General features: G+C 63.4%; 49 protein-coding genes and 1 pseudogene. 8 read left to right on the top strand and 42 right to left on the bottom strand.

All coding sequences use genetic code 11. The features are described from left to right. Window positions 1-128 precede the first annotated feature (128 nt). Together C0606_17925 and C0606_17930 are read left to right on the top strand one after the other, a co-directional pair. Window positions 129-1,637: pseudogene (locus tag C0606_17925) on the top strand (bifunctional metallophosphatase/5'-nucleotidase). Between the two features lie 258 nt (window positions 1,638-1,895). Further along, window positions 1,896-2,492: a hypothetical protein gene (locus C0606_17930; protein ID PLX35962.1), complete on the top strand. Its 597-nt coding sequence runs from the start codon at window positions 1,896-1,898 to the stop codon at window positions 2,490-2,492. Here the strand turns inward: C0606_17930 and C0606_17935 are convergent. From C0606_17935 to C0606_17980, 10 genes are all read right to left on the bottom strand, one after another. After that, window positions 2,480-2,953 carry a hypothetical protein gene (locus C0606_17935; GenBank protein PLX35963.1) on the bottom strand — a complete coding sequence of 158 codons (474 nt, stop codon included), beginning with the start codon at window positions 2,951-2,953 and terminating at the stop codon, window positions 2,480-2,482. The genes C0606_17930 and C0606_17935 overlap by 13 nt on opposite strands. A 166-nt stretch (window positions 2,954-3,119) precedes the next feature. Further along, window positions 3,120-4,352, bottom strand: a complete 1,233-nt coding sequence (locus tag C0606_17940) for an AMP-dependent synthetase (GenBank protein PLX35964.1) — start codon at window positions 4,350-4,352, stop codon at window positions 3,120-3,122. A 112-nt stretch (window positions 4,353-4,464) separates the two neighbouring features. Beyond that, a complete protein-coding gene (locus tag C0606_17945) occupies window positions 4,465-5,307 on the bottom strand; it encodes an ABC transporter ATP-binding protein (protein ID PLX36024.1) in 843 nt (280 codons plus the stop codon). A gap of 73 nt (window positions 5,308-5,380) precedes the next feature. Continuing rightward, window positions 5,381-6,673: an ABC transporter permease gene (locus C0606_17950; protein ID PLX35965.1), complete on the bottom strand. Its 1,293-nt coding sequence runs from the start codon at window positions 6,671-6,673 to the stop codon at window positions 5,381-5,383. Between the two features lie 177 nt (window positions 6,674-6,850). Continuing rightward, window positions 6,851-7,927, bottom strand: coding sequence for a branched-chain amino acid ABC transporter permease (locus tag C0606_17955; GenBank protein ID PLX35966.1), 1,077 nt, complete (start codon window positions 7,925-7,927; stop codon window positions 6,851-6,853). Continuing rightward, complete coding sequence (locus C0606_17960; GenBank protein PLX35967.1) at window positions 7,927-8,307, bottom strand: glyoxalase; 381 nt, start codon at window positions 8,305-8,307, stop codon at window positions 7,927-7,929. The genes C0606_17955 and C0606_17960 overlap by 1 nt, the downstream gene beginning before the upstream one ends. Window positions 8,308-8,313: 6 nt before the next feature. Further along, window positions 8,314-9,282, bottom strand: a complete 969-nt coding sequence (locus tag C0606_17965) for a branched-chain amino acid ABC transporter permease (protein PLX35968.1) — start codon at window positions 9,280-9,282, stop codon at window positions 8,314-8,316. 10 nt (window positions 9,283-9,292) lie between these two features. Beyond that, a complete protein-coding gene (locus tag C0606_17970; protein PLX35969.1) occupies window positions 9,293-10,108 on the bottom strand; it encodes an ABC transporter ATP-binding protein in 816 nt (271 codons plus the stop codon). Further along, window positions 10,105-12,093 (bottom strand): long-chain fatty acid--CoA ligase, encoded by a 1,989-nt coding sequence (locus C0606_17975; GenBank protein ID PLX35970.1) that lies wholly within the window; start codon window positions 12,091-12,093, stop codon window positions 10,105-10,107. Before C0606_17975 ends, C0606_17970 begins: the two co-directional genes overlap by 4 nt. A 385-nt stretch (window positions 12,094-12,478) precedes the next feature. Beyond that, window positions 12,479-16,009: an indolepyruvate ferredoxin oxidoreductase gene (locus tag C0606_17980; protein ID PLX35971.1), complete on the bottom strand. Its 3,531-nt coding sequence runs from the start codon at window positions 16,007-16,009 to the stop codon at window positions 12,479-12,481. A 76-nt stretch (window positions 16,010-16,085) separates the two neighbouring features. Between C0606_17980 and C0606_17985 the strand changes: the two genes are divergently transcribed. Beyond that, on the top strand, window positions 16,086-16,343 hold the full coding sequence (locus tag C0606_17985; protein ID PLX35972.1) for a DUF2164 domain-containing protein: 258 nt from the start codon (window positions 16,086-16,088) through the stop codon (window positions 16,341-16,343). 61 nt (window positions 16,344-16,404) lie between these two features. Here C0606_17985 and C0606_17990 read toward each other — a convergent pair whose 3' ends face one another. The 3 genes from C0606_17990 to C0606_18000 all read right to left on the bottom strand — a co-directional run bounded on the left by C0606_17990 (window position 16,405) and on the right by C0606_18000 (window position 19,813). Further along, window positions 16,405-17,994, bottom strand: a complete 1,590-nt coding sequence (locus C0606_17990) for a tripartite transporter (protein ID PLX35973.1) — start codon at window positions 17,992-17,994, stop codon at window positions 16,405-16,407. 10 nt (window positions 17,995-18,004) lie between these two features. After that, window positions 18,005-18,544, bottom strand: coding sequence for a C4-dicarboxylate ABC transporter permease (locus tag C0606_17995; protein PLX35974.1), 540 nt, complete (start codon window positions 18,542-18,544; stop codon window positions 18,005-18,007). A gap of 180 nt (window positions 18,545-18,724) precedes the next feature. Continuing rightward, the gene (locus C0606_18000) at window positions 18,725-19,813 is read right to left on the bottom strand and encodes an ABC transporter substrate-binding protein (protein ID PLX35975.1); all 1,089 of its coding nucleotides are present in this window, start codon (window positions 19,811-19,813) and stop codon (window positions 18,725-18,727) included. Between the two features lie 343 nt (window positions 19,814-20,156). Between C0606_18000 and C0606_18005 the strand changes: the two genes are divergently transcribed. Beyond that, window positions 20,157-20,903: a gamma-glutamyl-gamma-aminobutyrate hydrolase gene (locus tag C0606_18005; GenBank protein ID PLX35976.1), complete on the top strand. Its 747-nt coding sequence runs from the start codon at window positions 20,157-20,159 to the stop codon at window positions 20,901-20,903. An 83-nt stretch (window positions 20,904-20,986) separates the two neighbouring features. Continuing rightward, window positions 20,987-22,093: a hypothetical protein gene (locus C0606_18010; protein ID PLX36025.1), complete on the top strand. Its 1,107-nt coding sequence runs from the start codon at window positions 20,987-20,989 to the stop codon at window positions 22,091-22,093. A gap of 81 nt (window positions 22,094-22,174) precedes the next feature. On the opposite strand, the gene C0606_18015 is transcribed toward C0606_18010, so the two are convergent. The 10 genes from C0606_18015 to C0606_18060 form a co-directional block, all read right to left on the bottom strand. Then, a complete protein-coding gene (locus C0606_18015; GenBank protein ID PLX35977.1) occupies window positions 22,175-23,578 on the bottom strand; it encodes a C4-dicarboxylate ABC transporter permease in 1,404 nt (467 codons plus the stop codon). Between the two features lie 3 nt (window positions 23,579-23,581). Continuing rightward, a complete protein-coding gene (locus tag C0606_18020) occupies window positions 23,582-24,190 on the bottom strand; it encodes a TRAP transporter permease DctQ (protein ID PLX35978.1) in 609 nt (202 codons plus the stop codon). A 268-nt stretch (window positions 24,191-24,458) separates the two neighbouring features. Beyond that, entirely contained in the window at window positions 24,459-25,448 is a 990-nt protein-coding gene (locus C0606_18025; GenBank protein ID PLX35979.1) for a C4-dicarboxylate ABC transporter, read from the bottom strand. Between the two features lie 306 nt (window positions 25,449-25,754). Continuing rightward, on the bottom strand, window positions 25,755-27,119 hold the full coding sequence (locus C0606_18030; GenBank protein ID PLX35980.1) for a Fis family transcriptional regulator: 1,365 nt from the start codon (window positions 27,117-27,119) through the stop codon (window positions 25,755-25,757). Window positions 27,120-27,136: 17 nt separating this feature from the next. Then, window positions 27,137-28,993 (bottom strand): sensor histidine kinase, encoded by a 1,857-nt coding sequence (locus C0606_18035; protein PLX35981.1) that lies wholly within the window; start codon window positions 28,991-28,993, stop codon window positions 27,137-27,139. Window positions 28,994-29,033: 40 nt separating this feature from the next. Then, the gene (gene modC / locus C0606_18040; protein PLX35982.1) at window positions 29,034-30,119 is read right to left on the bottom strand and encodes a molybdenum ABC transporter ATP-binding protein; all 1,086 of its coding nucleotides are present in this window, start codon (window positions 30,117-30,119) and stop codon (window positions 29,034-29,036) included. After that, complete coding sequence (locus C0606_18045; GenBank protein ID PLX35983.1) at window positions 30,116-30,814, bottom strand: molybdate ABC transporter permease subunit; 699 nt, start codon at window positions 30,812-30,814, stop codon at window positions 30,116-30,118. The genes modC and C0606_18045 overlap by 4 nt, the downstream gene beginning before the upstream one ends. A 3-nt stretch (window positions 30,815-30,817) precedes the next feature. Beyond that, on the bottom strand, window positions 30,818-31,600 hold the full coding sequence (modA, locus tag C0606_18050; GenBank protein PLX35984.1) for a molybdate ABC transporter substrate-binding protein: 783 nt from the start codon (window positions 31,598-31,600) through the stop codon (window positions 30,818-30,820). A gap of 195 nt (window positions 31,601-31,795) precedes the next feature. Beyond that, window positions 31,796-32,515 (bottom strand): DUF533 domain-containing protein, encoded by a 720-nt coding sequence (locus tag C0606_18055; protein ID PLX35985.1) that lies wholly within the window; start codon window positions 32,513-32,515, stop codon window positions 31,796-31,798. A gap of 111 nt (window positions 32,516-32,626) precedes the next feature. Next, a complete protein-coding gene (locus C0606_18060) occupies window positions 32,627-33,127 on the bottom strand; it encodes an AsnC family transcriptional regulator (GenBank protein PLX36026.1) in 501 nt (166 codons plus the stop codon). Between the two features lie 210 nt (window positions 33,128-33,337). Here C0606_18060 and hppD point away from each other — a divergent pair, with 210 nt between their 5' ends. Further along, window positions 33,338-34,453 (top strand): 4-hydroxyphenylpyruvate dioxygenase, encoded by a 1,116-nt coding sequence (gene hppD / locus C0606_18065; GenBank protein ID PLX35986.1) that lies wholly within the window; start codon window positions 33,338-33,340, stop codon window positions 34,451-34,453. Window positions 34,454-34,874: 421 nt separating this feature from the next. Here hppD and C0606_18070 read toward each other — a convergent pair whose 3' ends face one another. From C0606_18070 to C0606_18125, 12 genes are all read right to left on the bottom strand, one after another. Continuing rightward, window positions 34,875-35,873 carry a hypothetical protein gene (locus C0606_18070; GenBank protein PLX35987.1) on the bottom strand — a complete coding sequence of 333 codons (999 nt, stop codon included), beginning with the start codon at window positions 35,871-35,873 and terminating at the stop codon, window positions 34,875-34,877. Further along, window positions 35,870-36,550, bottom strand: a complete 681-nt coding sequence (locus C0606_18075; protein ID PLX35988.1) for an ABC transporter ATP-binding protein — start codon at window positions 36,548-36,550, stop codon at window positions 35,870-35,872. The genes C0606_18070 and C0606_18075 overlap by 4 nt, the downstream gene beginning before the upstream one ends. 7 nt (window positions 36,551-36,557) lie before the next feature. Continuing rightward, entirely contained in the window at window positions 36,558-37,703 is a 1,146-nt protein-coding gene (locus C0606_18080) for an ABC transporter permease (GenBank protein PLX35989.1), read from the bottom strand. Continuing rightward, on the bottom strand, window positions 37,700-37,981 hold the full coding sequence (locus tag C0606_18085; protein ID PLX36027.1) for a hypothetical protein: 282 nt from the start codon (window positions 37,979-37,981) through the stop codon (window positions 37,700-37,702). Before C0606_18085 ends, C0606_18080 begins: the two co-directional genes overlap by 4 nt. A 62-nt stretch (window positions 37,982-38,043) precedes the next feature. Further along, entirely contained in the window at window positions 38,044-38,619 is a 576-nt protein-coding gene (locus C0606_18090) for a nitrous oxide reductase accessory protein NosL (GenBank protein PLX35990.1), read from the bottom strand. 79 nt (window positions 38,620-38,698) lie between these two features. Next, a complete protein-coding gene (locus tag C0606_18095) occupies window positions 38,699-39,313 on the bottom strand; it encodes a twin-arginine translocation pathway signal protein (GenBank protein PLX36028.1) in 615 nt (204 codons plus the stop codon). 136 nt (window positions 39,314-39,449) lie between these two features. Then, window positions 39,450-39,821, bottom strand: a complete 372-nt coding sequence (locus C0606_18100) for a hypothetical protein (protein PLX35991.1) — start codon at window positions 39,819-39,821, stop codon at window positions 39,450-39,452. 282 nt (window positions 39,822-40,103) lie between these two features. Continuing rightward, on the bottom strand, window positions 40,104-41,189 hold the full coding sequence (gene cpsB, locus C0606_18105) for a mannose-1-phosphate guanylyltransferase/mannose-6-phosphate isomerase (protein ID PLX35992.1): 1,086 nt from the start codon (window positions 41,187-41,189) through the stop codon (window positions 40,104-40,106). A gap of 344 nt (window positions 41,190-41,533) precedes the next feature. Further along, window positions 41,534-42,943, bottom strand: coding sequence for a uracil permease (locus C0606_18110; protein PLX35993.1), 1,410 nt, complete (start codon window positions 42,941-42,943; stop codon window positions 41,534-41,536). A 195-nt stretch (window positions 42,944-43,138) separates the two neighbouring features. Beyond that, the gene (locus tag C0606_18115) at window positions 43,139-43,627 is read right to left on the bottom strand and encodes an ureidoglycolate lyase (GenBank protein PLX35994.1); all 489 of its coding nucleotides are present in this window, start codon (window positions 43,625-43,627) and stop codon (window positions 43,139-43,141) included. Next, window positions 43,624-44,634: an allantoicase gene (gene alc / locus C0606_18120; GenBank protein ID PLX35995.1), complete on the bottom strand. Its 1,011-nt coding sequence runs from the start codon at window positions 44,632-44,634 to the stop codon at window positions 43,624-43,626. The genes C0606_18115 and alc overlap by 4 nt, the downstream gene beginning before the upstream one ends. 15 nt (window positions 44,635-44,649) lie before the next feature. Beyond that, window positions 44,650-46,071, bottom strand: coding sequence for a polysaccharide deacetylase (locus tag C0606_18125; protein PLX35996.1), 1,422 nt, complete (start codon window positions 46,069-46,071; stop codon window positions 44,650-44,652). 146 nt (window positions 46,072-46,217) lie between these two features. On the opposite strand from C0606_18125, the gene uraH reads away from it, so the two are divergent. Further along, window positions 46,218-46,583 carry a hydroxyisourate hydrolase gene (uraH, locus tag C0606_18130; GenBank protein PLX36029.1) on the top strand — a complete coding sequence of 122 codons (366 nt, stop codon included), beginning with the start codon at window positions 46,218-46,220 and terminating at the stop codon, window positions 46,581-46,583. Between the two features lie 110 nt (window positions 46,584-46,693). On the opposite strand, the gene C0606_18135 is transcribed toward uraH, so the two are convergent. Next, window positions 46,694-47,623 (bottom strand): LysR family transcriptional regulator, encoded by a 930-nt coding sequence (locus tag C0606_18135; GenBank protein ID PLX35997.1) that lies wholly within the window; start codon window positions 47,621-47,623, stop codon window positions 46,694-46,696. Between the two features lie 110 nt (window positions 47,624-47,733). Between C0606_18135 and C0606_18140 the strand changes: the two genes are divergently transcribed. Next, window positions 47,734-48,975, top strand: a complete 1,242-nt coding sequence (locus C0606_18140) for a cysteine desulfurase (GenBank protein PLX35998.1) — start codon at window positions 47,734-47,736, stop codon at window positions 48,973-48,975. Between the two features lie 75 nt (window positions 48,976-49,050). On the opposite strand, the gene C0606_18145 is transcribed toward C0606_18140, so the two are convergent. The 6 genes from C0606_18145 to C0606_18170 form a co-directional block, all read right to left on the bottom strand. Then, window positions 49,051-50,448 (bottom strand): calcium-binding protein, encoded by a 1,398-nt coding sequence (locus tag C0606_18145; GenBank protein PLX35999.1) that lies wholly within the window; start codon window positions 50,446-50,448, stop codon window positions 49,051-49,053. A gap of 173 nt (window positions 50,449-50,621) precedes the next feature. Further along, complete coding sequence (locus C0606_18150; GenBank protein PLX36000.1) at window positions 50,622-51,008, bottom strand: hypothetical protein; 387 nt, start codon at window positions 51,006-51,008, stop codon at window positions 50,622-50,624. After that, window positions 51,005-51,754, bottom strand: coding sequence for a hypothetical protein (locus tag C0606_18155; protein ID PLX36001.1), 750 nt, complete (start codon window positions 51,752-51,754; stop codon window positions 51,005-51,007). Before C0606_18155 ends, C0606_18150 begins: the two co-directional genes overlap by 4 nt. Further along, on the bottom strand, window positions 51,754-52,806 hold the full coding sequence (locus tag C0606_18160; protein PLX36002.1) for an iron-siderophore ABC transporter permease: 1,053 nt from the start codon (window positions 52,804-52,806) through the stop codon (window positions 51,754-51,756). Before C0606_18160 ends, C0606_18155 begins: the two co-directional genes overlap by 1 nt. A 63-nt stretch (window positions 52,807-52,869) precedes the next feature. Then, on the bottom strand, window positions 52,870-54,048 hold the full coding sequence (locus C0606_18165) for an iron ABC transporter substrate-binding protein (GenBank protein ID PLX36003.1): 1,179 nt from the start codon (window positions 54,046-54,048) through the stop codon (window positions 52,870-52,872). A 102-nt stretch (window positions 54,049-54,150) separates the two neighbouring features. After that, window positions 54,151-54,246 (bottom strand): twin-arginine translocation pathway signal protein (locus C0606_18170; GenBank protein PLX36004.1); only part of this gene is annotated, 96 nt, incomplete at its 5' end.

The following is a 54,246-nucleotide window of genomic DNA, read 5'->3' on the forward strand; positions in this document are numbered from 1 at the left end:
TTAAGAACTACTCGCAAAAACTTTTCGGCTAGGCACCGTGAGGAGCCAGGCTCCCCGGAAATCTGCAAGTTGCATCACCCCGATTCCGCGTCTCTAATGCGTGCCAGAAGCATCAGGGAGGCTCCGCCATGCGGACTTGGATTGCCACACTCGGTTCTGCCGTTCTCGCCCTCTGTCTTTCGCTGGTATCGCTCACCGGCGCGGTCGCGGCAGACGTCACATTCCTTCTGGTCAACGACATCTACCGATTCGACGGCGACAACGGACGCGGCGGATTTGCCCGGCTCGCCGCCGTCGTCGATGCCGAGCGCGCAAAGGGCGGCACGGTGATCTATGCCCATGCCGGCGACACGCTATCGCCATCGCTGCTGTCGGGCTTCGACCAGGGCGCGCACACCATCGAACTGCTGAACTTCGCCCCGCCGGACATTTTCGTGCCCGGAAATCACGAGTTCGATTTCGGCAAGGAGGTCTTTCTGCAGCGCATGGCGGAGGCGAAGTTTCCGAAGCTCGCCGCCAATCTGCGCGCCGCCGACGGGTCCCTGCTCGACGGTTTCGCCGACCACGCCACCTATGAGGCCGGCGGCGTCAAGATCGGCGTCATCGGTCTTGCCGCCGACGACTCGCCGGTGAAGTCGAGCCCCGGCGACCTGAAGTTCGCGCGCTCCATCGACACCGCCTTCACAGAGGCCCGCAAGCTGCGCGATGACGGCGCCGAATTCATCGTCCTCGTCACCCACACCGATCGCGCCAAGGACCGCGTGCTGGCCGACTCCGGCGCCTTCGACCTCATCCTCACGGGCGATGATCACGACCTTTACCTCGGTTATGACGGCCGCACCGCGATCGTGGAATCGAAGGAAGACGCCTAATTCGTCACCGCCGTCGACATCACCTTTGCGGTCAGCGAACGTGACGGCCGCCGCCGGGTCAAATGGTGGCCGAATTTCCGCATCATCGACACCGCCGACGTCGAGCGTCAGCCTGCTGCCGGCGCCCGTGTCGCCGAACTCGCCGACATTCTCGCAAAGGAACTCGACGTCGAGATCGGTACCACGACGACCGAGCTGGACAGCCGCCGCGCGAGTGTGCGTGCGCAGGAAACCGCGATCGGCAATCTCATCGCCGACGCCATGAAGGAGGCGACCGGCGCCGACATCGCCATCACCAATGGCGGCGGCATTCGCGCCAACCGGGTCTACGGTGCGGGCACGGTGCTCACCCGCCGCGACGTGCTGACCGAACTGCCCTTCGGCAACACGACGATGCTGCTCGAGGTCGACGGCAAGACGGTGCTGGCCGCACTCGAAAACGGCTTCTCGAAGCTTGAGGAAGGCACCGCCGGCCGCTTCCCGCAGATCGCCGGCATGACGGTCATTGCCGACGCAACACGGCCCGCCGGGTCAAGGGTCGTTTCGGCGACACTCGGCGATGTCCCGCTCGATCCCGCCGGCAAGTATAAACTCGCCACCAACGACTTCATGGCGCGCGGCGGCGACGGCTACACCATGTTCAAGAAGAAGAAGGAATTGCTCGGTCCCCGCGACGCCAAGCTGATGGCCAACGATGTCATGGCTTTCATTCGAAAGCAGGGAACCCTCTCCTATGCCGTCGAAGGCCGCATCACGATCAAGTGAGAACGCGACCGACGGTCGCAGATGAAACCATCGCGCCGGCCGGGAGCCCATCCCGGCCGACGCAATGTTTCTGAGTTTTTCGCAGTTTTCTGCGGCCTTTCCCGGACTTGCGGGAATCGGCCTTCCCGCCGCGCGCTTTATCGACGGGAAGGGCACAAACCAGACGTTTTCGAAATCATCCGATACTCGCTTTTTCCGTTAAGTAACTTTTGACAAGTGTCTGGCACGAATGGATTAGTTTTTCAGGATTATCCTCCCATGAGCATCGCTTCAGAAAAAAATTTGTTTCATCGCCTGCACGTCCTCGTCGTCGACGACAACCAGTTCGTCCGCAAGCTCATGCGCAGCATGCTGCGCCAGCTCGGCGTGCACGAAGTCATGGAAGCGACCGACGGACTCGACGCCATCGAGGTTCTGAGCGCGCGTGATTGCGACATCATCCTGCTCGACTGGCGCATGCCCGGCTTCAACGGGGAAGAGTTTCTTGAAATGGCGCGGCGTTCGAACGAACCGAAAATGCGCGCCATGCCGATTGTCGTCGTTTCGGCCTTCACCGACTATGAAACGGTGTTGCGCATCGCCGAGGCCGGCGCCGACGCGGTGGTCACCAAGCCGCTCTCGGTCTCCGTGCTCGGACAGCGCGTTCTGAAGGTGCTGAAGGATCGCCATATTCCGACGCGGTCGGCAGGCGAAAACGTCTCACGCGGAGCCGTTCTGGCACGGCGCAACCGTGCGGCCGACCCGACCTCCACAGCAACACCGAGGCCAGCCCACCCACCGGCGGCGAAGCCCGCCAAGGCACCGGCCATCGATCTCAGTGCGCTTGAAGACGAAGACGATTTCTACGCGATATAGGCGCGCTTCGCGAGCCGGAACCAGAAGCTCACGATCGTGTTCAAGGCTTCGCTGAGCCCGTCGAGCGTATCGACCCGTTCAACGATCGCATTGGCGCCGGCTTCGTAGAGCGCCCGCCTTTCCTGGTCGGCCAGCGACGTCGCCAATGCACAGACCGGGATCTGCCCGAGCAACGCTTCATCCTGCATGGCTGTAAAGAAACGCTGCTTGGTCTGTCCGGGATACTCCACCGACAGGAGGACGAGGTCGGGCATGCGCCGACCGCCCGTGCGCTGACACTGCCGCATCATCGCCATGGCATCGGCTTCGCAGGCGACGCCAATCACTGAAATCACGTATTCGGCCCGGTTCAGCATGCTGCTGACCGTCGCAACCAATGACGGGTCACTCGACACGAGAAGAACGACGATATCGGCATCGTCGCGGTGCATATCGACGCCCGCATACGTCGAGAGTTCCATGACGGATTTCCTTGTTGTCTGTTGTTCCGTCGCAATTGTCCGAAAAGTGTAGTTGCTGTCACGACAAAAAAATATCCCCGGCTTTTCAGGGAGAAAAGCCGGGGAAAACGCCAGTCACGCCTGCTCTATTTCGCGCAGACAACCCAAATATCAGTGAAATAAACTATTAGTAGTCACGCTCATCGGAGACAACCTTGCCGTCATTCGGTAGGTTGCCGGGTTCTACCATCGTTACCAGACCTTTAAGCTTGGTGACGTCACGCAGCGTGGCCGCAATCGCCTCGCCAAGCGCCGCGTCGTCGGAAACGCATTCGACCTGCAGCGTCATCTGGTCCTGTTCGTCCTTGCGCGTAACCACCAACCGGGCGCGCACGATCTCGTCATGTCGCTTGACGATCTGGTCGATATGAACCGGATCGACGAACATGCCCTTCACCTTGGTCCGCTGATCCGCCCGGCCCATCCAACCCTTGATGCGCATGTTGGTCCGCCCGCACGGGCTGGCGCCTGGAAGCACCGCCGACAGATCGCCGGTGCCGAAGCGGATCAGCGGATAGACCGGGTTGAACACGGTCACCACCACCTCGCCGACCTCGCCCTCGGCGACCGGTTCGCTGGTGCCCGGCCGGACGATCTCGACAATGATATCCTCGTTGACGATAAGCCCCTCGCGCGCTGCCGACTCATAGGCAATGACGCCGATATCAGCTGTCGCATAGCATTGCTGGACGGCGACACCGCGATCCTCATATTCCGCCCGAAGCGAGGGGAACAGCGCGCCACCCGACACCAGGCCGCGCACGATCGACGACGCATCCGTGCCGGCTTCGTCGGCCTTGTCGAGCAGGACCTTGAGATAGTCGGGCGTGCCGGTATAGCCGGAGGGCTTGAGAACGGAAATCGCCTCGAGCTGCGCTTCCGTATTGCCGACACCGGCCGGAAAAACGGCGCAACCGAGCGACTGGGCGCCGACATCGAGGATGAAGCCGCCCGGCGTCAGGTGATAGGCGAACGCGTTGTGAACGACGTCGCCAGCGCGGAAGCCGGCGGCGTAGAGCGCACGCGCGCCGTTCCACGGATCCGGTCCCGCGCCCTGCGGCTCCCAGATCGGACCCGGCGACATGAACACCCGGCCATAAGCACCCGGAGCGGCGGCAACGAACCCGCCAAACGGCGGCGAGGCCTTCTGCGCTTCCATCAATTGCGGCTTGCGCAGAACCGGCAGTTTCGCGAGTGCGGCACGGTCGGTCACCGCGGCCGGATCGTTGCCATCGAGAAAGGCTTTCCAGCCCGGCGCCTTGGCCACCGCATCGGCAAGGAAGTTCGGCAGCTTGGAGAAAAGATCGGCTTCGCGTTCCGCCGTGTCACGGGTTTCGTTCTTATCGAAAAACTCGGACATATCCCTTTTCCCTTACCCGGCAACAGATTGTGTGCGCACCGACAAAACTACGCGAATCGAAATGAAATGCATCCCGAAAAGGGCGAAAAGTCGGGAGCAATAGCGAAAAAGATCAGGCCAGCCAGCGCTTGCGGCGCTTGTAGTGCTTGACGTTGCGGAATGACTTGCGGCCTTCGCCGCCGACGCCGAGATAGAACTCCTTGACGTCCTCGTTCTCGCGCAGTGCCTTGGCCTCGCCATCGAGCACGACACGCCCGGACTCCAGAATGTAGCCGTAGGTCGCGTAGCGCAGAGCGATGTTCGTGTTCTGCTCGGCCAGCAGGAACGACACGCCTTCCTTGCTGTTGAGCTGCTTGACGATCTCGAAGATTTCCTCGACCAGCTGCGGCGCCAGACCCATCGACGGTTCGTCGAGCAGGATCATCTTCGGCCGCGACATCAGCGCCCGGCCGATCGCCGTCATCTGCTGTTCGCCGCCCGACGTATAGCCCGCCTGGCTCTTGCGACGTTCGCGCAGACGCGGGAAGTAGTCATAGACCATTTCGAGGTCGCGCTTGACCGCAGCGCCCCCGTCGCGCCGCGTATAGGCGCCGGTCAAAAGGTTTTCCTCGACCGAGAGGTGGCCGAAGCAGTGGCGGCCTTCCATCACCTGGATGCAGCCGCGGCGCACCAGGTCGTTCGGCGACAACGCCTCGACCTGCTCGCCATCAAAAATGATGTTGCCCTTGGTGACCTCGCCGCGCTCGGCATGCAGCAGGTTGGAGATCGCCTTCAGTGTCGTTGTCTTGCCGGCGCCATTGGCCCCGAGCAGCGCCACGATACCGCCGACGGGAACCGTCAGCGACACGCCTTTCAGCACCAGAATGACGTGGTTATAGATCACCTCGATATTGTTGACCGTGAGGATTCCCCCGGCCGTCGCGGTGTCCGTCTGCTGCGCTAGCGCTTCACTCATCGATATCACCTTGCAATCGCGGGCAAAGAGCGCGCCCGGCACGATGCCGGACGCGCGTTTTTCAATACGCCGATTATTCGCAGCTGCGCGGCGTGATGTTGTTTTCCTTGGCGAACGCCGCGGAGTCTTCGGCGATCAGCGGATCGACGATCTCACGATCGGCTTCGATGTAGTCGGTGATGATCGACCACTTCTTCGCTTTGGCATCCCACTGCTGGATCGCACCGAGGCCCGGGCCACCGTGGTTGGCGCAGGAAACCTTGACCGGAACCGTGAAGCCCGGCAGTCCGAGTTCGGCGAGGCGGGCCTCGTCGACATTCAGCGCTTCCATGCCGTCACGCATCATCTGCGAGGTGATTTCCTTGGTGTTGTGGATCTTCATCGCCGTGCGCGCGGCTTCGACCGCCCACATCGCCGCGACCATGCCACGGTTGTAGAGCACCGTGCCGCCGTTCGAGCCGTCGCCCGCCGCCTTGCCGGCGTCGAAGACGTACTTCTTCAGGTCGGCGTAGATCGGGAAGTCGGAACCGACACCGTGGAAGGTGATCGCCTTGTAGCCATCGGCACCGTCGCCGGCCGGGATGACGTCGTTTTCAGAGGCCGACCACCACACGCCGATGAAATGATCCATCGGGAAGCGGATCGAAGCGGCTTCCTTGATCGCCACCTGGTTCATCACGCCCCAGCCCCACATCACGACATAGTCGGGACGGTCGCGGCGGATCTGCAGCCAGGTCGCCTTCTGCTCCTGACCCGGATGGTCGACCGGCAGCAGCGTCAGCTCGTAGCCGTGCTTTTCAGCCAGCTTCTCGAGGGTGCGGATCGGCTCCTTGCCGTAGGCCGAGTTGTGGTAGACGAGCGCGATCTTCTTGCCCTTGAGATCGCCGCCTTCTTCACTGCTGATGTACTTGACGATGATCGAGGCCGCATCCCAGTAGGTGCCGGGATAGTTGAAGATGTTGTTGAACACCTTGCCGTTGGCAGCCGACGTGCGGCCGTAACCCATCGAGTGGATCGGAATGCCGTCGGCGGTCGCTTTCGGGATCAGCTGGTAGGTGATGCCGGTCGACAGCGGTTGGTAGACGAGGCTGCCCATGCCCTTGGTCGACTCGTAGCATTCCACGCCCTTGGTCGTATTGTAGCCGGTTTCGCATTCCGGGTTGGAAATGCGCACGCCTTCGACGCCGCCGTCACGCTCGTTGATGAGCGTGAAGTAGTCGGCGTAGCCATCGGCGAACGGGATACCGTTCGGTGCGTAAGGACCGGTCCGGTAGCTCAGCGACGGGAACACCAGTTCCGCAGACATCGCCGGCGTCGCGACGCCGAGCGCAAGCGCTGCGGCCAGTGCGATCCGAGTGATTTTCATAGATGAATCCTCCCTAAGGGTTGCTCGTTTCCTGAAGGACGCGGGCTTTTCGCCTCGCGTTCGCTCCCATCTTCTGTAAGGCCGGTTCCGCTTCGCGTTATCGCTTTTGCTTGTTTGTCGGAAACCGGCTCGCCTCCGCCCGGCAGCGCCGGGCGATCTCTGTGTTGTGTTCCGCACTCAGTGCGGGAACGGCCACATTCTCAGTTTTTCCTTCGCCGTGCGCCACAGGGCGGCAATGCCGTGCGGCTCGACGATCAGGAACAGAATGATCAGTGCGCCGACCGACATCAGCTGGAGATATTCCGACAGGTCCGTCGGCCAGCCGAATGCGTCGACGAAGATGTTCTTGAACAGCACCGGCAGCAGCACCATGAACGCCGCCCCGACGAGCGAGCCGAAGATCGAGCCGAGACCGCCGATGATGACCATGAACAGCACGAGGAAGCTCTGGTTGATGCCGAACGCTTCCGTCACTTCGGCCGCGCCGTGCCAGACCGAGAAGAACAGCGCGCCCGCCATGCCGATATAGAACGACGAAACGGCGAAGGCCGACAGCTTCGTCATCAGCGGGTTGACGCCGATGATCTCGGCCGCGATGTCCATGTCGCGGATCGCCATCCAAGAGCGGCCGATACGCCCGCGCGTCAGGTTGCGCGCGACCCAGCCGAAGATGAACACGATCGTCAGGCAGAACAGATAGGTCACGACCGGGCTGGCATTCGGCCCCGTCACCGCGAAGCCGAAAATGGTGCGCTCCGTCGCCGTGATCTGGCCGGTGGCCGAGTAGTTATAGAACCACGGCACCTTGTTGAAGAGCCAGACCAGGAAGAACTGCGCGGCAAGTGTCGCCACCGCCAGGTAGAACCCCTTGATCCTGAGACTCGGCAGACCGAACAGGATGCCGACGAAGGCTGTGACGCCGCCCGACAGGACGACGATGAGGAAGAAGTTTAGGTCCGGGAACGCCGTCATCAGCTTGTAGCAGGCATAGGCCCCCACAGCCATGAACCCGCCGGTTCCGAGCGACACCTGGCCACAATAGCCGGTCAGGATATTGAGCCCGAGCGCGGCCAGCGCGAACACCAGGAACGGAATGAAGACCGCTTTTTCCCAGTACGGATTGATGAAGAACGGCACCACCAGAAAGGCGATCGCCACGATGATCCAGAAGGCCCAGAAGTCGAAGCGGATCGGGAAGGTCGCCTGATCCTCCCGGTATGTCGTCTTGAACTCGCCTGCTTCGCGATAAAACATCAGACGCTATCCCACTCTCTAGCGTTTTTGGCAAAGTCGCTGCGCTGTGGATCGACGACGCAGAAACGGTGTCCCGTCGGCGCTTCCATCACGATCCATTGCTTCACTGCCCCAATTTCCCGTGCGCCAAGTGCGAGCAACCTGTCGCGCTCCGCAGCCTTGTCGTCGGTCTCGAAGTCGAGATGAACACGCGGCTCGTGCTCGACGGATTGAATCAACACCCGGGCGTCCCCCTTCGGTTCTTCCAGAACCGCATACTTGCCATCGCCATCGACCTTGCCCGGCAGGCCGAAAACGCCTGACCAGAACGTCAGTGCATCACCGAGGTCGTCGGTCTTGCAGTCGATCACGAGGCACCCGAGCCGGCTCTTGTGAGTCATGCTGCGTCAGACCCTTTCGATGATCTTTTCGCCGAACAGCCCTTGCGGCCGGAACAGCAGGAACAGAAGCGCCAGCATGTAGGCGAACCAGTTTTCGGTGGCGCCGCCGATCATCGGACCGACCCACAACTCGAAGATCTTCTCACCAACCCCGATTATCAGTCCGCCGACGATGGCGCCGGGGATCGAGGTGAAACCGCCGAGCATCAGCACCGGCAGGGCTTTCAGCGCGATCAGCGACAGCGAGAACTGCACGCCCGATTTCGCGCCCCACATGATGCCCGCCACAAGCGCGACGATGCCCGCCACCGACCACACGATCCACCAGATGGTCTCGAGCGAGATGCCGACCGACAGCGCCGCCTGATGGTCGTCGGCGACCGCGCGCAGCGCCCGACCCATCTTGGTGTATTGCGAGAAGATGGTCAGCGAAACGACAAGGATGATGGCGACGATCGCGGCTGCGATCTCGAGCTTTTCGACGAACATGCCGGTCGCATCGATGATCGTGTCGGAGGGGCCGGACGGCAGCCCAACATCGAGCATCTTGACGTCGGCACCCCACATCAGATCGCCCAGACCTTCGAGCACGAAGGCAAGACCGATGGTCGCCATGAACAGGATGATGCCTTCCTGATTGACCAGGTTCTTCAGCACCACCCGCACGATGAGCCAGGCAAGACCGATCATCACCACCAGCGTCAGCGCGATCGCGACGATCGTCGGGAAACCGGGCCCCCAATTGTGGATCTGCGAGCCGAACATGGTGTTGATGAGGTGCGCGAACGGCACCTGGCCGGTCTGGAAGCCGACCAGGGTGAGTGCCGCGAACAGCGCCAAAACGCCCTGGGCGAAGTTGAAGATGCCCGACGCCTTGAAGATGAGCACGAAGCCAAGGGCCACCAGCGAGTACATCACGCCGGCCAAAAGGCCGGAGATCACGACTTCCCAGAAAAACGGATCGATCAGAAGCATCAGGTTTTCCTCAGTCGTGGCTGACGCCGAGATAGGCGTCGATGACGTCTTGATTGGTGCGCACCTCGTCCGGCGTGCCGTCACCGATCTTCTTGCCGTAGTCGAGCACCACGACGCGGTCGGAAAGGTCCATGACCACGCCCATGTCGTGCTCGATCAGCGCGATCGTCGTGCCGAACTGCTGGTTCACATCGAGGATGAAGCGGCTCATGTCTTCCTTTTCCTCGACGTTCATGCCGGCCATCGGCTCGTCGAGGAGGAGAAGCTTCGGTTCTGCGGCAAGCGCGCGGCCAAGCTCGACCCGCTTCTGCAGACCGTAAGGCAAGCGCCCGACCGGCGTTTTGCGGATGTGCTGGATCTCGAGGAAGTCGATGATCCGCTCGACCACTTCACGGTGCTCGATCTCCTCACGCACCGCCGGGCCGGTCCACAACGCCTGCCAGAACATGTTCTTCTTCATCATGGTCAGGCGCCCGGTCATGATGTTGTCGAGCGTCGTCATGCCCTTGAAGAGCGCGATGTTCTGGAAGGTGCGCGCGATGCCCTGATAGGCGATCTCGTGCGGCTTCATCGGTTTGCGCTTTTCTCCGCGGAACCACACCTCACCCTCCTGCGGGTGATAGAAACCGTTGATCACATTCAGCATCGACGTCTTGCCGGCACCGTTCGGGCCGATAATCGCGCGGATCTCGCCTTCCTGGATGTCGAACGAGATCGCCGTGATCGCCTTGACGCCGCCGAACGACAGCGACACGTCCTCGACGCGCAGCAACACTTCACCGCTCTTCTTCGGGGCGGTTTCCGCAGAATTGGTCGACACGCTCATTCCGCGGCCTCCTGAACGGTCTCGGACCGGACCGGGTGCATGGTCATGTCACGGATCTGCACCGTCGCCGATACCTTGCCCGTGCGGCCATCCTCGAAGGTCACTTCCGTCTCGACAAATTTCTCGCTCGACCCGTCATAGAGCGCTTCGATCAGCGTCGCATAGCGTTCAGCGATGAAGTTACGCCGCACCTTCTGCGTCCGGGTCAGTTCGCCGTCATCCGCATCGAGTTCCTTGTGCAGCACGAGGAACCGCTTGATCTGCGAGTTCGCCACCCGGGGCTCGCCCGCAAGGTCTTGGTTCACCTTGTCGACGTGTTCCTCGATCATCCCGTAAACATCGGGATGTTGCGCCAGTTCCTGATAGCTCGCATAGGCGATGTTGTTGCGCTCCGCCCAGTTGCCGACCGCGTTGAGATCGATATTGATGAAGGCGGTGCAGAAGTCGCGTTCATCGCCGAACGCCACCACTTCCTTGACGTTCGGGAAGAACTTCAACTTGTTCTCGATATATTTCGGCGCGAACATCGTACCGTCGGCGAGCTTGCCGACATCCTTGGCGCGATCGATGATCTTGAGCTGGCCGTCGGTATCGAAGAAGCCGGCGTCGCCGGTGTGCACCCAACCGTCCTCGGTCATGGTGTCCCGCGTCGCCTCTTCGTTCTTGTAGTAGGCGACGAACCGGCCCGGGCTGCGGAACACCACCTCGCCGTCATCGGTGATCTTGATGTCCACATTCGGCGCCGGCGGACCGACCGTGTCGGAGCGCACATGACCGTCTTCCTGGCAGGTCACATAGAGGAACGCTTCGGTCTGGCCGTACAGCTGTTTCAGGTTCATGCCGAGCGAACGGTAGAACGAGAACAGGTCCGGGCCGATCGCCTCGCCGGCGGTGTAGGCCACGCGAATGCGCGAGAAGCCGAGCACGTTCTTCAGCGGCCCGTAGACCAGCAGGCCGCCAAGCGCATAAAGCAGGCGGCCGCCAAGCGGCACCGGCTGCTTGTTGAGAATCTTCTCGCCGTACTGCTTGGCCACGCCGAGGAAGTAATTGAACATCTTCTGCTTGAACTTGCCCGCATCTTCCATGCGGATCATCACCGTCGTCAGGTTCGCCTCGAAGACGCGCGGCGGAGCGAAATAGAAGGTCGGACCGATCTCGCGCAAATTCTGCGCCGCCGTTTCCGGGCTCTCCGGACAGGCCGTGCAGAAGCCGGCGACGATGCCCTGGGCATAGTTCAGGTAGTGGTCGCCGACCCAGGCGAGCGGCAGATAGGCGAGCGCCTCGTCATTTTCGGTCAGCTTGTCGAACTTGACCGTGTCGGTCGCAGCCGCCACGCAGCGTTCGCCCGACAGCATCACGCCCTTCGAGCGCCCGGTGGTGCCCGAGGTGTAGAGCATGACGGAGATGTCGGAGCCCTTGCCCGCGGCGATGCCCTCTTCCCAGGCCTTCTTCGCGCCAGCATTGGCGGCCATGATCGCCGCGCCCTGTTTCTGGACCTCTTCGAAGCTGTGCAGATGGGTGTGGTCGTAGTCGCGAAGCCCGCGCTGATCGTCATAGATCACCTGCTTGAGCATCGGCACCTGCTCCGACACTCCAAGCACCTTATCGACCTGCTCCTGGTCCTCGACGACGGCGAAAACCACCTCGGCGTGGCTCAGCACATAGGCCATCTCCTCGGCAACCGAATCCGCATAGACCGGCACAGGAACACCGCCGAGGCTCTGCGCGGCCAGCATGCCCCAATAGAGCCGCGGCCGGTTGCTGCCGATGATCGCGACCTTGTCGCCGGCACCGAAACCGAGCTCTTTCAGCCCGATGGCGAAACGGCAAACTTCGTCGGCGACCTCGGACCACGTCCAGGTCTGCCAGATACCTAGGTCTTTTTCACGAATTGCCGGCTTGCCCCCCCGGACCGCCGCATTCCGCAACAAGAGCTTTGGGAAAGTGTCCCCGTCCGCGGACGCTGCCGTCAGCGTTCCCGTCATCGCGTTCCCTCTCCAACGACCGGGAATTTATCCCCCCGGTTCGATTATCGTTTTTGTCTGGAACTCACTAAATCGAACACCGTGCGGCAAATCAAGCCCGTCCCGCGCAAACCAAAGTCGAAATCCCGGGCTCAACCCGTGAAATCGGCTATTTTCCTCATGATTTCAAAAATTTGAATGTTTCTAGAGAGCTCCTGAAACGGCTCGCAGGGACACTTTGCAACAGAATCGAAGAGAAATTCCGCCACGCGAGCAGTTTCTGCTCGCCCGCTGCGCGACGAGGTCTTGCAACCACGCTCTCAACCGCAGATTTGGGCATTTTGCACTTGCGAAAACCCATCTCGCATTTGCGAAATAAATACCCCGAAGCAAGGCGCCGAGCGGACTATTCGGCCGCTTCCGCCATCGTCGCCGGCTGGCGCAGGGCTTCAAGCAAGCGCTTGCGCTCGGCCTCTGCCGTCTCGACCGACGCTTCCTTCACATGGCCGAAACCGCGTACCTTGTCGGGCCAGCCGGCAAGGTCGGCAGCCCGCACGAGCGTCGCAGCATCGAGCCCGGACAACATCGTTTCGATATCCGCCTCGTAGTCGGCAAGAAGCCGGCGCTCCATACGCCGCTCCGCGCTGTGACCGAAAGGATCGAGCCAGCCGCCGCGCATGCCACGCAGCGAGGCGACAAAGGGCATCAACCGCAGCATCCAGCCGCCATAGCGCGCCTTCTTCAGATGCCCGGTCTCGGGATCGTTGCCGGCAAGAAGCGGCGGCGCGAGATGGATCGACAACCTGTCCCAGCCCTCGAATTGCGCGTCGAGCTGGCGGCGGAAACTGCCGTCGCTGAAGAGCCGGGCGACCTCGTATTCATCCTTGATCGCCATCAGCTTGTAGAGATTGCGCGCAACCGTCTCACTGAGCGCGCCCGGCGCACCGGCAACCACCGTTTCGGCCGTGATGACGCGATCCATCAGCGCCCGGTAGCGCTGGCCATAGGCGGCGTTCTGATAGGCCGTCAGCGCCTTCTGACGATGTTCGATGAGCTCGACAACGCTCGGCGGCGCCTCTTCGCCGGAAACGCCCTCGGCCCCGCCGGCCGCCGCTTCGACCGCAGCCCGGTCATGTGCCGCCATCCGGCCCCACTGGAACGCTGCCTGGTTCATCGGGATGGCAACGCCATTCATCCGGATTGCTTCGAGAATCGCCTCCGCACCGATCGGCACCGCACCGAGCTGATAGGCATAGCCCAGCATGAACATGTTGGTGGCGATCGCATCACCGAGCAGCGTCGTCGCCAGCGCCTGCGCTTCGAGGAACTGCGCCCTGCCCGCGCCGGCTTTGTCGGTGATCGCCTTGACGAGTTGCTTCGTCGGCAGCGAGTAGTCGGCGTTGCGGGCAAAATCTCCCGGCAGATATTCATGCAGATTGACGACCACCTCGGTGCGCTTGGGATCGATGGCCGTCAGCACCTTGGCCGAGCCAACCACGACCATATCGCAGCCGAGCACCAGATCCGCTGTACCTGCGGGCACGCGGATCGACTTGATGTGATCCGGATCGGACGCCAGCCGCACATGGCTCGTCACCGCGCCGCCCTTCTGCGCCAGCCCCGCCATATCGATGATGCCGCAGCCCTTGCCCTCGATATGGGCGGCCATGCCGAGCACCGCGCCGATGGTGACGACACCCGTTCCGCCGATGCCGGTCACCAGCATGTTGAAGGTGCTGTCGAGCGACGGCAGCGCGGGATCGGGCAACGCTGCGAACCGGTCCTCGCCGTCGCCGGCACTTGCCGCAACGCCGCTGCCCTTGCGCAACTTCGCGCCGTGCACCGTCACGAAGCTCGGGCAGAAGCCCTTCACGCAGGAGAAATCCTTGTTGCAGGCCGACTGGTCGATCTGCCGCTTGCGACCGAACTCTGTCGCGACCGGCTGGATAGCGATGCAATTGGACTGGATACCGCAATCGCCGCATGCCTCGCACACCGCCTCGTTGATGACGACACGGGCATCCGGATCGGGGAACAGGCCCCGTTTGCGCCGCCGCCGCTTCTCCGCCGCACAAGTCTGATCGAAGATCAGCACCGTCATGCCCGGGATGGCGGCAAGTTCGCGCTCGACGGCGAGCAGCTCGTCGCGGTGATGGATCGTCGTCCCGAACGGCCAGGCGGTCGCCGGCGGGTACTTGTCCGGCTCGTCGGTGACGATGACCACCCGCTTGGCGCCTTCGGCAGCGACCTGCGCCGCAATCCGGTCGACCGTCAGCGTGCCATCATTGGGCTGTCCGCCGGTCATCGCGACAGCGTCGTTGAACAGGATCTTGTAGGTGATGTTGACGCCGGACGCGGCGGCCGCGCGGATCGCCATCATGCCCGAATGGTTGTAGGTGCCGTCGCCGATGTTCTGGAACACATGGCCGCGCGTCGAGAACGGCGCCTCGCCGACCCAGTTGGCGCCCTCCGCACCCATCTGCGTGTAACCCTCGGTCTTGCGATCCATCCACTGGACCATGTAGTGGCAACCGATGCCGGCATAGGCGCGACTGCCCTCAGGAATATGGGTCGAGGAATTGTGCGGGCAGCCGGGACAAAAATACGGGATGCGGGTCGCCACGTCGCTCGCCTGCCGCAGCCGCTGCTGCGCGTCCTTCAGCGCCGCGACACGGCCTGCCAGGTCCTCGCGCTCGGCGTAAGCGAGCAGCCGTTCGCCGATAGCCACCGCGATATCATTGGCGTCGAGCGCGCCCTTCGACGGGAACAGCCATCCGCCCTCCTCGTCCTTTTTGCCGACGACGACCGGCGCGTCGCTCATACCGTAGAGCGCTTCCTTCAACTGCCACTCGATCAGCGAGCGCTTTTCCTCGACGACGATGATCTTCTCGAGTCCGGCAGAGAAATCCCGTGCGCCGTGCGGGTCGAGCGGCCAGGTGCAGCCGATCTTGTAGAGCCGGAGGCCGAGATCCGCCGCGATCACCTCGTCGATGCCGAGCGCATCGAGTGCTTCGAGCACGTCGAGATAGCTCTTGCCGGTGGTCGCGATGCCGAGCCGCGGCTTCCGCCCGCCGCCAAGTATGATGCGGTCGAGCCGGTTGGCCCTGAGAAACGCCATCGCCGCCGGCAGCTTGAAGTCGTGCAGCTTGGCTTCCTGCGCGACCGGCGAGATACCGGGGCGAATGCTGAGCCCGTCCGGCGGCATCGCCACGCCCTCGGGCAGCACGATCGACACCCGGTCGATCGAACCGTCGACCACCACCGTCGACTCGATCGTATCCTTGACGCATTTCAGCGCCGCCCAGGTACCGGCAAAGCGCGACAGCGCCCAACCGATCAGCCCGTAGTCGAGCAGTTCCTGAACGCCGGCCGGATTGAGGATCGGGATCATCGCGTCGACGAAGGCGAATTCCGACTGATGCGCCGTCGTCGAGGATTCGCAGGTGTGGTCGTCGCCCATCAGCGCGAGCACGCCGCCATTCGGCGAGGTGCCGGCGAGATTGGCGTGACGGAACGCATCGCCGGAGCGGTCCGCGCCCGGACCCTTGCCGTACCAGATGCCGAAAACGCCGTCGAAGCGACCCTCGCCGCGCATCTCCGCCTGCTGCGTTCCCCAAAGAGAGGTCGCCGCGAGATCTTCGTTGATCGCCGTTCGGAACAGGATGTCGTTCGGTTCGAGCAGTTTGCGCGCGCGCCAGAATTGCTGATCAAGCGAGCCGAGCGGCGACCCGCGATAACCGGTGATATAGCCCGCCGTCGACAGGCCTGCCGCCGCGTCGCGCGCCTGCTGCATGAGGCACAGCCGGATCAGCGCCTGCGTGCCGGTCAGGAAGACGCGGGACTGGTCGAGATCGTACTTGTCGTCGAGAGTGACCGTGCGCGGCGCCATTGATTCCTCCGGCTGTCGTGGTTGGGTGGCGGCACCCGATGACAGCATGTCCAGTTATCTTGGGCAAAACAAGAGCTTGGCAACGCCAGAGAGCGCCGTCAACTGCGGGAGAGAGAAGTCAGCCATGTCTGAAATCACCTTGCCTAAAACGGCCAGAGATGCCCTCACCGAAAAGATCATCGGCTATTTCGACGCCGAACTCGGCCAGGAGATCGGCCATTTCGACGCCGCCTTCCTGCTCGATTTCTTCATGAAGGAGATCGGGCCGGTGTTCTACAATCAGGCATTACTGGACGCCCAGGCGGTCCTTTCGAAACGGCTGGATTCCATCACAGAAGCGATTTCGGAACTCGAAAAGCCACTCGATGACGCGCTGCGCTGAAGTCTGAGCGCAGCCCCGCCCGCACCCGACAGGCGCGGACGGTTATGCGTTTCAGCCCGCCCTAACGTCCGTAGACGATGGTCGGCAGCCAGGTCGCCAGATCCGGCAGGTACCAGAGCACGGCAAGCGCAAAGAGCTGGATCAGCACGAACGGAATGATGCCGATATAGATGTCGGTCGTCTTCACCGACGGCGGCGCAACACCGCGCAGATAGAACAGCGCGAAGCCGAAGGGCGGCGTCAGGAAAGACGTCTGCAGGTTGATTGCCATCATGACGCCGAGCCAGACCGGGCTCATCGGCATGCCGTTCGGCATTTCCATCATCAGCAGGATCGGCGCCACCAGCGGCACCACCACGAAGACGATTTCGAGGAAGTCGAGGAAGAAGCCGAGGAAGAACATCAACAGCATCACGGCGATCATCGCACCGAGCGCACCGCCCGGCAGGCCGGTCAGCGCCTCATGCACCATTTCCTCGCCGCCAAGACCGCGGAACACCAGGCTGAACAGCGCAGCACCGATCAGAATGACAAACACCATCGAGGAAATCTGCGTCGTCGAGCGCATCACCGAGACGAGCACATCCTGGTTCCAGACCCGCCACAGCGCGACCAGCAGACCCCAGGCAAGGCCGACACACAGCACCACCGCCAGAACGATGCCGATCATGTCGCCGGTGCCGATCTCGGTGCGCGCGACGCGCAGATCGACATAGGCGGTCAGCACCAGAACGCCGATCAGCGACGCCGCCGCGATATAGATCGGCAGCGGCCGGTTCTCGGCCAGCCGGTAGCCGGCGAGAAGCGTCGCGCCGACCGCACCGACGGACGCCGCCTCGGTGGGCGTCGCGATGCCGGCGAGGATCGAGCCGAGCACCGCAACGATCAGCACGATCGGCGGCAGCAACGCATGCAGCACCTGGCTCAGCGTCACCGATCCGGCCTCCTCTTCCGGCATCGCCGGCGAGGTATCGGGCCAGAAGATCGCGACGAAGATCTGGTAGAGCATGTACATGCCGACGAGCAGCAGGCCCGGAATCAGCGCGCCTGCGAAGAGGTCGCCGACCGACACCGTCTCGGGCGAGAAGATGCCCATGTCGAGCTGCGCCTTCTGATAGGCGTTCGACAGCTGGTCGCCGAGAATGACGAGCACGATGGAGGGCGGAATGATCTGGCCGAGCGTACCGGCGGCGGCGATCGAGCCGCAGGCGAGCCGCGGGCTGTAGCCGCGCTTCAGCATGGTCGGCAACGAGAGAAGCCCCATGGTGACGACGGTCGCGCCGACGATGCCGGTGGACGCGGCAAGCAGCGCGCCGACGATCGACACCGAGAGGCCGAGACCGCCGCGCAGCCGGCCGAACAGCCGGCCCATCGTCTCGAGCAGTTCCTCAGCAACCTTGGAGCGCTCGAGCATCACGCCCATGAACACGAACAACGGCACCGCGATCAGCACCTCGTTGGTCATGGTGCCGAAGATGCGTTGCGGGAACGCCTGCAGGAACGACAGGTCGAACACGCCGGCCGAGTAGCCGATCACGGCGAAGATCAGCGCCGTGCCGGAAAGCGTAAAGGCCACCGGGAAGCCGGCGAGCAGAAGCACGCAGACCACCGCGAACATCAGGACGTCGAGAGTATGTGCAAAACCTTCCATGACCGCCCCCTCACTCGCTCTCGGTGACAGCGCGGAGAGCCTTCAGCTCACCTTCGTCGCCGCCAAGCGCCAGCAATGAACGCAACATCATGGAAACGCCCTGCAAGCCCATCTGCACCGCAAACACGATGATCGCGGTCTTGAGGAGATAAACGCCCTGGATACCCGAGGTTTCCTTCGAGCCTTCCATCACCGCCCAGGAATTGGCGACATAGCCCCAAGACACCCAGACAATGAGAACGCACACGGGAACGAGCAGGACCAGGCTGCCGACCAGATTCACCATCGCCTTCAGCCGGGGATTGGCTTCCCGGTAGAAGATATCGACCCGCACATGGCCGTCGTCGTGCAGCGTGTAGGCGGCTGCCAGCATGAACAAGAGGGCATGCATGTAGACGATCGATTCCTGCATCCAGATCGAGCCCATGCCGAACACGTAGCGTCCGACGACGACGACGAACTGGACCAGTACGATCAACAAAGCGAACCAGGCAACGAAACGACCGATGCGGTCGTTCACGGCATCGATGGCAGCGGCAAGCGCGCGCATATGCCCTTACTCCCTATTCCCCGAGGGGCTGCGCCATCCCGGCGTTCCCTCACCCCTTCTGCGTTGCCTGCACCTGTCGGGCGGCTGCGGATTCAGAGGCGTGAGCCAAGTGTGGAAAGGGCGCGAACACCGATCAAAGGTGTCCGCGCCATTCCTGTTTTCAGACGAAATGTCGTCGGATTACGAGCCGAGCACCCGCGAGCGGGCGTTCAGATAGGCCTGCTCGGCGATGCCGCCCCAGTTGCCCAGATCCGTACGCGCCTTGGCGAAGCTCTCGTAGATGCGCTTGCCCATGTCGTCGTCGGCAGCGGCGGCGACCACTTCGTTGCTGACCTTGCCGATCGCGTCGAAGACTTCGTCCGGGAACTTCTTGAGCTGGACGCCGTGCTTGTTGATCAGCGTGTCGAGCGCGGTACCGTTGTTTGCGTTGAATTCCGCATACATGGAAGCGGCATCGGCCTTCATCGCAGACTTGATGATTTCCTGGTCCGAAGCAGACAGCTTGTCCCAGACGCCCTTGTTCATGCCCGAGGACAGAACCGTGCCCGGCTCATGGAAGCCCGGATAGTAGTAGTACTTGGTGACCTTGTAGAAGCCGAAGGCCAGGTCGTTCCACGGGCCAACCCACTCGGTCGCGTCGATGGCGCCCGACTGCAGCGACGGGAAGATTTCGCCGCCCGGCAGCGAAACGGCGGTCGCGCCGAGCTGGCGCAGGACTTCGCCGCCGAGGCCCGGCATGCGCATCTTCAGACCCTTGAGGTCTTCAAGCGTGTTGATTTCCTTGTTGAACCAGCCGCCCATCTGGACGCCCGTGTTACCCGCGATGAACGGCTTGATGTTGAAGCCGGCTGCGAGTTCGTCCCACAGCTCCTGGCCGCCCATATTGTGCACCCAGGCGTCCATTTCCGCGGCCGTCAGGCCGAGCGGCACGGCGGCGAAGAAGTTGAAGCCCTTGTGCTTGCCCTGCCAGTAGTACTCGGCGCCGTGATACATGTCGGCGGTACCGGTCGAAACGGCGTCGAACGACTCGAACGGCGGCACCAGTTCGCCAGCGGCGAACAGCTTCACGGTGATGCGGCCATCGGTCATGGTCGTGATGCGGTCGGCGAGACGCTGCGCACCGGTGCCAAGGCCCGGGAAGTTCTTCGGCCACGTGGTGACCATCTTCAGCTCCATCTTGCCTTGGGCGAGAGCCGGAGCGGCAAGAGCCGAACCAGCAACAGCACCACCGGCAAGACCGGCTTTCTTCAGGAACGAACGGCGATCCATGGATTTCCTCCCAAAAGGTCGAAACTCGAAAATGAGTCGGTGAGAGTCGGGTATCCCCTTTTTTTCTCCCGACCCGTACGAGACCGCAGAGGGTGCGATCTCCTGCCAAGAGTTAAAGCGCAAACCTCATCGGCATACAAGGGTCTGCAGCCAAATGGGCAGATATTCTGACCACTTGACGCAAGGAGCAGACCCCTCCGCGACGTCACCCGCAGCATCGGCGCCAGCGGGCGGCAATGACCGTCTCGCCATTGTCGAAAAACTGTGGCACTCATAGGCCGCGCCCGCGACCCGGGCGCCGCTCTTTTTCGGGCGGCCGTCTCAAAATAAAAAGCGAACGAACATGACCGCACCCGTCATTCTCGTCACCGGCGACGTCAGGAACTTCGAAAACTATTTCTGGCACGCCGCGACCTCGATCTACATGAACGCCGTCGTCTCGGGCGCCGGCGGCATTCCGCTCATCCTGCCCGCCCTTGGCTCGCGCATCGACATCAACACCGTGCTCGACCGGGTCGATGGCGTGCTCGCAACCGGCTCGCGCACCAACGTCCACCCGCAGACCTACGGCGTCATGCCGGCGGAAAAATACGAGCCCTACGACCCCGATCGCGACGCGACCACGCTGCCGCTGATCGAAACGACGATCGCGCGCGGCATTCCCCTCCTTGCGGTTTGCCGGGGTTTTCAGGAACTCAACGTGGTCCTCGGCGGCACGCTTGCGACCGAAATCCAGGAACAGCCGGGCCGCATGGACCACCGCGCACCGGCATCGGACAGTCAGGACGAACGCTTCCGCCTGGTGCACGATCTGATCCCGACCGAAGGCGGACGTCTCGCCTCGATCGTCGGCGACGGACCGATCCGCATCAACTCGATCCACCGCCAGGGCATCGACCGCCTCGCCGACGGGCTGACCGTCGAAGGCGTGGCGCCCGATGGCGTCATCGAGGCGGTGTCGGTTACCGACGCACCGGCGTGGACGCTCGGCGTGCAATGGCATCCGGAATACTGGGTCGACAGCGATCCGCCCTCGAAGCAGATCTTCAACGCCTTCGGCGACGCCGTCCGCGCCCGCCTGAGCGCCTGACTGACCGGCCGACCGTGACCGAGGCGAAGCCGCATAACCCGGTCATGGTCGCGCTTGGCGGCGCGATTGCGCTTGCCGCGGCCATGGGCATCGGCCGCTTCGCCTACACGCCGATCCTGCCCTTCATGGTCGATGGCCTCGGCATGACCGCCGCCGAGGCGGGCGTCCTCGCGTCGGTGAATTATCTCGGCTACATGCTCGGCGCCCTCGCCGGTGCCCTCGCCGTGCTGCCCGGCGGCAGGCGCCTGTGGTTCCTGACGGCCCTTGGCGTCAGCGCGGCGACGACGCTTGCCATGGGCATGACGGAAAGCATGGGGCTCTTCCTCGCGCTTCGTTTCGCGTCCGGCGTCGCCAGCGCCTTCGTGCTGGTCTTTTCCTCCGCCCTCGTCCTTGACCGGCTCGCCGAATCCGGCCGCTTCGGCCTCTCCGCGTTGCATTTCGCCGGTGTCGGCAGCGGCATCGCGCTGTCCTCCGTATTGATCGCAGCGCTTGCGACAACCGGCCTCGACTGGTCCGGCCTGTGGCTGGCGAGCGGCGCCGTCGCCCTCCTCGCCCTTCTTTTCGCGACCGTGCTGGTACCCCCCGAAGGCGCCGCACCTGCAGCTCCGCCAAAGCCGACGAAGCGCGAGCCGATCAACCCCCGCCTCGTCGCCATCGTCGTGGCTTACGGCCTGTTCGGCTTCGGCTACGTCATCACCGCGACCTTCATTTCGACCATCGTGCGCTTTTCCCCGCCGGTGCAGGTTCTCGAACCCTATGTCTGGCTTGCCGTCGGCCTCGCCGCCGCGCCCTCGGTTGCCTTCTGGGGGCCGATCGGACGGCGCATCGGCAACGATCGCGCCTTCGCGCTCGCCTGTCTGGTCGAAGCAATCGGCGTCGCCGCAAGCGTGTTCGACACATCGAAACTGGCGATCCTGCTCGCCGCAATCCTGCTCGGCGGCACCATCATGGGCATCACCGCACTCGGCCTGATCCATGCCCGTGCGCTCACCAAGGGCGATCCGCGCCGCTCGATGGCGCTGATGACCGCCTCCTTCGGCGTCGGCCAGATGGTCGGCCCGACCTTTGCCGGATATGCGCACCAGCTCGGTGACAGCTTTCTTGTTCCAACGCTGATTGCGGCCGGCGTTCTCCTCGTCGCGGCCTTTCTCGTCACCCCGCCCTGGCGCATGTTCGAACGCCGCGACTGATCCGTTTTCCTCGCCAGCCGAAAGAAAACGCCGCACCCGAAGGCGCGGCGTCTGCTGTTCAATCTCTAAGACGTGGCAACGCTAGTGCAGCGTCACCACTTCCGGCCCCATCAGCGATACCGGCAGGAAGGTCGAGATCCACGGCACGTAGGTGACGATGACCAGGAAGATCGCCAGGATCGCCAGCCACGGCAGCGCCGCCTTGACGACCGCCATCACCGGCATGCCCGCGACGCCTGATGTTACGAACAGGTTCAGACCCACCGGCGGTGTGATCATGCCAATCTCCATGTTCACCACCATGATGATGCCGAGATGAATCGGATCGATACCGAGCTGCATGGCGATCGGGAACACCAGCGGAGCGACGATGACGATGAGGCCCGAGGGTTCCATGAACTGCCCGCCGATCAGCAGGATCACGTTGACCGCGATCAGGAAGGTCCACCACGAGAAGCCGTAGTCGAGCATCGCCGCGGCAATCGTCTGCGGCACCTGTTCGCTGGTCAGCACATGCTTGAGGATCAGCGCGTTGGCGATGATGAACATCAGCATGAAGGTGAGCCGGCCGGCTTCGAGCAGGGTCTTCTTGGTTTCGGGGTGATAGAACGCCGGAATGAAGGCCCGCACCACCACGAACAGATTGCGCGCAATCGCGGTACCGACCGCCTCGCCGTCCTTGCGCATCGGTACGCCTTTCAGCGGACCCATGTCACGATAGACGAAATTGGCGATAAGGAACGCGTAGACCGCGGCGACGGCGGCCGCTTCGGTCGGCGTGAAGATGCCGCCATAGATGCCGCCGAGAATGATGACGATCAGCATCAGGCCCCAGAACGCATCCGCGCCGGCGGCGATGATCTCTTCCCAGCCCTTCCACGGTTCCGCCGGCAGATGCTTGACCCGCGCGGCGACATAGATGCCGATCATCAGCATCAGACCGGCGATCAGGCCGGGGATGACACCGGCGAGGAACATGCGCCCGACCGACACGTCGGTGGCCGCCGCATAGACGACCATGACGATGGACGGCGGAATGAGGATGCCGAGCGTGCCGGCGTTGCAGATCACGCCGGCGGCGAAGTCGCGCGTATAGCCGACCTGGCGCATGCCGGCGATGACGATCGAGCCGATCGCCACCACGGTCGCCGGCGACGAGCCGGACAGGGCGGCGAACAGCATGCAGGCGAACACGCCGGCAATCGCCAGACCGCCGCGCATATGGCCGACGCAGGCAATCGCGAAGCGGATGATGCGCCGCGCCACACCGCCCGTCGACATGAAGGCCGACGACAGGATGAAGTAGGGAATGGCGAGCAGCGTGTAGTGCTCCATCGACTCGAACAGCTTGCCGGCGATGGAAGCCAGCGAGTCGGTGGAGAACGTCATCATGATGATCAGGCTCGACAGGCCGAGCGAGATCGCGATGGGAACGCCGATCAGCAGAAAGCCGATGACGAGGGCAAAGAGGATAATGGCAACCATAGCCTACTTCTCCCCTTTGTTCGCTTGTGCAGCCTCGGCGACCATGTCCTCGGCCTCATGGCTGGCGATCACCATCGTCTGCTTGCCGATGAGAATGTTGAAGGCGGCCTGCAGAAAGCGGAGCAGCAACAGCAGCATGCCGAACGGCAGGATGAAATACGGTACGTAGCGTGGCAGCCGCTCGTAGGTCGCTTCGCCATTCTCGACCAGACCGAACAGGCTTTGCAGCCAGATCGGGAACGGCAGATCCTGCGTTTCGAGAAACGACGCCTTGTAGGCGAACTTCGACCAGTAGTCCCAGCCGGCCTTCAGCATGATCGCCGCATAGGCGATGCAGGCGGCGACCGCCAGCAGGCCGAGGATGCGCCGCGTCGACGGCGAGAAGGTGTTGACCAGCGCGTCGACGCCGAGATGCGAGACGATCTTCACGCCGTAGGAGGCACCGAAAATCACCAGCCAGGCGAAGATGAAGGTGGTCAGCTCCAGAGCCCACAGGAGGTTGGAGTTGAAAACATAGCGCGCGACGACATTGGAAAATGTCGTCAATGTCATCAGGCCGAGCAGAACCGCGATCACGGTCTCCTCGATATCGTTGATTATGCGTGCGAACATCGCCCCGCCCTTCCTGTTCGGCCGCCACGCTTCTGCGCCCGGTCAGCCGGCATCTCCCCGCAGCGGAAGGACAGCCGCAAGGGCACGAGTTCCGCCGTCTTGTTGTGTTGAGCCCCTCCCCGCGGCGCCCGGCGCCTGCAGGGTTCGTCTTCGGTTCGGCCATTCCGCCCGGCACCCGGGCGATCGGCGGCAGCACACCGCCGGCCACTGCGAAGACAGGGCAAGGGGGCGAACCCCCTTGCCGTTCTCGCTGGTCCTGCTCGCAGGATCAGTTGCTGGCGATAGCCGCGTTGAGAAGATCGGTGCCGATGTCGGCTTCGAACTTCTTCCAGACCGGCTCCATGGCCTTCTTCCAGGCAGCGCGCTGCTCGGCGGTCAGCTCACGCACGACACCGCCGGCGTCGATGATCTTCTGGCGGTTTTCCAGATTGATCTTGCGCGACAGGCCGTTCCGCTCGGCGGAAACTTCGTCGAAAACCACCTTCAGCTCGGTGCGCACGTCATCCGGCAGGCCGGCCCACCATTCGGCGGAGGTCACGACCAGATAGTCGAGGATGCCGTGATCGGACTCGGTGATGCCGTCCTGAACCTCGAAGAACTTCTTGGTGTAGATGTTCGACCAGGTGTTTTCCTGGCCGTCGACGACGCCGGTCTGCAGCGCGCCGTAGACTTCCGAGAAGGCGAGCTTCTGCGGGTTGGCGCCGAGCGCCTCGAACTGCGCCTGCAGCACGTCGGAGGTCTGGATGCGGAACTTCAGGCCCGCAGCGTCTTCCGGCATCAAGAGCGGCTTGTTGGCCGAGATCTGCTTCAGGCCGTTATGCCAGTAGCCAAGGCCGAGAAGGCCCTTCTTCTCCATCGACTTCAGCAGCATCTGGCCGGCGTCGGAGCCCTGGAAGTTGTTCACCGCATCGATGTTGTCGAACAGGAACGGCAGATCGAAGATGCGGAACTTCTTGGTGTATTTCTCGAACTTGGACAGCGACGGCGCGGCCATCTGCACGTCGCCGAGCAGCATCGCCTCGAGCACCTTGTCGTCGTTGAACAGCTGCGAGTTCGGATAGACCTCCATGCAGGCCTTGCCGTTCATGCGCTCGTTGACGCGTTCGGCGAGCAGCGCGGCGGCTTCACCCTTCGGGTGGCCCTGCGCGGCGGTGACGTGGCTGAACTTGATGACGATCTCGCCGTCGTCGCAATTGGCCGCGGCCGGCGCAACGGAGAAGGCCAACGCCGCGGTCGCGGCGAGGAAAAGACGTTTCATGAAGGTGTCCTCCCAGACATATCTATGGACGGCGGCTCTTGCCGACCGCTGACACCTTATAGGCAAGCGACATGCCAGTATTGCGCCGCACACAAGCTCCGCCGCCGCGACATGAGCACTCGCCACGGCGCAGCCGAAAAAACGCTTCGCTTTCATGACAGAAACAAATCACACCCGCGCGGCAGCGAACGGCGTCAGGCAACGCTTTTTCGTTCGCAATGCAGCAAAAACCGGAGCGATGAAACCTTTTGGTAACATTTGCCCGGCCGCGATGTGTCGAATCCGACACATCGCAATCAGGCCGCGCTATTCCTCGTCGCCGAGGAAATCGGCCTTGTCGAGCTCGTAACGCTTCATCTTCTCGTAGAGCGCCTTGCGCGACAGACCGAGGCTTTCATAGGTCGCCTTAAGGCTGCCGCCCTGACGCCGGATCTCGGCTGCGAGCAGGGCTCGTTCGAAAGCCGCCACCCGTTCCGACAGGGTCCCGGTACCGGTATCGACCACGGCCGCCTCGCCGCTGCCTGACGCACCGAAACCCGGATCGAGCCCGAGCACGAACCGGTCGGCGGCGTTGCGCAGTTCGCGCACATTGCCCGGCCAGTCGTGATGCATCAGCGCGCTCATCAGTTCCGGTGTCAGGTCGGGGATCTCGCGGCGATAGCGCGACCGCGCCTCGCGGGCCAGGTGATTGAACAGGATTGGCAGATCTTCCTTGCGCGCCCGCAAGGGCGGCACGGTCAGCGTCACCACGTTGAGCCGGTAGTAAAGGTCCTGGCGGAACTTGCCTTCCGCGCTCGCCGCTTCGAGATCGACCTTGGTCGCGGCAAGGAAGCGGATGTCGAGCGGGATCGGCTTGTTGGAGCCGAGCCGCTCGATCGAGCGCTGCTCGATGACGCGCAGCAGCTTCACCTGCAGGTCGAGCGGCATCGACTCAATTTCATCGAGGAATACCGTGCCGCCATTGGCATGCTCGAGCTTGCCGATGCGCTGCTTGACCGCCCCGGTGAAAGCGCCAGCTTCATGCCCGAACAGTTCCGACTCGATGATATCGACCGGCAACGCACCGCAATTGATGGCAACGAACGGTCCCTTGCGGCGCGGGCTTTCCTCATGCAGCGCGCGGGCGACCACTTCCTTGCCGGCGCCCGTCTCGCCGAAGATCAGCACGTCCACATCGGCCTCGGCGAGTGCTTCGACCTCACCGCGCAGCCGCTGCACGACCGGCGTCTGGCCAACGATGCGCAGTTCGAGCCCGACGCCGCCTTCGAGTGCTTCCCGCAGCGCCCGGTTTTCAAGCACCAGCCGGCGCTTTTCGAGCGCGCGCGCCACTGTTTCAGCAAGCCGGCTGACCGGGAACGGCTTTTCCATGAAGTCGTAGGCGCCAGCCCGCATCGCCTCGACCGCCAGCGGCACGTCGCCATGGCCGGTGATCAGGATCACCGGCAGCGCCGCGTCGATATCGAGCACGGTCTTCATCAGCTGCAACCCGTCGACCTTCGGCATGCGGATATCGGTGACGAGCACGCCGTTGAAGTCGCGACCGATATGGTCGAGCGCCCCCTCAGGCCCCGGCAGGGCATGCACCCGATGGCCGGCAAGCTCCAGCCCCTGCGCCAGCGCATCGCGCAGCGCTTCTTCGTCGTCGATCAGCAAGACAGTGCTGTGAGCCATGGCCGTCCCGTGATCTCCTATTCGGCCGCGTCGCGCAGATCGGCGGCAAGCGGCAGGCGGACGGTGAAACGCGCGCCGCCCTCATCGGCATTTTCGGCCAGAAGGGCGCCGCCGAAATCGTGCACGATCTTGTACGCGATGGAGAGCCCGAGGCCCAAGCCCTCGCCGACATCCTTGGTGGTGAAAAACGGATCGAAGATCTGGTCGATCTTGTCTTCGGCAATCCCCGGCCCGGTGTCGGACACGACGATCACGCCTTCGTCGCCTTCGGCACCGACGGTGACGCGCACCGTGGCACCAGCACTGCCGCGCGCCGCATCGACGCCATTGGCGATCAAATTCATCAGCACCTGTTCGAGCCGCACCTGCCCCGCCTGGACGACCACATCGGCAACCTCGTGATGCACATCGAGCGCGACCTCGCTTCGCTTCAGCTTTGGCGCCAGCAGCATCAGCGCCTCGTCGAGCACGGCCGAAACCTTCACCGGCTTCGTCGTGTTGCCGGGCTTGCGCGCAAAAGTCTTCAGGTGCTTCGACAGACCGGCCAGCCGATCGACCAGACTGGCGATGCGCCCGAGATTGTCGCGCACCTCAGCGGTGCGTTCGAGGTCGAGCAGCAGCCCGGCATTGTCGGCATAGGAACGGATCGCGGCGAGCGGCTGGTTGAATTCGTGACTGAGCGCGGCCGACATCTGCCCGAGCGCGGCGAGCTTCGCGGCCTGCACCAGTTCGGCCTGGGCCTGGCGCAGCTTCACCTCGGTCGCCTCGCGCTCGCCAATCTCGGCGGCAAGACGTTCGTTCGCCGCGCGCAGGTCGCGCGTGCGGTCACGAACGCGGCGTTCAAGCCGAAGCGCGTTCGCCTTGTCGAGCCGCATCTGGCGCACGAAGCGCCGCCGCCGCTCCATCAGCATCCACACGATGGCGACGAGAACGATGCCGACGAGAAGAACGACGAGAAAGGCATTGGCCGCCTCGATGGTCGCCAGCGCGGTGTCGGCGTAGACATGCAGCGTCCAGCCGTAGAGCGGCAGGAACGCCGACGCCTCGAGATAGCGTTTGACGCTGCCGTCATCCTCGCGCAGCCGGACGAGCGTGAACCCGTCGGGACTTTCCGCGGGCATCGGCGCGGCAGCGGCCGCCGGATCGCTTGTCGCCGTCTCCATCGACACGACGGGCGCCGCAACCCTGTTGGCCGAGCCCTCATTCTCGATGTCGCCGAGACCCTGCCCACGCCAGCGCGCCCGGTTGGTCAGCACGATGCGGCCACCCGCATCGGTCACCACCACCGGATCCTTCGACAGCACCCAGGCCTGCTCGACCGCTTCGAGCGAGACCTGAACCACCACGACGCCGACGACCGTCGTGCCATCGCGCACCGGCGCGGCAAACAGATACGAGCCGTGTCGCGCCGAGGGCCGTTTAAGGAAGGCGCGCCCGAGCCGGCCTTCCAGCGCGGCAAGGAAGAACGGCGCGCGGTGAATGTCGGCAAACCCGCCCGCACCGGTGCGCGCACCGCTGCCGGCAAGCGTCTCGCCCTGCGGCGTCAGGAAGCGCACGTCCTCCGCGCCGGTCATGCCGGCGACCGTGTCGACGATGCGTGCGGCCCGCAGCGGATCATTGCCGTCGAAGCCGTCGACCACGTCCGGATGGCGCGCGATCAGCGGCGGCAGGATGCGGTATTTGTCGAGAAAGCCTTCAAGGCTCGCAACGTGGAAATCGCGTGTCGCACCCTGGCGCGCATCGATCTCGCGCAGCACGCCGCGCTCCACGTAAAGCGCAACACCCCACGCCGCAGCGGCTACCGCGATCAGCATCGCGGCAACAATCAGCGGCACCGGCAGGTGCCGCGCACGGGATGAGGAACGCCTACTCATGGCGGCAATCTAGATCATATTCCGGCAAAGCGTGAGCGGTTCATTCGCTACCGACGAGGCGACGCTCGAAGGCCATGCTCTTGACCATCGCGAAAACCGGCTTGCCCGGCTTGAGGTCGAGTTCGGCCATGGAGCGGCGTGTGAGCCGCGCGCGCAGCCGCTGCCCGCTGACCGATAGCACCAGTTCGGCAAGCGGCGTATCGTCTTCGGCGACCTCGATCACCTCGCCAGGCAGAATGTTCTGAAAGCTCGTGCCGGTTGGCGCGGCAAGCGATATGGCGACGTCGCGGGCGCGCACCCGAAGCCGCATCCGCGTACCCACCGGCATGTCGATCTGCGGCAAACGCATCAACGCCTCGCCAACCGCGATCTCTGTCAGCTGCCATTCGGTGTCGTGGCGCGCGACGACGCCTTCGAGAACGGAACTCGCCTCGTGCCGGCCGGTCGCCGGGCCAAGGTCGATGCGGGTCAGAACTTCGGCGAGCGGACCGACCGCGGCAACCTTGCCGCCGGACACAATGACCAGCGTCTCGGCAAGCCGTGCCACCTCGTCGATGGCATGGCTGACATAAACGATCGGGATCGACGTCTCGCGCCGCAGCCGCTCCAGATAGGGCAGGATTTCGGCCTTGCGTGGTTCATCGAGCGAGGCGAGCGGCTCATCCATCAGCAGGATTTCCGGCGCCGACAGGAGGGCACGACCGATGGCGACGCGCTGCTTTTCACCGCCCGACAGGGTCTGCGGCCGCCGCTGCAAAAGCTTCTGTAGCCCGAGCAGCCCAACCACTTCATCGAAGGAGCGCCCGTCGCCCCGCCGCCCCGCCCAGCGACCATAGGTGAGGTTGCGCGCGACACTCATATGCGGGAAGAGCCGGGCTTCCTGGAACACCATACCGACCCGGCGATGGCGGGCCGCGATATCGATGCCATGCGCGGAATCGAACAGCACCCGGTCGCCGACGACGATGCGTCCGCTCACTGGCCGCACCAGTCCGGCGATCATGCCGACGATGGTGGATTTGCCGCTGCCCGAGCGACCGAACAGCGCGGTCACACCCGAGCCGCTCGAGAACGACGCGTCGAGCGCGAAGGAACCGACCTGACCCTGGACCGCGACTTCGATCATTGTTCCCCCCGGATCCGTTCGGCAAGCCGGTGGGCGATGAACTCCGACAGGATCACCGCGCCAAGCGCGACGACCATGGCGATCAATGTGAGGCGGAGCGCCATCGCATCCGCGCCCGGCGTCTGCAACAGCGTGTAGATCATCAGCGACAGGGTCGTCGTCTCACCGGGAATGTTGGAGACGAAGGTGATCGTCGCGCCGAACTCGCCAAGCGCCTTGGCAAAGCCGAGCACGGCGGCAGCAAAGATGCCCGGCAGCGCAAGCGGCAGCGAGACGGTGAGGAACACGACAACGCGGTCGGCGCCAAGTGTCTCGGCCGCCTTTTCGAGCTTTTCATCGACCGCCTCGAAGGCAAGCTGGATCGGCCGCACCACGACGGGGAAGGTCATGATCGCAGCCGCCAGCGCCGCCCCCGTCCAGCGAAAGGCAAAGACCAGCCCGAATGTCTGTTCGAGAAACTGGCCGACCGGCCCCTTGCGCCCGAACAACAGCAACAGAGCGTAGCCGGTCACGACCGGCGGCATCACCAGCGGCATATAGACAAGGCCGCGCAGGACAGCGCGCCCCGGGAACCGCCAGCGCGTCAGCGCATAGGCGATGAAGATGGCGAGCGGCAGGGTAAAACAGAGCGCCACCGCCGACACCTTGAGCGACAGGAGAAGCGCGTCTTGTTCTGCCGCATCGAGCCCCAGCACCGCTCAGAATCCCTTGGCAACACTGGCAAAGCCAGCCTTTGCGAACAACGCCTGAGCCTCATCGCCGGCAAGAAAGGCAACGAACCGGTCGGCGGCCGGATTGCCGCCGAGCGCGGCCGCCGGATAGACGATCGGCGTATGGCTGGCATCGGCAAAGGCCGCAACGATCTTCACGCCCGGTTCGGCAGCGGCATCGGAGCGATAGACGATACCGAGCGGCGCCTCGCCCCGTCCGACGAGCGCCAGCGCGACCCGCGCATTGGCAGCCGGCACCAGCCGGCCCGAAACCGCATCCCACAGACCGAGGCGCGAGAGTGCCTCCTTGGCATAGCGCCCGACCGGCACATGGCTTGGATCGCCGACCGCAAGCCGCCCCTCGCCGAGCCGGGCCGCAAGCGCATCCGCCGTCAGCAACAGCGTGCCGCCGCTATCCTCGGCCGGCGCGACCATGACAAGCGTGTTGCCGGCGACCACGAGGGTGCGCGCCTTGTCGACCGCGCCGCTTTCCTGCAGCACGTCCATCCAGGCGAGATCGGCCGAGACGAACACATCGACCGGCGCGCCGGCCTCGATATGGCGTGCCGCCTTCGATGTCGCCGAGAACGAGAACTCGACCGCGACCCCGGTCTCTTCGGTGAAACGCTCGCCAATCGCCGTCAGCGCGTTGGTCATGCTGGATGCGGCGAAGACCAAGAGCTTTTCGCCGGCCAGCGCGGGACGCGCCGACGCCACCAGCAGCAAGGTTAGGGAAAACGACAAGAAACGAAGGCCGAACCGGCGCCACATGATGAGTATCCTCGCGCGGCGCAAACCGCCGCAGAAAAATGCCGGGCGACCTTACCCCACGCGCACGGCGGCGAAAACTCCCGCCGCCCGCGACGCTTCGACGGCAGCGGCAAAAAGAAACGCCGCCCCGAATTGTCGGAGCGGCGCCAATTCCTGTCCTTGACCGCCGACAAGGGTGCTCGGCGGTCGCCGGGATCAATGAACCGCGGCGGTGCGGACTGCCTCGTCGACCTCGCGTACGAAGCCGCCGGTCAGCCGCAGCTTGTCGGCGAGCGTTTCGAGATAGGCCTTTTCCGCCGGATGGTCGGGATCGACCGCGAGCCGCGAGACCGCATAGATCTGCATGGCCGAATGATCGTCTCTGGCGAGCCCGGCGATCCGGTCGATATCGAGCGGCGCGCGCAATTCGTCCATCAGGAACGCCTTCGCCTCGGAATCGAGATCGAGCTCGTCCATCTTGTTGAAGATGCGGATCTGTTCGTCCGCGTCGATATGGCCGTCGGCCTTGGCGGCGGCGATCATCGCGGTGACGAGCGCAACGCCGAGCGCATTGGCCTCTTCAGGCGATTGCGGCGTGAAGCCGTCGCCGCCGGGACCGCCAGTGTCAGGCGCGCCGGTTTCCGCTTCGCCATCGGCCGGAGCAGCGCCGCCGGCGCCGCCCTGCCAGTTCTGATAGGCCTTGTAGGCAAGACCGCCGAGCAGCGCGAGCCCGCCAAGGGTCGCCGCATTGCCGGCCACCGAGCGGCCGGTCTTGGTACCAAGCAACAGCGCCGCAAGCCCGCCCGCCGCTGCACCCGTCGCAAGCGGATTTTCGCGCGCATAGGTCTTCGCCTTGTCGACATTTTCGCCGACGGTGCTGCCGCCCGGCAGGTTCGTGCCGAGCAATTGGTCGAGAAGGGATTTCGCATCAAACATCGGCAGATCCTCCACGGTACGCCGCATCACCCCGCACCGAGGTAGGTACTAAAAGAGCCCACCACAAGGTTTTGCGGCTGCATGCGGGCTACATCGCCACCCGTCTCGCCCTTACAAATGACCCGCTGGCCCGCCCTCCGAAAGAAGGTCGTCGAGCGGCAGGCGGTGATCGTCCTTGACCGTCTCGAGAACGACGCTGGTGCGCAGGTGTTGCACCGACTCGTGCGGCAGGAGCACCGTGTTGATGATCTTCGCCAGCGTGCCGAGATCGGGCACGATCAGCTTGATCAGGTAGTCGCGATCGCCGGTCAGCGAATAGGCCTCCTGAACCGCCCGCATCTCCTTGACCAGGTCGCGGAACCGCTTGGCCGTATCGCGGCTGTGGGTGGCGAGCGTGACGTCGACGAAGGCGAGCAGGGAATAGCCGAGCTTTTCCGCCGAAAGCTCCGCGCGGTAACGCCGGATCAGCCCCTCGCTTTCAAGCCGCACCCGCCGCCGCGAGCATTGCGAGGCCGACAGGCCGACCTTTTCGGCAAGCTCCTGATTGGTCAGCCGGCCATCTTCCTCCAGCGCGGCAAGCAGCCGGACGTCGAAGCCGTCGATATCGATCATCTTGCGCATGGCAAACCTCTCCAGCCGGAATTCCGTGCGAACACGGCCGGAGAATGTGCGCCTTTGCACGCACATTGCAAGTTTCATGCGCGAAAATACTCAAATCAGACCGCTCCGCGCCGATCCCGTGCGTGGATGAGGTCATTTCACCCCCGCCGGAGCGGACGGCCCGGCGGACCAAAACCGGCAATATCGAGGAGGTACGACACTATGGGTCCATTCCCGCACAACGCCCCGCCGACCGTAGTCAGCGACAGCAACCCGATGGGCACCGACGGCTTCGAGTTCATCGAATACGCCCACCCCGAACCGGCAAAACTCGCCGACCTGTTCGCCCGTCTCGGCTTCGCGCAGGTCGCCCGCCATCGCTCCAAAAACGTGACGCTGTGGCGCCAGGGCGACATCAACTACGTGCTCAATGCCGAACCGGATTCGTTTGCGGCCCGCTTTGCCGAACAGCACGGACCGTGCATCTGCGCCATGGGCTTTCGCGTCGTCGACGCCGCCCACGCCATGAAACGCGCCGTCTCACTCGGCGCCACCGCGCGTTCCGGCCCGGTCGGCCCGATGGAGCTCGCAATTCCCGCGATCGAGGGCATCGGCGGATCGTTGCTCTATTTCGTCGACCGCTACGGTGACAAGGGCTCGATCTGGGACGTCGATTTCGTCTGGACGGGCGAACAGAACCCCGCCCCCGCCGGCGCCGGTTTCACCTATATCGACCACCTCACCCACAATGTTCACCGCGGCAACATGGATGTCTGGGCCGGTTGGTACGAGAAGCTGTTCAATTTCCGCGAGCTGCGCTTCTTCGACATCGAGGGCAAGCTGACCGGCCTCAAGTCGCGCGCGATGACGAGCCCCTGCGGCAAGATCCGCATCCCGATCAACGAGTCGACCGACGACAAGAGCCAGATCGAGGAGTACCTCAGCGAGTATCGCGGCGAAGGCATCCAGCACGTCGCGCTCGGTACCGGCGACATCTACGCCGCCACCGAACAACTCGCCGCTTCCGGCATCGCCTTCATGCCGCCGCCGCCCGCCACCTACTACGACGCCGTCGAGGCACGCCTGCCCGGCCACGGCGAACCGCTCGACGGACTGAAGCAACACGGCATCCTGATCGACGGTACCGGCGCGACCGCCGACGGACCGGCGCATTTGCTGCTGCAGATATTCTCGGCGACGCTAATTGGACCGATCTTTTTCGAGTTCATCCAGCGCAAGGGCGACGACGGTTTCGGCGAGGGCAACTTCCGTGCCTTGTTCGAATCGATCGAGGAAGACCAGATCCGCCGCGGCGTGCTGGCACCGGACGCGGCCTAAGGAGGTCCAAGCCCACCACAGATTGGCCTGCAAATTCGCCGAATCGCGTCAAACGCGTGCTTTAAACGTCGGAGATCAGACGCGGGAGTGTGGATTTTCCGGCATGACCGGTTTTAACAAAAGCCAATCAGGCAATTGTTTTTACAGCGAAAATGCAGGGTTATTGGAGTTGGATAAAAAACACGCACGAGTCGCAGCCGCGCATTAACGCCCTGTAAAGGTGAGGGGCGCCTAATGGCGGCATAAAAACAGTCTGACTACCTTCTTGTGCGGCGCCCTCACATCCCCCCGGCGCCGCATTTTTTTTCGCGCAGCACCGATGCTTCGGCAATCCGAACGTCCGAAAAGACCATAATCCGCGCGCAGGAAAAATAGCCACTCCTGAAAAATCAGGGGTTCCGACCATTTCCACCAACCCGAGTCAGCCGAACAGGATCAGCCCCGAGTTGAAGATGGCCCAGGCCGACACGGCGCCAAAGGCGGCAAACAGGATCAGCGACCAGACGACGAAGCGGCGCATCATGCCCGGCAATATCGCGGCCAGGCTCGCCACCTTGCGGAACGGGCTGAGAATTCCGCTCGCCAGCGCCAGTGCCGTTCCGCCGAACAACGGGATGTAGAGCGCGTAGCCGAAATAATTGTATTCGGCCTTCAACAGGCAGAACGGGCAATGGTGATGAGGATGCTCGTAGACATAGAGCGAGATCGCCGACACCACAGCCGTCAGGCCGAGCATGAACAACGCCGCTCCGGAAAGCGCAAACAGAGTCGCACCACGGCCGGTTTTCAGGAACAGCGCGGCAAGCGCGAAGGTGACCACATAGCCGGCACCGAGCAGCCACAGCGACTGAGCGGCATCCATCCCCGCCATCTGGGCGGCGATGCCATCGACCTTCGGCGTGAACACCTTCGAGCAGCACGAGGTGATGACGTCGCCCTGCAGATTGTAGAAATAAAGGAACTGCACCACGGCGGCCGCCACGACGAGCGGCGCGATTCCGACCAGCAGCCCGTATTTGAAGCGGATCAGCGGGTAGTCCTTGCCCTGGCTATCGGCGAAATTGACCATGAGCCAGACGACGGCGGCAAAGAACACGCCGATCTTCAGATAGAGCGCCGGGAAGCCGTAGGGGTCGACATTGAGCGTGCCGACCGCGCACATCGCGCCGACGAACATCACCGCCATCCGGTCGGCGTTGAACACGAACAGGAACAGCGACACCAGCTCGACCGCCATAACGAAGGTGATCAGCGTCGAGACGAGATAGGTCTTGCGTTCCAGCTCGAGCTGTTTCTGGCTGCCGCTCGTAATGTCCCAGCTGCGCACGACGCGCACGCCGAACAGCGACGCCCACACCACCATCGCCGTGGTCAGCACGGAAGCGAGGATCAGCGCCAGGATCGGCGGATGAAAGATCATGCGAAGTCTCCCGCGATGCGCCCGTCTTTCATCGCCACCACCTCGTCGACGATGTCGGCCTCCCAGATGCGCGGATCGTGACTGGTCATCAGCACCGTCTTGCCGCGCTGGCGCAGATCCTTGACGATGTCGAGGAAGCGCAACGCCAGCTCGGTGTCGAGATTGGCGGTCGGCTCGTCGGCGATGATGATCTGCGGATCGTTGATCAGCGCGCGCGCGATCGCCGCCCGCTGCGCTTCGCCGCCCGACAGCAGCTCCACCGGCACGTCGGCCTTGTCGGCAAGGTCGAGATCGGCAAGTTGCCCGCGTGCCCGCTCGATGAGTTCATCGCGCGCCGGCGCCAGCGGATAGGCCGGCAGCATGACGTTGTCGAGCGTGGTCAGCCCGCGCACCAGATTGAAGCGCTGGAACACGAAGCCGAAGGTGGTGCGGCGGATCTCGGTGAGAAACTTCTCCGGCAGGTTGGAGATGAGCTCGCCATTCAGCGACACACGTCCGCTGGTCGGCCGCGCCAGGCAGCCGATGAGCGTCATCAGCGTCGTCTTGCCCGAGCCGCTCGGCCCCTTGAACACGGTGACGGCGTCATCGCGCACGGTCAGTGTGATGTTGTCGAGCGCGGTCAACGCGTTCGGGCGGCCTTCGTTGTAGATCTTGCTGACGTCGTTGAGAATAATCATCGCGCGCTCACCGCATGACCTGATCGGGATCGGTGATCGCCGTGCGCCAGATCGGCACAAGCGTCGCCGCCGTGTAGGGGACAACCGAGAAGAAGGCGAGAATGGCTATCTGCAGCCCGTCGACATGCGGCGCCAGCGAGAACTCGGGATAGAGCACCGACCAGCCCTTCAGCACCGGTTCGAACAACAGACCGGAGAACACGAAGATATGGACGAAGGCGAGCCCGTAACCGATCAGGAACGCGGTGAGCGACACCAGCGCCCCCTCCCAGAACTTCATGGCGATAACGTCGCCGGTTTCCCAGCCGACCGCCTTCAGGACACCGATCTCGCGCTGTTCCTCGGCACTCAGGCCGGATGCCTTTTCGGCAGCAAAAATGACGAAGGCAAGCGCCGCGCCGACGAGCAGAACGAGCAACAGTCCCTCACGCCAGTCGAAGATCGACTGATAGGTGCGCAGAACCGCGTCGCGCGTAACAAAACGAACGTCCGGTAGCGCCTTGGCGGCCTTCTCGATGACCGTCGAGACTTCCTTTGCGTTACGCACCGTCATCGCGATGTCGGTGTAGACGCCCGGCGGCGTGTTGAAGAAATCGCGGTAGTCGGCCTCGTTCATGACGACGAGGTCGGCACTGACCAGAGCCGATTCCAACGGCAGGACCTCGCGCACGATCAGCTTGATGAGCTTGCCGTGCACATTGATCAGGAACAGCGGCTTGCCGGCTTCGACGTCGCGGCTCTTGGCGACAGCCTCGCCGACCAGCGCCTCCCCCGCCTCGATTGCCGGCAGATCGCTCGATTTCGGCGGCACCATTACGGTGTAGTTGGCGCCGTTCGCGCGGTCGTAGAAATAGCCCCACAGCCGCCCTTCGACCTGGCGCACGCCGCGAATGCTCTTCAACTGATCCACATAAATGCCGGGGACCATATCGTGCCGGCCCATGGTCACCTTCTGCACCGTCACTTCCGGTGCATCGGCAAGAATGAAGCCGGCTTCGCGCCGAAGCGCCTGACCGAACAGCAGCACCGAGGCGATCATGAACACGATCAGCGTGTAGACCACGATGAGGCCGACATTCTTCGTCTTGCGGCGCGCCAGCGCGGCCAGCATGAAATCGATCAGATAACGCTGTCGATCGATCCAGTGTTTCATTGCGACGCCTCCGGCGGCGTGGTGGTGAGGATGCCCGACGCGGCGACGTCGGGCACCGGCATGACCGTTCCGGCAGGGAAATGCTCAAGCGAGAACGGATGGTCCTGGAAGGCCGAATGCAGATCGGCCTGCGTCGGATGGCGGGTATAGCGGGCTTCGGTGAAAAGCGCGATATCGGTCAGGCCGAGCGAACGGGCAAGGCCGCGCGCACCCGACAGCGCCTCCTTGGAGGCAGCGTCCGTTGCAAGCGACCAGACCAGTGTCGCGGCAAGGAACACGAGCCCCGCCGCGATGCCGGTCAACACGATCGTCGAGCGCCGTGGCGCCGTCCGTTGCTGGCTCATTCGAACTTTCCGTTGTCGAGCCCGACAAGCATCGGCATCGCGACCTCATCGTAGGAAAGCAGGCGTTTGCCGGCGTGGTCGGCGAAATACTCCTCGGCCTCTTCCTTCGTGGCGTGCGGAATGAGTTCATGCCCCATGGGACCAAGCACGTCGGAGCCGATCACGTAGAACGCCGCCTTGGCATCGATCCGCTCGACGCCGTAATAGTCCGTCACGCCCATGCCGGCGATCTGGTCGGCAGTGCGCCCGCGCGCATATTTCGGCATGTCGTGGAGATATTTGAAGAAGTCCTTGGCGCCGTCGAAATGGTCAGCGTGGCCGTCCTTGAACAGAACCGTCGCTATCCATTCGGGATATTTGGCGACGAACATGCCGCAGACCGGGCAGATGTCATCGGGGCCCGGCGGCGGCAAATCAACCTTCGCCGCGCGTTCGGCCTTCGCGCTTGTCGCGGAAAAGCCGCTGAACCCGGCACCCGCCAGAACCGTCAGCGCGGCAAGAAAACTGCGCCGGGAGAGAGATCCGGCTCCGTTGGCACCGCGACGGGAGAAGCGGAGATGGTGATGGCACATCGCTGAACCTCGTTTATCCGGTAGAAATCAAGAAAATGAGCGGAACCCGAAGGTCCCGCTCACAAGGGGCACAAAACCCTTATTGCTGCATCATTTTTTTGCGTTTTTCGGCGCGGCGCTTGCGGATGGCAAGCGTGTCCTTGGCCATGTCGAGATAGGCAAGCTGCAACGCTTCCTCAAAGCCCGCGACCTTGGCGCCCGCGGACCCGGCCGCCGCCGCATCCGCCTTCGCCTTGTCCGCATAGACCCACTTCGACACCTTCGTCATCGTCCCCATCTTGTTCGGGTCGATCACATAGGACGCCTTGTCGACGTCAACCAACGGCTTGATCTCGGCATCCGAGCCGGCATCGCCCGCATAGATCGTCTTCGGACCACGGTCCATGTTCAGCGACAGGCTGATCGCCGCGCAGTGCAGCGAGCACGTGCCGTCGACCGCGTCGTCTTCATAGACAACCAGATGCCGCGTCGTGTGCCACATCTTGCGCGCCATGCCGCAATACGGACAGCGCGGATACTTCTCGAACTCGTTCTCGAGCGGCGCGGTGTCCTTCGGCAGCTTGTTCACCAGACCGTGCTTGTCGGTCCATTCCCACGGCATCATCATCTTCTTTTCGGCGTGGGCTGCAGTCGCGGCAAAGGTTCCGGCCAGCGCGCCAAGCGAAGCGGTTTTCAGCAAATCTCTGCGATTCATGATTTTCATACGTCTTTGCGACGTCTCCCGAAGAAACAGGAAAAAGGGGGGGAATACAGGAGAAAAAGCCCGTTCCGCGCCGACGCGCAACCGAGCCGGGACACAATGGCCCGCATGCGGCGCCCGGCGCGAAAACTCAGGCTGTCACAAAAGACGGAGGACCGCGCGTCCGGCCGTAACGCAGAGCAAGCTCGCGTTCGGCAACCAGATCCCAGCCAGGAAGCTCGATTTCAACCGCATAGTCGGGCGCCGGCGGGGCGTCCGGCACGTCATCGGCCGCGGTGAAGCCTCCCATCGCCGCACTGGCACATACGGCGCAGGCAGGGGTGGAGCTGGTGTTACCGCCGCGCTTGGCAGGGTCGTCGCGCCCGATCGGCACGAAACCCTCGCCGGTGCACAGCGCAAGGAAACCCATCGGAAGGCCGTTCGGATCGACGCCGGCAGCGCGCAACGCGCCAGCGCTCAAATGCGCGGCCGAGAACACGACCTGAACCGCCATCGCCAGCACCGCCAGCCACGACGTCAGATCTCGTATCCCTCTTCGCCGAACAAAATTCATGACGACCCGAAAAGCCTGGTGGGGGATCGTTCGTTGCGATCTCCCCTGACCCCCTTCGCCCGGCATGCCGGGACATCCGCAGATGGAAAGGGCCAGTCTCGATGCGTCCTTACCACCGGCGAGACGAGTCTCGCTTGCCCGGTGGCAATCGCCCAGGACATTAGCAGACCATACGATCTTGGCGATATGCGTATTGTCGCGATACCGGCGCGGGATCGGCGCCGCCGGACTTCAGTCCGTTACCGCGTCTACCGCCACCGCCGGCAACAACTCGACCACACCCTTCAGGCTGTCGAGGCGATCCGTCGCGGCCACCAGAACGCCGCCGGAACCCGCCACGATGGTGACACCGTCCAGACCGAGCGCGACCACCTGAAGCCCGTCTGCGGCATGCACGAAGCACGCGCGGCTGTCCGACAGAACCGCTTCGCCGGTCGCCGCATTGCCGGACTGGTCGGCAATGGCGCGCGCCCGATAGGACGCCCACGACCCGAGGTCCTCCCAGCCGGCATCGCCAACCGGCATCACCACCACCTTGCCGCTGCTTTCGAACACCGCATGGTCGAGCGAACGCGCCAGTGCCAGCCCGTAGCCGTCTGCACCAAGACGCAGGAAGTCGGTCTCATCGCTCGCATTGGACATTGAAATCCGTGCCGCCTGCAGGATCTCCGGCGCATGGCGCTCCATCTCTTCGATCAGAACCGAAGCCCGGAACAGGAACAGCCCGCTGTTCCACAAATGCCGGCCGCTCATGAAGAACGCCTTGGCGCGCGTCGCGTTCGGCTTCTCCACGAAGCGGACAGCCGGAACCGGCTCGCCGGCGATCGCCGGCTGCTCGGTTTCGAGATAGCCGAATGCCGTTTCGGGTCGCGTCGGCGGAATGCCGAAAGTGACCAGCGCCCCACCCATTGCGATATCGCGGGCACCTTCGATCGCGGCCAGCAGGACCTCGGGTTCGGCAATCGCATGATCCGACGGTGAGATCAGCATCAAGCAGTCCGGCTCGCGGGCAGCGCAATACAACGCCGCCACCGCCACCGCCAGCGCCGTGTCGCGCGCAGCCGGCTCCAGCATGATTCGAGCGTCTATACCCGCAGCCTGCACCTCGCCCGCCACCAGGAAGCGATGTTCCTCACCGCACACGATGATCGGGGCCGAAAACGCATCCGGCCCGGCAAAACGTTGCAGGGTGTCGTGGAACAACGATCGGCCCGAGAGGCCGGCCAGAAACTGCTTCGGTCGTCCGCGTCGCGACAACGGCCACAAACGGGTTCCCGCGCCGCCACCGAGAACGACTGGGGTAATCGGTTCCGCCATCGGGTCCCCCCACCACCTGGCATACCAGCCGGAAGCGGAGTCTTTTGCCCTACTCCCTTCCGGAACACACCCGCATTGAAGCAATCAAAAATAGCGAGTTACAATCAGAAATAAGGATACATTCGAGATTTCTATCAAGTCCCCGGCGACGGACACAAAAAGGCCCCCGCGCGATTGCGCGGAGGCCCTGTGACGGATGGGTCGCGGCGGTAGCACCGTGCCCCATGGTCCGAGTTCCAGCTAACGCTTATCTCGTGATCGCTGAATCATTCGATCTGCGCTAGCCGGTCTCTTTCGCGCGTATTCTCATCCGAAAACCGGTTCCCACTTTTCGGGAATACGCGTCAGTCGTCCTGGTGCTTGTGGCCGGCCATGCCGCCCGACACTTCTTCCGTCTGCTCGTGCGTCACCTCGTGCGGCAGGATGAGGTTGAGCACGATGGCGATGACGGCCGCCGGCAGAAGGCCGGTGGTCAACAGCATCTTCAGAGTACCCGGCAGATGCTGCAGGGCGCCCGGCTCGAGCTGCAGGCCGAGGCCGATCGACAGCGACACGGCGAAGATCACCATGTTGCGGCGGTTCCACATCACGTCGGAGAGCATCGAGATACCCGACGCGCAAACCATGCCGAACATGACGATGACGCCGCCGCCGAGCACCTGGATCGGAATGGTCGAGATCGCCGCGCCGACTTTCGGAACGAGGCCGGCGAGCAGCAGGAACACTGCACCGATGGTCACCACATGCCGGCTCATCACGCCGGTCATGGCGATGAGGCCGACATTCTGGCTGAACGAGGTGTTCGGCAGACCGCCGAAGACACCGGCAATCGCCGTACCGAAGCCGTCGGCGAAGGTCGCACCGGTGATTTCCTTGTCGGTCGCCTCGCGGCCGGCGCCACCCTTGGTGATGCCCGAGACGTCACCGACGGTTTCGACGGCCGAAACGAAGGCCATCAGGCAGAAACCGATGATGGCGGCGAAGCTGAACTCGAAGCCGAAATGGAACGGCATCGGCACCGCGAACGGCGCGGCACGGCCGATGTTGCCGAAGTTCACCATGCCGAGTGCCAGCGCGACGAGATAGCCGGCGACGAGGCCGATCAGGATCGCCGAAACCGACAGCATGCCACGGGCGAAGAACTTGAAGCCGAGCGTGACAAAGATGACGACCAGCGCGACACCCCAGCTCTGCAGGCTGCCATATTCCGGCTTGCCGATCATCGGCACACCGCCGGCGGAGTACTGGATGCCGACCTTGACCAGCGCAAGACCGATCATCAGCACGACGAGGCCGGTCACGAGCGGCGGCAGCATGAAGCGGATACGGCCGACGAAGGTGCCGAGCAGCGCATGGAACAGACCGCCGATCAGGACGCCGGTGAACAGCGGTGCCATCGCCTCGACGCCCTTGCCGGCAACAAGCGGAATCATCACCGGAATGAAGGCAAAGCTGGTGCCCTGCACGACCGGCAGACGCGCGCCGATCGGCCCGAACCCGATGGTCTGGAACAAGGTGGCGATGCCCGCGAAGAACATGCACATCTGGATCATGTAGATCATTTGCGGGAAGTCCGGCGAATTCGAGCCGAAGCCGAAACCCGCCGCGCCCGCAACGATGATCGCCGGCGTCACATTGGCGATGAACATCGCCAGCACATGCTGGATGCCGAGCGGAACCGCCTTGATCAGCGGCGGCGTATAGTTCGGGTCGCGGAGCTGCTCCGGTGTCCCGACCGATGTATCTGCAGCCATTTCTCTCTCCTCTGCAAATGGACTGAATGCATGCCGGTTTGCCCGGGCTTGGTTCGTTCCTCTGTTGTTTTGCCTGTCGTTCGACCTGTTAGCCGGCCTGTTGATTTACTTTCTGTTCACCATGTTCACGCCCTCGACCGTCTCTCCCGCGTGTTCCCTTTTTCGCGGTGCGGCGTTGCCGGGTCCCGCACCCTCCTATTCGATGCGGTAGGGCTCGTTGAACCAGTGCTCTTCGAGATTGTTGCCATCGCCGATGCGGTCGATCACCGCGAACAGCCCCGGCTCGGCAAGCGGCGTCAGCACGCCATGCCAGACGTTGCGGAAAAAATTGATCCCCTGCCCCGGCGTCGTCAGGAAGGCGCGCGGCCGTCCCGGCGCACCGTCCTCGTCGGGTGCGACAATGACGAGGAACGGATCGGCCGTCATCGGCACGAACGCCTGGCTGCCGAGCGGGTGGCGTTCCATCATGTCGAGCTCATAGGGCAGCGCCCGCGCCTCGGCCTTGAATAGGCTGATGCCGGCATGCGCGTTGGTGCCGATGAAATCGCAATGGGCGAGATCGTGATAACGGCCGCACAGGCCACGATTGATCATGAAGGTCGGATCGCCCACCGCCTCGAGCACGTCCCCGAACGGCGCGAACGCCTCGGCCGTCAGCGGCTCGATGGCAATTGCAGTTCTCACTCGACCCTCCCGAACAGCCTGAGACGGCTGATGCCGCCATCGGGATGAATGTTGAGCCGGACATGGGTTACCGGACCGAGATCGGCGATGTCGGCGCCCTCGAAGACATGCTCCGCGTCGCCCGTCAGCTTCTTCTCTTCCAGCAGCGTCGGCCAGAACATCGCCGAGGTCACGATCGCCGCCGTCAGATCGCCCTTGAAGTGCGACAGGTCGGCCGCCTGCAACGAGCAGCTGTCGGGGAAATTGCCCTTGAACCAGGCGGTGTCGATGACAGCCCGCTCGATCCGCCCGCGCGCGCCAAGCGCCACGACGATCCAGTCATAGCCCGGTTCGCGCCGGCGCCGGGTTTCCCAGCCATCGCCCATGTTCTCGCCGCGCCCCGGTGCCAGCATACGGTGGTAGGCGCCGTAGTGCGCATCGGAAAAGGCGACGATACGGCCGCCGTTCAGCACGCCGGCGAGGTCCAGCTCTTCCTTTTCGAACCTGTTCGGATCGAGATGCGGTTCGCCATAGACCCGAAGCCGGGCGATGCCGCCGTCGGGATAGATCTGGATGCGCAGATGGGTCCACAGATCGGGATCGTCGCAGGCGAAGAAATGATGTGCGTCGGGCCCGAGCTGCTGCGTCGGGAGAATCTCCACCCAGGTGGTGTGCTCGTCCGGATAGCCCTCGATATGGGCTGCCTCGATGCGGCAGGCCGGCGCGAAGTTGCCGGTGAAATGCGCGGTGTTGACGTCGAAACCGGTGATGCGGCCGCAGGTCGCCAGCTCGATGATGGCATGGTCGTTGCCGCCGTCGCGGCGTCGGCGCGTCTCCCAGCCGTCCATCCACTTGCCGTGATGGTCGTATTTGTCGGGAATGAAGACCGGATCGGAATCCTGCAGCATGCGCTCGAGCGGCGCGAAGAACTCGTCGGTCGCGCTGATCGCCAGCGCCCCCAGCCCGGCCGAGGCGAGATTGAGATCGAAGCGGGCAAAACGCGGAAGATCGGCGCCGGAAGCGGTCATTTCAGGTCCTGTGTGTTAGTTGGCCAGCATGTCGGTCAGGCGCAGGAGCGCGATGCGCTCGACCTGTCGGCAGGCTTCTGCAAGCTCGGTTTCCCGCTCGTTGTCGATACGGGTATGGAAGGCGGAAAGGATGGCGCCCTTGGTCAGCCCCTTCACGGCGATGATGAAGGGAAAGCCGAATTTCTCGGTGTAGGCGGCATTCAGCGCCTCGAACGTTGCGCGCTCCTCGTCGGTCAGCGCGTCGAGACCGGCAGACGCCTGTTCCGCGGTCGATTCCGCTGTCAGCCGCTTTGCCCGGGCAAGCTTGCCGGCAAGATCGGGATGGGCGCGAAGCACGCCGAGCCGCTCCTCCTCGCTCGCCGAACGGAACATGCGGGCAAGCGCATTGTGCACGCCGAGCGCGCTGTCATGCGCCGGGCCCAGTTCGAGCCCGTGAGCCCGCTCCGCAATCCACGGCGAATGCTCGAAAACGCCGCCGAAGCGGGCAACGAACGCGTCCCTGTCCATCTCGCTTGGCCGCTCGATTGCGGGTGCCGGATGCACCGCCTGCCAGTGGCGGGCGACATCGATGCGGCGGGCGAACCAGACACCCTCATGCGAGCGCGCATAATCGAGGAAGCGGCGCAGCGCCATGATCCGGCCGGGACGACCGACGAGCCGGCAATGCAGCCCGATCGACATCATCTTCGCACCGCCCATGACGCCCTCTTCATAGAGCGCGTCGAAGCTGTCCTTCAGATAGGCGAAGAACTGATCACCCGAATTGAAGCCCTGCGGCGTCGCGAACCGCATGTCGTTGGCGTCGAGCGTATACGGCACGATGAGCTGATCGCGGCCGCCGTGGCGATGCCAGAACGGCAGATCGTCGGCGTAGGAATCGGCGACATAGTCGAACGAGGCTTCCTCGGTCGCGAGATCCACGGTGTTGACCGAGCAGCGCCCGGTGTACCAGCCGCGCGGCGCCTCGCCGGTCACCTCAGTGTGCAGCCGGATCGCCTCGCGCATGTCGGCGCGTTCGTCATCCGGCGCATAATCCTTGTATTCGATCCACTTCAGCCCGTGGCTGGCGATCTCCCAGTCCGCTTCCTGCATCGCCGCGACCTGTTCGGGCGAGCGCGCAAGCGCCGTTGCCACGCCATAGACGGTGACGGGGATTTCCATTTCCGTGAACAGCCGGTGCAGCCGCCAGAAGCCGGCCCGCGCGCCGTATTCGTAGATCGTCTCCATGTTCCAGTGGCGCTGGCCCGGCCAGGGCTGCGCACCGACGATCTCCGACAGGAAGGCTTCCGAGGCGGCGTCGCCATGCAGCACGCAGTTCTCGCCGCCTTCCTCGTAGTTGACGACGATCTGCACGGCGATGCGCGCGCCGCCCGGCCATTTCGGGTCCGGCGCCGTTCGGCCATAGCCTCTCAAATCGCGTGGATAGCGCGTCGTCATGCTTTTCGCCCCTCTTGCACCATTCATTTGTAAATCAAAACAATTGCCCTGATTTTCAAAAAAATCCAAAAAGACTTTCCGATATTGCCCAGTTTCTCCGCACCTCTCGATGCGGATGATAAAATATGCAAAATAGGATCATGACCATGACAGGCGCACAAGGCTATCTCACCACCCACGTGCTCGACACGGCTCGCGGCACCCCGGCCGATGGGCTGGCGATCGCGCTCTACCGCATCGACGGGACGGCGCGCACGCTGATCCGCGAGATGACGACCAATTCCGATGGCCGCACCGACGGACCGATCCTGCCGGCAGGCGAATTCACCGTCGGCACTTACGAGCTGGTGTTCTTCGCCGGAGGCTATCTCGACCGTACCGGCGCGCCGGCGGAAAGCCCGCGCTTCCTTGACGAAATCCCGATCCGCTTCGGCATCAGCGATCCCGACGCCCACTATCACGTACCGCTGCTGCTCTCCCCGTTCGGCTATTCGACCTACCGGGGGAGCTAACGCGCGTTCCCGAACCGCAGGTCCGCGCCAGCGAAAAGTTGGCAGACTTTTGGGACAAGAATTCGCGTGAAAACAAAAGGATGAAGCATAGTGAGAGCGGCGCAGCGGGTTCAGCGTTTTTTGGAAGGCAGGGTCCGTTTGCGCAGCTCATCCTTGCAGCGCGCCACCATGAAATCGATGAACAGGCGGATCTTGGAGTCCTGGAACCGACGATGAGGATAGAGGCAGGCAAGATGGACCGGGGTCGGCGGCGTTTCCTCCGCAACCGGAACCAGTGCGCCCGACAGGATGTGCTCGATCACCTCGAACACCGGCTTGTTGACGACGCCGCAACCGGCCAGCGCCCACTCCGTCAGCACGTCGCCATCGTCGGATTCGAACGGTCCCGAAACCTCGAAACTCTCCGGCCCGTTGGCGCCCGAAAGCGTCCAGCGCGGCTCGTTGGTGCCGGGAAAGCGCAACAGCAGGCAATCGTGCTTGTGATCGACCAGTTCGCGCCCGGTTTTCGGATGCCCGTGTTTGGCGATGTAGGACGGCGCCGCGCACAAAACCCGCGGGCACTCCGCGATCATGCGCATCTTCAGCGCCGAATCCTCGATGCGGCCAAGCACGAAGGTAACGTCGAGCCCTTCCGCGGTGACATCGACCTTGCGGTCCGACAGCCGCAGCCGCACGTCGATTTCCGGGTAGAGCGCATTGAAGGCGGGCACGTACGGCGCGACAAAACGGCGCCCGACACCGAGCGGCGCGGCAACGAAGATCGAGCCGCGCGGATTGTTGGTGATATCGGCGACCGCCGATTCCGCCCACTCGATGGTCTCCAGGATCTTGGTCGCGCCCTCGTAGAAGACCTTGCCGTGCTCGGTCGGCTGCAGTTTGCGCGTGGTGCGGTTGAACAGCCGCGCGCCAAGATGCTTTTCAAGCTCAGCGATGCGGCTCGAGGCGACCGCCGGCGAGACGCGCTGATCCCAAGCCGCGGCCGACATGCTGCCGAGCTCGAACACCCTCACGAACATGCGCACATTGCTCACATAGCTCATGAGCGGACCTTAGGATTGTTTGGATTTTTTTGAAAGTCTTCGCAGATTGACCGGATTTCCCGAAGAATGCGCCTTTGGGACCGGCATCGCGGGGATGGGGGAACACGACAATGATCGACACCGTCATTCTGACCGCCTGGGCTGAATTCGCCGTGCGCTGGCTGCACGTCATAACCGGCATCGCCTGGATCGGCTCGTCCTTCTACTTCATCGCCCTCGACCTCGGTCTGCGCAAGGTGCCCAACCTGCCGGCCGGCGCCCATGGCGAGGAATGGCAGGTGCATGGCGGCGGCTTCTACCACATCCAGAAATATCTGGTCGCGCCCGAGCAGATGCCCGAGCACCTGACCTGGTTCAAATGGGAGAGCTACTGGACCTGGATTTCCGGCTTCGCGATGATGGTGCTGGTCTACTATCTCGGCGCCGATCTCTATCTCGTCGACCCGAACGTGCTCGATATCTCCCCGATGATCGGCATTCTGATCTCGCTCGCCATCCTCGGCGTCGGCTGGGTCGCCTACGACCTGATCTGCAAGAGCCGCTTCGGCGACGACAACACCACGTTGATGATCGGCCTCTACGTGGTGCTGGTGATCCTCGCCTGGGCGCTGACCCATGTGTTCACCGGCCGCGCCGCGCTGCTCCATCTCGGCGCGCTGACCGCGACCATCATGTCGGCCAACGTCTTCTTGATCATCATCCCGAACCAGAAGATCGTCGTCGCCGACCTGAAGGCGGGCCGCACGCCCGACCCGAAATACGGCAAGATCGCCAAGCAGCGCTCGACCCACAACAACTACCTGACGCTGCCGGTGCTGTTCTTCATGCTGTCGAACCACTACCCGCTCGCGTTCGCCAGCGAGTACAACTGGATCATCGCCAGCCTGGTGTTCCTGATGGGCGTCACCATCCGCCACTATTTCAACAGCCTGCACGCCCGCACCGGCAACCCGCGCTGGACCTGGGCCGCGACCGTCGCGCTGTTCCTCGCCATTGTCGCGCTGTCGATGGCGCCAATGCTGACGGCAAGCGACAGCACGAACGACGAAAGCGCGGCGCTCACCCCGACGCAGCAACGCTTCGTCTCGGCGGCCGGCTTCGAGGATGTCGAAACGGTCGTGCTTGGCCGCTGCTCGATGTGCCACACGGCCGAACCCGCCTGGGATGGCATCCACTGGGCTCCGAAGGGGGTCGAACTCGATACCGCGGAAGGGATTGCCCGCCACGCCCGCGAAATCTTCCTTCAGGCCGGCGCGAGCCACGCCATGCCGCCCGCCAACGTTTCCTTCATGGAGCCGGAAGAACGCCGCATGATCGTCGACTGGTATCGCGCCGCGACAAACCGCAGCTGAAGCCAGCCGACAAGCCACGCCAAACAGCAAAAGGGCAGCGAAACCGCTGCCCTTTTTTCGTGCGCAAATGTGGGATCACAGCAGATCGGCGATATCGAACACCGTGCCGCCGATAACGACCTTCTCGACGTCGACCAGGAAATCCGTGCCGAACACGCCGTCCGTGTCGACGACACGAACGTCGCCATGCGGCATCTCCGTGAAGGTGTAGCGATCGACCGAACCAATATAGATCGCCCGGTCCTCGCCGCCGCCACCCGAAAGGGTGTCGTCACCCGCGCCGCCGATCAGACGATCCTTGCCGACGCCACCGAACAGGAAATCGTCCCCACCGGCGCCCCGGAGCGTGTCATTGCCGCCGGCACCGGCCAAGTAGTCGTCACCAAGGCCGCCATCCAGCAGATCGTTGCCGAGACCGCCATAGAGCTGGTCGACGCCTCCGCCCCCTCGCAGGATGTCGTTGCCCGCATTGCCGTACAAGGTGTCGGCGCCGGGACCGCCATTGAGCACATCCGCGCCACCGCCGCCGTTCAGCCAGTCGTTGCCGCCAAGGCCGAGAAGCGTGTCATTTCCGGTATTGCCGATCAGCCGATTGCCGCCGGCATTGCCGACAAGCCGGTCGTCACCGCGTCCGGAGATCACGTTCTCGATCCTGGTGAGCATATCGATGCCAAGGCCGGTATCCTGCTCACCCGTCACCCGTAGATCGACGGTGATATCCCGGTTACCCAGGAACAGCGCGATATCCTTTCCCGCTCCTCCGTCGAGGCAATCGCGTCCGAAACCACCCTCGAGACGGTCGTTCCCGCCGTTACCGAACAGCGAGTCGTTGCCGGCGAGACCTTTCAGCGTGTCGCCCCCGCTGGCGCCGAACAGACGGTTTGCAGAGGCATTGCCCAAGCCGAGATAGCCGCCGGTGCCGATATATCGCAAGGCCTCGACATTGTCGGGAAGCGTGAAGCCGGACACCGACGTGTTGATCTGGTCAAAACCATTCCCCGGCGACTCGTAGATGTAGTCGTCGATCGTGTTCACGACATAAATGTCGTTGCCGGCACCGCCTTCCATGCTGTCGGCCCCGTCGCCGCCATTCAGCGTGTCGTTGCCGTCATCGCCCCACAGATGATCGTCGTCGACGCCGCCATAAAGCTTGTCATTGCCTCCACGACCAATGATGCGGTCAACGCCCGGTCCGCCAAAGACGGTGTCGTCACCCTCGCCACCGTCGAGGTGCCAATCGTCACCGCCTTCACCATAGAGCAGGTCGTTCCCCGCATATCCCCAGATGCTGTCGTCCCCGTCACCGCCATAGGCGGTGTCGTTGCCGATCATCGAGTCGAGATAATCGAGTGTGATTTCATCGTTGCCGCCGAAACCATAGGCAAGGTCATCTCCGCCTTTGCCCTGGATCAGATCGGCGAGTGCGGTCCCGTTCAATGTGTCGGGGCCATCCGTGCCAACCACTTGTGCCATTGCACCCTCCCCATGAATTGTTTCCAAAGTTGGGGGAATTTATTCTTTCTTTATTATACCAGTTTTCTCGAATTTTTCCATATATTTCAGATGGATGCGATTTTTTGACACACGCATGAGAAGCGTTCGTAAGAGCACGAAGCTCGCACAGATTGCAAATTTCCCCAGCGACATCAAAGCGGTGGTACGCGACCCAGCGCCTTGGCGACAAGCCGCTTGGAACGTTCGGGTTTCGGAATAAGCCCGTTCTCTGCTGCCAGCCACGCCCGCAGCGTCTCGACGATGAAGGGACCGTCCTTTTCGGGGTCGATATCGCCAATCAGCCAGGACCACATACCCGGCCCGCCAAACGACAGCCGGCAACGGCGATTGCAGCCGCCGAGGCAGGGATATTCGCGGATGACGAAGGCAACGCCGAACTCGTTTTCGTCGAGCAGGCGTCGGCACAGCGCGATCACCCGCTCACCATCCGTCGGCGAACGATCGGTGCCCTCATGGGCCGGCAGCTGGCAACCGCGGCAGACCTGCAGGACATAGGGCGTGGGGGCATCCGGCATCATGCGGCCATCGCTCCAAGCGGAATAATCGACAGGTGGCCCGACGAACTCTTCAATACCTCCGCCTCGACCCGATAGACCTCGCGGATCATCGCCGTCGTCAGCACCTCGGCGGGTGTTCCCTCGGCATGGACCCGCCCCTTGTCGAGGCACAGCACCCGATCCGAAAAACGCGCCGCAAGGGTCAGGTCGTGGATCGCCGCCACAGCGACAATGCCGTGCTCGCGGCAATAGCGGCGGATGGTGTCGAGCACGAAAAGCTGATGCTTCATGTCGAGCGCCGCCGTCGGCTCATCGAGAAGAAGGATCTGCGGCCGGCGGAACAGGCTCTGCAGCAGGAACACCATCTGCCGTTGGCCACCGCTGAGACGATCGAGCGTACGTTCCTGCAGTGCCTGCAGATTGAAGGCGGCGATCAATGACGCTGCCTCGTCGACCAGCGCCGGATCGACCCGTAACGACAGAGACTTGAGCCGCCCGAGCAGGATCACCTCGAACACCGTCAACGCCGATTTCTGACTGGTGTCCTGCGGCATGTAGGCGACCTCGCTTTCGACCAACGGCCGGTCGGCATAGGCGATATTCCCGGTTGCCGGGATCATGCCGGCAACGGCCTTCAGGAGCGTCGATTTGCCGGTCCCGTTCGGACCGATCAGCGCGGTGATCCCGGACGCCGGCAAGCCGGCCGAAACGTCGGTGAGAACCGGCGTGGCGCCGTAGGAAACGGAAACATCGTGGAGCTTCAGCATCACCAGAACGACCTCCTGCTTTTCAGGATGAGAGCGAACATGAACGGCACGCCGACCACCGCCGTGACGATACCGATTGGAATGATTGCGCCGGGCGAAATCATCTTCGAGGCGACCGAAGCCGCGACCATGACGAAAGCGCCGGCAAGCCCTGAGGCGGGCACGAGGAAGCGCTGATCCTCGCCGACCGCCATGCGCGCCAGATGCGGCGCCACCAGACCAACGAAGCCGATCGTACCGACGAAGGCGACCGCCCCCGCGGTCAGCAGGGAGACCAGCACGAAGACCCGCAGCCGCAGGCGATCGACATTGATCCCGAGGCTGCGGACCCGTTCGTCCCCAAGCCGCAACGCCGTCAGCCGCCAGAAATCGGGGATGAGAGCTCCGACAGCGAAGAGAAAGATCAGCCCGGAGATCGTCACGCTGGTCCAGGTCGCCTTCAACAGCGAGCCGAACAGCCAGAAAACGATCTGCTGCAACACTTCCGGCGCCGCGAGATACTGCACCAACGACTGCGCCGACTGGAACAGGAACAGCGTCGCGATACCCGACAGGATCATGATTTCCGACGTCACCCCGCGCGCCCGCGCAAGCGCGTAGACGATGAGGCAGGCAAAGGTGGCGAACGCGAACGCGACCGTCGGCACGGTGAGCGCGGCAAGAAGCGGCAACTGGATACCGACCAGAATGGCGAGCGCCGCACCGAACCCGGCGGCTGCCGAAAACCCCAGCGTATAGGGGCTCGCCAGCGGGTTGCCGAGAATGGTCTGCATCTCGACGCCGGCAACCCCGAGCGAGGCGCCGACCACCAGCGCCATCACCGTCATCGGCAGGCGCACATTGAACACGATTGCCGCCATCATCGGGTCGCTCTCGCGTCCGTAGATGAGGGTCGACAAAACGGCCTGCGGCGACAGAAACGCCGGTCCCGTGAGAACATCGAGAAGCGTGCCGAACAGGCACGCGAGCGCGAACAACCCCACCCGCCCGATCTTGCGTCGGGTCTGGCGGTGGTATTCGGATGCGATCGTCTGAGAAGCCGAAACGGACATGGCCAATCCCCCCGAGGGAAAGGATCGGCGGCACGCTTTTGCCGCGCCGCCGATCCCGAATGATCAGTCGAGATGGACCATGAACGAGCCTTCCGCCCTGATCGGCAGATAGGTCTCGTAGAACCGCTCCAGCGTCGCCTGCGGATCGACATCGGCGAAGGCTTCCGGGTAGAGCGCCTTGGCGATGTACTGCAGCAACGCATAGTCGTAGAGCGTGCGCGCGCCACCGTGATAGACGGCGTAGACCTGGCCGTTCTTCACCGCATCGAGCTCGGACCAGCCGGCACGTCCGGTGTACGGCCGCAGACCCGCCTTGGTCTTTTCAGTGTCGACGCCGAAACCCATCACGACCGAACCCTCGGTCCTGGTCCAGTAGGACCCGGCGATCAGAACGACCTGCGGATTGCTGGCCAGCACATGCTCGGGATTGAGCGGCGCGCGACCCTCGATCGCGCCGTCGGCAATGTTGGCGCCGCCGGCCAGATCGATCACGCCACCCCACATCTGCTTGGCATAGCTGACGCTGTATTCGCCGGCGCCCTTGTTGCCGAGCTCGACATAGACACGCTTCTTCTCGCCGCCGGCCTTGGCGATCCGCGCCTGCACATCGGCGACGGCAGCCTGGTATTCGTCGGCCAGTTTCTTCGCCCGCTCCTCGGTGCCCATCACCGCGCCGATCGTCAGCGCGCTCGCCACATGGGTCGGCACGGTCTGGGCGTTGAAGTCGACGGTCACGATCGGCACGCCCGCCGCCTCGAGCTTCTCCGCCGTTTCCCCGAGCGCCTTGTACTGGGCAGCCGCCAGGATGGCGACGTCGGGGCGGGCCGCAAGCGCCGACTCGAGATTCATCTCGGCGTTGCTCGTCATGCCGATATCGACGAAATCCTCGATCTTCGGCGCGACCTTGGCGTAGGCCTTCCATTGCGAATTGCGCCAGTCATGCCAGCGGCCGCGCGAAATGCCGACGACCCGGTCGTAGGCGTTGTCGCCGACGATGGCGTAGAAGTCCTCGAAGTAAAACCCGAGCAGCACACGCTGCGGGTTGTCCGGCACCTCGACCTGGCGACCGAGCACGTCGGTCACGGTCTTGGCCTCGGCAGGCAGGGAGACAACCCCGGTCATTGCCGCGCACAGGGCGGCGAACACGATCTTTTTCATGATTTTGTTTTCGCTTTTTTTCGCGGAACGGCAGGCGCGCGACACCAGCCCGGCCGGAACGCTGGTTCCGAATGCCGGATACACGTCACCCCTTACGGTGCGAGGCACGCCTCACCGTTCACATGCATTGAGAATACGGACCGGTCGGTCGCGGCGAGGCGAACCCCCGCCGCGTCGACGCAGCCCTTATTGCTGCATCATTTTTTTGCGTTTTTCGGCGCGGCGCTTGCGGATGGCAAGCGTGTCCTTGGCCATGTCGAGATAGGCAAGCTGCAACGCTTC

This window comes from Hyphomicrobiales bacterium (assembly GCA_002869065.1).
In the GTDB taxonomy this organism is placed as follows: domain Bacteria; phylum Pseudomonadota; class Alphaproteobacteria; order Rhizobiales; family Rhodobiaceae; genus Rhodobium.

Excerpts from the sequence above, each read along its gene's own strand:
- C0606_18160 (PLX36002.1), bottom strand. The coding sequence starts at position 52,806 with ATGTCCGTTTCGGCTTCTCAGACGATCGCATCCGAATACCACCGCCAG.
- C0606_17975 (PLX35970.1), bottom strand. The coding sequence starts at position 12,093 with ATGACGGGAACGCTGACGGCAGCGTCCGCGGACGGGGACACTTTCCCA.
- C0606_18010 (PLX36025.1), top strand. The coding sequence starts at position 20,987 with ATGGGCATCGGCCGCTTCGCCTACACGCCGATCCTGCCCTTCATGGTC.
- C0606_17980 (PLX35971.1), bottom strand. The coding sequence starts at position 16,009 with ATGCTGTCATCGGGTGCCGCCACCCAACCACGACAGCCGGAGGAATCA.
- C0606_18070 (PLX35987.1), bottom strand. The coding sequence starts at position 35,873 with ATGATCTTTCATCCGCCGATCCTGGCGCTGATCCTCGCTTCCGTGCTG.
- C0606_17935 (PLX35963.1), bottom strand. The coding sequence starts at position 2,953 with ATGGAACTCTCGACGTATGCGGGCGTCGATATGCACCGCGACGATGCC.
- hppD (PLX35986.1), top strand. The coding sequence starts at position 33,338 with ATGGGTCCATTCCCGCACAACGCCCCGCCGACCGTAGTCAGCGACAGC.
- C0606_17960 (PLX35967.1), bottom strand. The coding sequence starts at position 8,307 with ATGACTCACAAGAGCCGGCTCGGGTGCCTCGTGATCGACTGCAAGACC.
- C0606_17970 (PLX35969.1), bottom strand. The coding sequence starts at position 10,108 with ATGAGCGTGTCGACCAATTCTGCGGAAACCGCCCCGAAGAAGAGCGGT.
- C0606_18145 (PLX35999.1), bottom strand. The coding sequence starts at position 50,448 with ATGGCACAAGTGGTTGGCACGGATGGCCCCGACACATTGAACGGGACC.
- C0606_17990 (PLX35973.1), bottom strand. The coding sequence starts at position 17,994 with ATGGAAGGTTTTGCACATACTCTCGACGTCCTGATGTTCGCGGTGGTC.
- C0606_18135 (PLX35997.1), bottom strand. The coding sequence starts at position 47,623 with ATGAGCTATGTGAGCAATGTGCGCATGTTCGTGAGGGTGTTCGAGCTC.
- C0606_18110 (PLX35993.1), bottom strand. The coding sequence starts at position 42,943 with ATGGCTGCAGATACATCGGTCGGGACACCGGAGCAGCTCCGCGACCCG.
- modA (PLX35984.1), bottom strand. The coding sequence starts at position 31,600 with ATGTGGCGCCGGTTCGGCCTTCGTTTCTTGTCGTTTTCCCTAACCTTG.
- C0606_18030 (PLX35980.1), bottom strand. The coding sequence starts at position 27,119 with ATGGCTCACAGCACTGTCTTGCTGATCGACGACGAAGAAGCGCTGCGC.
- C0606_18075 (PLX35988.1), bottom strand. The coding sequence starts at position 36,550 with ATGATTATTCTCAACGACGTCAGCAAGATCTACAACGAAGGCCGCCCG.
- C0606_18060 (PLX36026.1), bottom strand. The coding sequence starts at position 33,127 with ATGATCGATATCGACGGCTTCGACGTCCGGCTGCTTGCCGCGCTGGAG.
- C0606_18095 (PLX36028.1), bottom strand. The coding sequence starts at position 39,313 with ATGAATCGCAGAGATTTGCTGAAAACCGCTTCGCTTGGCGCGCTGGCC.
- uraH (PLX36029.1), top strand. The coding sequence starts at position 46,218 with ATGACAGGCGCACAAGGCTATCTCACCACCCACGTGCTCGACACGGCT.
- C0606_17930 (PLX35962.1), top strand. The coding sequence starts at position 1,896 with ATGAGCATCGCTTCAGAAAAAAATTTGTTTCATCGCCTGCACGTCCTC.
- C0606_18150 (PLX36000.1), bottom strand. The coding sequence starts at position 51,008 with ATGATGCCGGATGCCCCCACGCCCTATGTCCTGCAGGTCTGCCGCGGT.
- C0606_17965 (PLX35968.1), bottom strand. The coding sequence starts at position 9,282 with ATGCTTCTGATCGATCCGTTTTTCTGGGAAGTCGTGATCTCCGGCCTT.
- C0606_18020 (PLX35978.1), bottom strand. The coding sequence starts at position 24,190 with ATGTTCGCACGCATAATCAACGATATCGAGGAGACCGTGATCGCGGTT.
- C0606_17995 (PLX35974.1), bottom strand. The coding sequence starts at position 18,544 with ATGCGCGCGCTTGCCGCTGCCATCGATGCCGTGAACGACCGCATCGGT.
- cpsB (PLX35992.1), bottom strand. The coding sequence starts at position 41,189 with ATGGCGGAACCGATTACCCCAGTCGTTCTCGGTGGCGGCGCGGGAACC.
- modC (PLX35982.1), bottom strand. The coding sequence starts at position 30,119 with ATGATCGAAGTCGCGGTCCAGGGTCAGGTCGGTTCCTTCGCGCTCGAC.
- C0606_18090 (PLX35990.1), bottom strand. The coding sequence starts at position 38,619 with ATGTGCCATCACCATCTCCGCTTCTCCCGTCGCGGTGCCAACGGAGCC.
- C0606_17945 (PLX36024.1), bottom strand. The coding sequence starts at position 5,307 with ATGAGTGAAGCGCTAGCGCAGCAGACGGACACCGCGACGGCCGGGGGA.
- C0606_18035 (PLX35981.1), bottom strand. The coding sequence starts at position 28,993 with ATGAGTAGGCGTTCCTCATCCCGTGCGCGGCACCTGCCGGTGCCGCTG.
- C0606_18055 (PLX35985.1), bottom strand. The coding sequence starts at position 32,515 with ATGTTTGATGCGAAATCCCTTCTCGACCAATTGCTCGGCACGAACCTG.
- C0606_17955 (PLX35966.1), bottom strand. The coding sequence starts at position 7,927 with ATGTTTTATCGCGAAGCAGGCGAGTTCAAGACGACATACCGGGAGGAT.
- C0606_17950 (PLX35965.1), bottom strand. The coding sequence starts at position 6,673 with ATGAAAATCACTCGGATCGCACTGGCCGCAGCGCTTGCGCTCGGCGTC.
- C0606_17940 (PLX35964.1), bottom strand. The coding sequence starts at position 4,352 with ATGTCCGAGTTTTTCGATAAGAACGAAACCCGTGACACGGCGGAACGC.
- C0606_18015 (PLX35977.1), bottom strand. The coding sequence starts at position 23,578 with ATGGTTGCCATTATCCTCTTTGCCCTCGTCATCGGCTTTCTGCTGATC.
- C0606_18005 (PLX35976.1), top strand. The coding sequence starts at position 20,157 with ATGACCGCACCCGTCATTCTCGTCACCGGCGACGTCAGGAACTTCGAA.
- C0606_18080 (PLX35989.1), bottom strand. The coding sequence starts at position 37,703 with ATGAAACACTGGATCGATCGACAGCGTTATCTGATCGATTTCATGCTG.
- C0606_18025 (PLX35979.1), bottom strand. The coding sequence starts at position 25,448 with ATGAAACGTCTTTTCCTCGCCGCGACCGCGGCGTTGGCCTTCTCCGTT.
- C0606_18140 (PLX35998.1), top strand. The coding sequence starts at position 47,734 with ATGATCGACACCGTCATTCTGACCGCCTGGGCTGAATTCGCCGTGCGC.
- C0606_17985 (PLX35972.1), top strand. The coding sequence starts at position 16,086 with ATGTCTGAAATCACCTTGCCTAAAACGGCCAGAGATGCCCTCACCGAA.
- C0606_18125 (PLX35996.1), bottom strand. The coding sequence starts at position 46,071 with ATGACGACGCGCTATCCACGCGATTTGAGAGGCTATGGCCGAACGGCG.
- C0606_18155 (PLX36001.1), bottom strand. The coding sequence starts at position 51,754 with ATGCTGAAGCTCCACGATGTTTCCGTTTCCTACGGCGCCACGCCGGTT.
- C0606_18000 (PLX35975.1), bottom strand. The coding sequence starts at position 19,813 with ATGGATCGCCGTTCGTTCCTGAAGAAAGCCGGTCTTGCCGGTGGTGCT.
- alc (PLX35995.1), bottom strand. The coding sequence starts at position 44,634 with ATGACCGCTTCCGGCGCCGATCTTCCGCGTTTTGCCCGCTTCGATCTC.